A 54040-nucleotide genomic window follows, 5' to 3' on the forward strand; every position below is an offset into this window, starting at 1 on the left:
TCCGGTTGGGTGACAGCCCTTACCGGATGGGTTTTGAACCCATTAGACTCCTTCAGCGAATTTCAAATGTGGCTCTTTCGCCACCTATTCCAACGCTCCAGACTTCGCCTGGCGCTACGATATTCAATATTCAAATAATAATTTGAGTTAATGGCATCTATTCCGCTATAATTATTGGCTCGTATCCATCATCGGTCATGATTTTTTCCTGTGCTCTTGCCTGTTCCAGAGTGGAAAATTTACCGACCCTGACCCTGTAATAAATTTCACTGCCGTTATCAAATTTGGCAATATGGGCATTTTTGTATTTTTGATCCAGTTTTATCTTAAGCTTCTCGGCATTTTGCCGGTCAATAAAGGCACCGAGCTGAAAGGTAAAATTTCCCGAATAATAATCCACCGGTTGGTACGATTTTTCGGTTTTGCTTTCAGTCTCCGGTTTTACTGCAGCTCCCAGGGCAACAATTTCTACTCTGGCTGTCCCCGGCCCGACAATTCCCAGTTCATGCGCAGCTTTATAGGAAAGATCAATGATTCTCCCTCTGACAAAAGGCCCTCTGTCATTTATGCGCACATCGAGTTTTTTGCCATTGGAAAGGTTGTGTACCCTGACATAGGTATCAAAAGGCAGGGTCTTGTGAGCCGCGGATATTTCAAACATATCATAAGTTTCACCATTTGCCGTCTTTCTGCCGTGAAACTTCTTGCCGTACCACGAAGCCAATCCGTGCTGGCGAAAGCCGTGTGAAGATTCAATGGGCTGATACCATTTCCCCAAAGCCTTATACGGTTTAGGCCGTGCCGTATGTCCCGGTGAAGATTTTTCGTATGTCCCTGATGAAGGTTTTAGAACTGTACAGCCGCTTAAAAAAAATGCCAGGAAAATACCCGGCACAACATATCTTGATAAAAAGACTTTTTTCTTTTTTTTCAATTTTATTACCTTTGCCGCTTGATGTACAATACCGGATCTCGATACTCATAGTTCGCTTTTTTGTCCAGTATCTAACTTCAACTATTAGATTTTTTAACTTTTTACGAGGCTTTCTTATTTGTGGTCTTATGCTGATTTTTGTTATCAAAAGCGATCTGCAAAACATCCATCATCTTTTCTACAAAATGGAACTCGATCTCCTTTTGAACCTTTTTCGGAATGTCTTCCAAGTCCTTTTGGTTCCATTGAGGCAGAATAATCGTTTTTATCCCACCGCGATGGGCCGCAAGAACCTTTTCCTTTATACCTCCCACCGGAAGCACCTGACCTCTTAAGGTGATTTCACCGGTCATGGCAAGGTTTTTTCTGATGGCTTTTTTAGTCAGCAGAGAGGCCAAAGCGGTCAGCATGGTCACCCCCGCAGAAGGACCGTCTTTGGGAATCGCCCCTGCAGGCACATGAATATGAATATCCATATTTTCGAAGAAATTATCATCAATGCCTAAAGAAGCCGTATTGGAGCGTATAAAGCTCAAAGCCGCATTGGCGGATTCTTTCATCACATCACCAAGATGACCGGTTAAGGTAAGTCCCTTTTTTCCCTTCATAGACGTGGCTTCAATAAATAAAAGCTCTCCGCCGGCCTGGGTCCAGGCCATTCCCATGGCCACACCGGGAGTTGAAGTCCTGACTTTTGTTTCCGGCATCACTCTCACCGGACCAAGATATTTGTGAACATTGCCAACCTTGATCGACAATGACTTTACCGTGCCTTCAGCGATGCTGCTGGCAACGCCGCGGCAGATAGAAGCAATTTCTCTTTCCAGGTTTCTTAAACCGGCTTCACGCGTATATCCTGTGATGATTCGTTTAACCGCACCATTGGTAAAAGAAATCTGTCCGGATTTCAAGCCATGGGCCCGTCTCTGGCGAGGTATAAGGTAACGGTTTGCAATTTTTAATTTCTCATCTTCAGTGTATCCTACCAACTGAAGTACTTCCATTCTGTCTCTTAAGGCAGGGGGAATGGTATCAAGAATATTTGCAGTGGTGATAAACATCACTTTGGATAAATCAAAGGGAACATCCAGATAGTGATCGGAAAAAGAAAAGTTTTGTTCAGGGTCCAGCACTTCGAGCAGCGCTGATGAAGGGTCCCCGCGAAAATCGCTGCCCACCTTATCTATTTCGTCCAGCATGAATACCGGATTGTTAGATCCAGCCCTTCTGATTCCCTGGATAATGCGACCCGGAAGCGCCCCGACATAGGTACGCCTGTGGCCTCTGATCTCTGCCTCGTCTCTTACACCCCCCAGTGAAATACGAAAAAATTTACGCCCTAAAGCACGGGCAATGGAACGACCCAGGGATGTCTTGCCGGTGCCCGGAGGGCCGGCAAAACATAAAATGGGTCCTTTTGAATCCGGTTTCAGCTTTCTGACAGCCAGATATTCTATGATACGTTTTTTTGGTTTTTCCAGACCGTAATGATCTTCGTCAAGGATTTTTCTTGCTTCTTTTATATTCAAATTGTCCGTTGTACTGTCGTGCCAGGGAAGCGATGTGATCCAATCAAGGTATGTGGAAGCTACCGTATATTCTGCCGAAGACGGATGCATACGGGAAAGGCGGTTCAGTTCACGCTCAGCTTCTTTTTTTGCTTCCTCGGGCAGGTCTTTTTCTTCAATTTTTGCTTTATAATCTTCGGTTTCAACAGTTGCCTCATCCTTTTCGCCGAGTTCTTCTTTAATTGCTTTCAGTTGCTGCCGAAGATAATACTCTCTTTGCGTTTTATCCATATCCCCTTTGACCTGAGATTGGATCTTACTTCCCAGCTCAAGGATGTCTATCTGGTGGTTGGCCAGCCGGGTCACTTGCTTTAACCTTTTTTTCGCATCAATAATTTCCAGTACCTTCTGTTTTTCCTCAGGAGAAGAATTAACGGTGGATGCAACCATATCGGCCAGTATGCCTGGTTCCTGTATTGACCTGGACATCTCTCCAATCTCTTCGGGCAAACCTGGGGAAAGTTTGACGATTTTATTGAACAGGCCGACAAGGTTGGACATCAGGGCTTCAATCTCTTTGTCTTTTTTTACTTTGTCCTCCAGATTTTCGACCCTAGCCATAGAGTAAGGTTTTCCCTTTTCAAAAGACATCACTTTGAATCTGCTTAATCCCTGAACCAGCATGTGGGTCTTGTTCTCTTCGCTTTTCGCCATTTTAAGAATCAATGCGCTTGTACCCACTTCTGCTAAATCTTCTTCAGGTTTCACAGGCTCGTTTGTCTTTTTGTTAGAAAAAAGAAGGCCGATAATTCTATTTTTAGCCATAGCTTCATCGATGAGTTGAATCGATTCGTTTTGCAAAACCACAAGGGGCAAAACCATTTTAGGAAAAAGAACCGTATCAAAAAGAGGGAGTATGGGAATACTTTGGGGAATATCTTCGGTGCGAATATCGATTGATGAATTCTGCTGGGTCATGTTGCCTCCAAAAACAATCTATCCGTCTGATATAGGTATTTTGTGGGTCACATCCACAGGCAGTTTTGACAGTCTGATTTTGAGAAAACCATTGGAGTATGATGAAGTAACAAGTTCCGTATCTATCGGTGTCGGGAGAAACAGGATTCGTTCAAACTTTCCATACTGAATCTCAGCCAGCCGGTAGGTTGCATTTTTTACCAGTGGTACTTCGTGGCGTTCTCCGTAAATTCTAACAGCCTTGCTGCTGATTTCCACTTCCAGATTTTCTTTGTCCACCCCGGCAATTTCTGCTTGAATAATTATTTCTTGCGGAGTTTCATGAATATCCATATGGGGGCTCCAGGACCGTTCGGATGAGGTAAACATCGGACTCACCGGTCGCGGTCTGAACATCTCTTCAAAAGTTTTATCTAATTTTGAGGATAATTGATCAAAATCGTTGCCGAATCGTATTTTAATATAATCCATTTTCAGCTCCTGCAAATTAGGTGCTTTCGTTTTCTTATTTGAGCAATTTTAATAAAAAATAACACCGAAATATGTATTTGTAAAGGGAGTATATTGACAAGCTGTGGGTGGTGATTAAATTTCATTTTAACGAACATAACAGGAGGTACAATCATGACTATCGTAAAATGGGACCCTTTTAGGAATGTAGCGGCGTTGCAGGACCGTATCAACCGGATATTTGATGAATCCTTTTCCCGCACCGCTGATTTAAACGACGATATAAGTATGGGCGTCTGGAAACCTTCGGTGGATATTTACGAAACAGATGAAGCGATCATTTTAGTAGCAGAGCTTCCGGGAATCAAAAAGGAAGACGTTTCCGTTGAAATAAAAGACAATTTACTCACCCTGAAGGGAGAACGAATAGAAGATAAAGAGGTCGATGAAGAATGTTACTTTCGCAAAGAAAGATGTTTCGGAACGTTCAGCAGGACATTTAATCTTCAGCACCGCGTTCAACCTGATAAAATCAAGGCAAAGTTTAAAGACGGCATCCTTAAAGTGGAAGTTCCCAAACCTGAAGAAGAAAAACCCAAACAGATTACGGTAAATATTGAATGATTCATTGAGACCCTTGGGAAACGCCATATTACCAAAGGTCTAAACTCCTCAGAGATTCCTCGGTATTACCCGAAGCTGGACAAAAGGCTATGAACGTCGAACATCGAACGCCCAACGTCGAATTTTAAATAAGGTGTCCTACCAATTTATAAACCGGCGAAGCGACTTCATCCGCGCTAAGGCGTGGTTTAACCTTCGATGTTCGCCGTTCAAAAAAAGCTTTGCTCAGCCCTTCCATATTCTCTTATTAGAAATATTCATTTCCCTATCATCACCCCATTACAGAATAGTAATAAGTAGTGGATTCTTTCCCCAAGAGTTGGTATGGCATCAAGATCCCGACTTTCAAGTGAAATGCTTTACAATGTTTTTCTTTCTCTTATTGATGCTATCGAGTATGTTTGTCTATATCAACCACTAAAGCCTTTTAGCGCCTTTGGGACATAAACAATGAGTGAAAAACACCAGCGTTCATTAAAATACCTGATCGCCTCACAATACTTTTTGTATTTTGGTGTGCTGGGGATTTTTTTGCCCTATTTTAATCTATACTGCTATCACATCGGCTTTACCGGTTTTCAAATAGGAGCCCTTTCTGCCCTGAGATCGGTGACCCTGGTTTTATTTTCCCTGGCCTGGGGAGTTCTGGCAGACCGTTTCCAAATCAGAAGACCCATATACATATTGTGCAATATTGCCAGCGCTCTGATCTGGATTTTTTATCTTTTTAGCGAAAACTTCTGGGTAATGCTTTTCATTACCGCTTTTTATGGCATGTTCTATGCCCCGATCATATCCTTTCTGGAAGCCTTTTCCATGGACGTTCTCGGCAAAGAAAAGAAAAATTATGGAAGTCTGAGAATGTGGGGATCCATCAGTTTTATCATAGTCGTCATTTCACTGGGGAAAATCATCGATTTTTTCTCTGTCCGCTTAATACTTGTATTGATTCTGGCCGGTTCCCTGTTACAGGCATCCATTTCCGTTAAAATACCAAATATCAAAATTGCCAAAAAAGACCTTCTTTCACCGGATACAAAATCGCTGTTAAACACTCGGGTAATTATTTTTTTGTTTTGTGCCTTTTTAATGCTGGTCAGCCATGGGACCTACTACGGTTTCTTTTCCATACATCTGGAAAATCTGGGATACAGCAATACCTTCATAGGAATAACCTGGGCCCTGGCTTCAACAGCCGAAATAGTTGTAATGATTCAATCAGATAGAATATTTAAGGTCTTTTCACCTGAAAAAGTGCTTACTTTTTCATTTATAGTCGCCGCACTGAGATGGTGTATTCTCTTTTTTGCCACCTCCGAAACAATCATCCTTTTGTCACAGGTTTTACATGCGGTCACCTATGGCGCATTTCATATGGCAAGTATCCTTTACATCGATTCGCTGTCACCGGATAAAAACAAGACTTTGGGACAGGCAGTAAATAATGCCGCCACCTATGGACTCGGATTAATGGTTGGATTTTTCCTCAGCGGCTGGCTGTATGAAAATATGGATACGTCTTTTTTGTTCATCATCAGCAGCCTGATTGCCATGGCGGGAGGCATAATATTCCAGGCTTTTCGGGGTGCTGAGTGATCTGATCGGGATAGGGCTCTAATAATATGGCGGGATATGAAGTTACGGGAAAAGGTTGAATTCTGCCAATCTACCTTCCCAAGACTTAATTCGGTCGCAGCTGCCTACCTGACATTTAAACCACAACCTCAATTGAAATCTTCAGTATCAATGTATATAGCGGTAGCAAAGGTTTCGGAAATTGTGTGATAGTTGGAGTAATCGCAAGTTTTAGAATTGCAAAGAAGTCTGTTATATATGGGACTTAGACAGCGCATTATTGTGAAGATGGATGCCCTGAAATTCTTAAACTATGCATATCTTGATGTTCTCGCTCTATAATCTCCGGTTTGTAAAGTGTGTTGTGTCGGTCCAAATCCCAAGTCCAGCCAGTTGCTATTTCTAAGAACTTCGCAAAATCTTCTTGAGCCTCACTCTCTCTGCCGAGTTTGACTTTCGCGCGAGACGATCCCCAGTAGCCCCAACGCTCCATCATTTTAGATCCTGTTTTGTGACTCTGGTCGATTAGTTTCCTTGCTACGGCCAATGACTCCTCATAACGCTCCACCCAATAGTATGCATTCATCAGGGTTCCAAAGTAAAACAGCGGTGTATGCGGTTGAAGCCGAATTGCTTTTTCACACATAGGGACAGCTTCTTCAAAATGTCCTGTCCGATACAGAACCTCGCCAAAAATTATATGTCCTGACGCCCTGTTTGGACCTAATGCTATAGATTTTTCCCCTTCCTCTACTGCTTTGTCGTATTGTTTTTGAAGCAAGTATAAATATGCCAATAAATCATGGATAAGAGGCTGATTTTCATCCATTGTTACAGATTTATTTGCCAGTACAGCAGCTCGCTTGAAAGAATCTCTTCTTGAATTAGTGTAACCAAACCGTGCATCGTTTAAATGGGTCCATGCCAGCGCCGTTACAGCGCCTGCGAACTCAGGGTCTTTTCCTAAAGCTTTCTTGAATAATTCCCGTGCTTTGATCAAACCTTCTTTTGAAAATAATCGAGAATATCCTAATCCTTTGCTCAAATAACGCCATGCATCCAAATTGTCAGTGCTTCGCATCCGAACCTGTTCCCCTAAGGTCAACTCCACCTGGAGCTCAGTGATTATTTCTAAAGTGATTTCATCAAGTAGATTAAATAAGTCATTAAGCTCCCGATCGTAACGCTCTGACCAAATATGTCGACCTGTTAAAGCGTCAATGAGCTGAGCTGTTATTCTGATCCTCTCTTCTGATATCAAAACACTGCCTTCCAATACATATCTAACTCCCAACTCTTCGCTGACCTGTTGAACTTTCACCGGTTTTCCTTTGTAGGTGAATGATGAATTCCGGGCGATAACAAACATATTATCTAAGGAAGAGAGAGCTGTTATGATGTTCTCACTGATGTTATCAGCAATATAATCTTGATCCGAATCTCCGCTCATATTATCAAACGGAAGTACTGCAATGGAAGGTTTATCAGGTAATGGATATGCCATCTTTTCCACTGATGCTGGTTCTACAGAAGGGTGCTTAATATAAAACTGCCAGATTCCCATAGCAACGATAATCACAACTACTACTGCTGCTGAAAGGTTAATTTTACGCCATCTTCGTCCTAAAGCTTCTTTCGCCTGAACGACTCTATGGGCCGCTGCCCCCGGATAGGACAGCACTTTGTATACTCGTATCGGCCTCGTAATATTTTTGACCTGATGCTCTCCAAGATTTTCATATTCTAATCCCAGCTTGTTTTCCACCTGATCATAAGCCCTGCCGGAAATGCATATGCCTCCTGCTTCAGATAAAGACTCTACCCGGGCTGCTATATTGATACCATCTCCGTAAATTCGACCGTCTTCTTCGATCACATCACCGAGGTTGACACCGATGCGAAATTGCATTTTGCGTTCATCAGGCAACTCTGCATTCCATTCTGCAAGGTCTCGCTGGATTTCAACCGCACAGTTTACCGCATCCACCACGCTGGTGAACTCGGTAAGAATATTATCCCCTGGAGTATCTACAACACGGCCGCGGAATTGTTGAACCAGGTCTGCTATTGCGGTGCGGTAAGAGGTAATGGTGCGGACAGTGGCTTCCTCATCATCATCCATGAGGCGGCTGTAACCCTCAACGTCAGCGCTGAGGATGGCTGAGAGTTTACGTTTAAAACCTTCTTGAGCCATAATTCACCCCCTCCTCTTGTTAGGGTTTTAAACAGGGGAACTCAGTTTGTGAATGATTCAAAGGAGCGAAAAATAAGATGAGAAATCGGATTTGATTCTGTAAATGGAAGCCCGCTTCGGGTCAGATAGAATAGGAAAATCAAAACAACCTTAAATAAACTTATATGCATTTCGATGGATTCTGTCAAGTATAATAGACAGATAGGCAGGTGGTGATTTATTGAAAGATCCCCAACTATCATCTAAATAGTGATATCAACTTATCCGAAGATATCATAAAAATTTTTAAGCTTCAAAAAACTGTTATTTGTAGAAAATATTTAAGGTAGACAATCGAGGAAAACGCCTAAATTACTCTATTAAATCTAATTGGGAAGATTTATATATTTTTGGGGAATATTATTATTTATATCTTACGATGATTTTATGTATCTGAAAATCATCATAATTATTTTTTTCCCATCTAAATCCAGCTATTATTTTAATCTCATTGTATCCTTTTTTCACAATATGCTTATCTACCCCTATTGTTATCTTATCAATTTCAGATTTGTATTTCATTCCTGAAATATAGTTATTGAGAATAGCTATTTCATAATCGTTAACAACCAATTTGGTTTTATAATATCCTCTAAAAAATTGTTCATGCTTTTTTGGCACCAAATCCGATACCCAAACCGTAATAAAAACGTCAGATAGATTGGTATCGGTAATATTAAATCTGCCTTCGAATACTGTACCTTGCGGCTTTGGATTTTCAAATCTACTAATTTTGTTGTCGCCCATATGATAGGTATGATTCAACAGATTTATAGTTGTGAAATCCCTTTCTTCTTCTGATCGTTCATTTTGAGCTTGTGGTGTAGCACTTTTTGCGGATTTTGGGATATAAGCTAAAGATCGCTTTTCTTTCTCCAACCGAATCTTTTGTGGTTTCGTTAAAAACAGGTCCTCCACGATCTGTTTAGCAACACTCTTAATACATCGATTAAATTCTTCTCTGAATGGCTTGGCATTGTTGTCTGCCCAGTCAACGAACTCATCATCATCGCCCCTGATTTTCCAAATGTGTTCATAAACTACCTCACCATCTGCTGCTCGAATCAATTCGATTCTACAAGACACAACAAAGCGAAGAGATGGATCTATACCTGAAGTTGTCCGGGTAGCAAGGCCAATCTCTGAAATATCTACCCAAACAACTGTATCAACACCTCTATCTGCAAAAGAACTATAATTGGGTTTGTGTCTAATGTCATCAAATTCAACATTTCCTAAAACGACAAAATTGTATGGAGTTTTTTCTTTAGCGATTCTCAGAAATTGGTACTGTATTGTTTGGTTAATATTAAGTTCACTAAAAGCTTTCCTGATCAATGCCTCCGCTTCTTTCACTTCTGATTCAGATTCTGTTGATAATGTACCTGCGATGCAGCCAATGGGGGTGCTGATAATCGCATAAATAGGGATAAAAACCATAAATGCAAACATACCAAGTCCCAAAGCAAGTGCTTCATCGAAGCTTACCGGTGGTGGCAGCCCACTTCCACTATGTTCCTCCTTCAGGAATTCGCCAAGCCATCCAACCGCGATCTTCGCCCCTCTTTTGCACCCTTCTCACCATCGCGTCACAGGCTTCGAGAAATATAAATGCGCATAGTGGCTTGACGTACACACACCTATGGTCCCAATATTTTCGCTGGCTTCTTTAGATAAAGGCGGCAGATGGTGAGCGCATCCAAGATTGATAATCAGTATACTGATCAGAAAACAGAGGATTCTTTTTTTATGGCATGAATTTTTCATAGGCCTAGCCTCCAATTGGTTTTGGTTGGGGCATGTGTTTGAATACGGATCTAACATTATATCGCGGCAGGTAGTTCTGTTTAACTTAAGGAAAATGAACTTCAGGTGAGAAAAATATATTTAAAATATATGACCAATATTTCCATATATGGTTGCTGTACTCCAGTTATAATTTCCCATATTCCATTTGCATGAAGAAATTGCTTTCTAATCCCGGCCCAATAATGTGCACTTTATCATTTAAAAACTGGCAACAAATTTTAAAAAATAATACCCGTAAAAACAATAACAGCAGGGGCGAAATCTGCAATGTTTGCCGAGTATCTTTAATTTATTGAAAGGAGAATGATATAAAGCGAATTACACGCATTACAGAATACTCCACGGGATTTCGCATACTACAGTGCGGAAGCAGGGCCCCCAAAAAAAACAACCACAAAAAGAATAAGAGCAAGTGCTAGATCGGCAATATTTGCTAATGGAACAAGAGCATAACCAGCTTTTGTGCTTGTATCCTTATAACCGCCTATTATGCCTATAGCGTGAACGCCCGAATCGGGATACTTATCAAGGCAATAAGTAAGGAATATCTTTTCAGACTTTAAACCCTCGTGAACAATATTTATCGTATATAAGGTATCGTTGGATATTATAAATTTATTACATTTCTTTAATATGGCAGAGATATCTTCTTTGTTTTTCGGTAATCCATCATAAAGCCTTTCCCATTCATCAATTTGGACATATAATTTTTCAATGCGGATTTTTGATTCAGAGGGGGTATTCGTCTCTTCAATTTCGACACATTCCTTAGAAGGTTTTTTAACCGGAAACCAATATATTGGAAGATACGGGTCAGTAGAATTTATGTCTTTTTGTAAATCCTTTTTCTCCGGTTTTGTTTTTCCCGACGCAAAAGAATTAAATGGAAGAGAAACCAAATAATGTTGTTCCTTACAATCATCCGACTCGCAGGATAGCTTAACGCATATTTTGATATTGCCATCTTCACGAACAGCAGTAGGATGTACATCTACTATTTTTCTATAAGTTATAGGCACGGATGCTAATTTTAATGCATACTTTTTCGCTATGCCAGTGATACCTTCCTTGTCAATGACAGCTCCGTTGTCAGTAACACATCCGAATAAATTTAAAAGAAAAATGAAAGTAAGGCATATATGCAATAATTTTCTTAAGCCCATACCGCACCTCTTTTTCTCGAAAAGTCAGATGTATTTCCGGTTGCTATTTAGGTTCCAACAGAACAAACACCCGCCGATGATTGCCATACCTCAAAATAGAGTCGGCGGGTTGCCCAGCTTTTTCCTCTTTTTTACTGTTTAATCCTAACGTCTGCAGTCAGCAGGCATGATGGGTAGCCATTAGCATCACGGAGGCAATGTTCTTCTTCCGGGCGATAAATTTTCCATGGCAATGTTCTGTCATCCATGTAAAAAATATGTTTTAAGATTCCCTCTGGACCCGCGTCTATAGTAAAGGTGCTCACCGTCGGCATATCCGGGAGCCCGTCCGGTCCTGGCAAATCTTTCATAATACCATCTGACCAAACAACTTTTTTCTCACCATCCACTGTTATTGTAAAGGGTATTCTTTCGTGGGGTATCTCCACGCCATTACCGCTACAGGAGCCGTCAGTGGAAGCATAACTGAATACTTGCCTTAGACCCGAAGACCCTGTAAATGTCCATACTCCCATTGTATCGGTCGTAGTTGGGCCTCCCCCCGCCCCGGGTCCGTAACAACAACCCCAGGCCCCGTTCATCGGCGCTGTTCCCGTTGCGCTCAGCATCTCAAGTGAAGGCTCTGAGGTTTTAAAGTAACTGCTTGATCTGGACATTCCGCCAGGATTTGTTCCATCTGCATTGCAGGTTTCCGATGGTATCAATATCGGCCAGCCCATACCGTAAAGACGAGTTTCGATACGTGCTATTCTTCCAAGCATATTTTGTTCGGCATAACTATATTCAGCAAAGCCACCAACAATCTGCATGATATCGTTGGTCATTATATTTCCGTCTTCATCAAAAAGTTTAAGGCGATATTGATCACCATTTGTTATCGGAGCAATAATATCAATAATTCCGGTATTAGGATCACCCATATGCCAACTTACTTCAGGTTCAACTGGAATCGGTGGAATCTGGTCAAGCATTTCTTGGGTAATTGTGAAAGTTGCCGTATACCGGTGGAACTTATGCTGAACGATAATGCGCCAGTCACCTAACAAATTATAATGTTGCCCGAGCCACAGGGTAAATTCGCCGGACGGAGTGCCTACAAAAGTATATAAAATGGGTTCGGTTAGTATGTGACTGGAGCCGGTTGTTTTATTACGAAAAATGACCCGCCGGACGTTATTAGCTAATTCATCTCGCTCTGCTTCGGTAGGAAAAAATCCGAGCCATAGCGAAAATGCTATACCACCATTTGGGTAGGATTTGTTATAGTAATCGGAATCATACATTCTTTGATCGAACCTGACCTCAAAATATCCAGAATCACCGAAAGGAAAATCACACAAGGATTTCCCAAAGGAGTGGCCAAATGCTCCAACCATGCTTGGCATTGCCAAAGCAACTGCCAATGCTGTGACTACAAACAATCGCTTAATCATGATATACCTCCTTTTTTAAATCAGATTGAAAAGAGTAGGTAAGAAATGAAATTCTTAGCTCCTAACAGAGCATCAATGCCCTGTTGGAGCAAGGCTGGCACATTTTTAGTGGGTTCTCCATATTAATCTTCACCTATATTGATAGAGCTGAGTCGATTACAATTCTAAACTGGGGAATTAAATCAGCCACAAGTTGGCCGCTATTTAGTCTAATAGATAGCAACTGTCATACCAAATAATGGCTCCATGATTTTTGGTGCAATGTTAACGCTAATCTTACTTCTTTTAAGAAGCCAAAATATTTGAAATAATTTACTGTTTTTTTTAGTAGATATTCTCTAAACTGGGAGAACTTGCATATGAGGATAAATTTCTAAATTTTGAATTTTAGATGCAGTTTGTTTGAAGGGATACCAGTAAAAAGAAGCAACAAAAGTTGACGCAATCAATGTCATTTTAAAGAATAGATAACTATTTCAAATAGTTAGTTAATGGTGAAAAAGGTTGACAAAGCAATAAGGGTTGCACCCTCTAAGTGAGATGAAATCAATGTAGATATCACAGCAATTATAGGAACTTGGTATACACATTTTGTGGAATTTCACCATTTTAATCTTTATCTAAATCGATAGATTAAATTTGAGAAAAACCAATATCTTTCAGATAGAGGAGCTTTTAGAAGTTTAACGTTGGTTCATTGATAGGTAGAAATAACCAAAAATAGTTAAGGAAAAGTAATTGTGAGCTTTTGATTGAGCTTCAGGTGAGAACAATATTAAAGTTTAGATAATATGGAACATCGTGTAATGTCAAGAAAATTTGGGCTGGTGATTGAGAATATCCCATAAAAACCGGGCGTTAAAATTCCTGAGTTATCTTACCAAATTCTTTATATATCACGCGATGTCAATGCCTTAGATTTATTTCTCCTATATATTCGACTTCTTTTTCGGCCATTTTTTAATGATATCTATTATGTTTCGAACAAAAACACACTCACAGCGAACGGTGCATTTATCTAATTGATCTTGATATAGACAATATTCCGGACAATCATTGCTACCTGTGGCGCGTTCTTTGAATATTGGACCTTCATACAACCCATTAAAATATCTTACAGGTAAAGCAAGGGTTGCACCACAAGAGTGGTTGAAAAGGAAAGTTCCAGCCAACAGGTCATCAAAGTTTACTTTGTACCCGACGATTTCTAAGCTCGAATCTTGCAAAAAATCATCACGATCAAACCATTTATGGCCACACGGCAAACATTCTTTGAAAACTTGCATTGATTGCTTTCGTTGCCCCTACAATGTTTTTAAGTAAGTCTTACTTAACAAGCTGCTTAAACTTTGAATTTGTTGCCAATACCACAGTTTTACAAAAAATTGTAATATGAGATTGATAAACTGCTTACTTAAAAAGATCAAAGCGGTATACTTCCTTTCCCACCACCTTGATGCCAATTTTTTTCATTACCAAAGTTAATGGCGAACCCCTGTAAGTATTAATCATATATAGGATATTTGTTACACAAAAGGGAAACCTGCTCGCTTATTGTATCTATTTTTTGTTTCTGCACATCGCCGGGTTTATGCACACAATTAAATAGCTCGGCAATCCATTCTCCAATCATTTGGAAGTGCCTGGTTTCAAATCCTCTGGTCGTTCCAGCACTGCTGCCTAAACGCAGCCCAATCCATTTCGACGGATTGGGCGAGTCAAATGGAATCGGGTTCTTATTTGAGGTGATATTTACTTGCTCCAGGATGTCCTGTGCCTGCTGACCGCTAATTTTTTTGTTCGACAAATCCAATAACACCAGATGGGTGTCGGTCCCATCAGCTATTATTTTAACTCCTTTCTTCTTAAGGGTTTCCGCTAAAATACGAGCATTTTCTCTTACCTTCCTTCCGTATGTCTTGAAATCCGGTTGAAGCGCTTCTCCTAAACAAACCGCTTTTGCGGCAATCACCTGAAGATGGATGCTGCCCTGGACGCCGGGAAAAACCGATGATTGCAGTTTGTTAAACAGCTCCTTTTTATTGGAAAGGATGAGGCCCCCGCGTGCACCACGCATGGTTTTAGTGGTAGTCAGGGTAACCACATCTGCGAAAGGAACCGGTGTTGGATGAACCTTGGCGGCAACCAGACCGGCAAAATGCGCCATATCGACCAGCAAAAAAGCATCGACTCGATCTGCTATATGGCTCATTCGTTCAAAGTCAATTTCTCTTGGATAGGCCGAACCCCCTGAGATGAGAAGCTTAGGTTTTACTTCAAGGGCAGTCTCCTCCACCTTATCATAGTCTATCAGACCGGTTTCTTTACTGACATGGTAATGAAAGGGTTTATAGATACGTCCCGATTGGTTGGCTTTGGCCCCGTGGCTGAGGTGGCCACCTGCAGCTAAGTCTAAACTTAAAATTCGATCGCCCGGCTGCAAAAGTGCATATAGTACGGCCTGATTTGCCTGTGAGCCGGAGTGGGGTTGTGCATTGACGTAGTCGCAACCAAATAGTTCACTGGCCCGTTCAATGGCCGCCTGTTCCACGATATCGGCATATTTCGCTCCGCCGTGAAATCGATTTCCCGGGTATCCCTCAACCGTTTTATTGGTGATCTCTGATCCTAAGGCTTCCAAAACTGCATGGCTCACCGTGTTTTCCGAGGCAATCATTTCGATCTGGTTCTGCTGACGATGTTTTTCGCCTTTCAAAGCTTCATGGATAAATGGATCCATACGTTTGAGGTTCATATTAATGGCATTTGTACCCATTTACACTCTCCTTGACTTAAGCTATTTTACTTAAAGTACAACTTGCCATTGCCGTAACATTAAGTCAATTACAGATATTTAATACTTGGCTTTCAAAGAATAGGTTTTGGATACTATTTCTGATTATCAGGTATTCGGCCATCAATAATTCTCGATAAAATTTTAACAAAACCGGAGTCAAGAAAAGCGAACAGCTCTCAACCGCATCCACCGCAAAGCTTTATACCTTGGATGTTTTCAAATTGGTATTTCGAGCATTTGATTTGTTTTTCCTCATTCGTTTACTATAAAAATGGGAAAATATGGCCCTTTCAGAGCAGTGAATAACGATAATATTGATGATTGAAAGCCGGAAATCATTTTCACAAAATCGGTCAAGTGCGCCGTCTGCAATCAATGAGGGGCCCTCGGCACTGCAAAAAAGCTGACGAGGACCCTCCACCCACTTTTGGCAAAAAGTATAAAAGACTCTGCGTTTTATTTTTTTCAAATAGTCAGCGTAATCCGAGGAGGTTAAGGGTGGAAATTGGATTCTGGAATCCTTTGTAATGTTTCCCCTATTTAAATCATCCCTAGTTCAGCACCGAACCGGAAATTCCGATGTTTATACTTCTGCCAGGGACTTTATCGGCAAAATTAGGTTATAACCTAATTTTGTCTTGACAATATTGGGTTATAACCTAATAAAATGTTCAAAACATGCTCAAAATCCCGGCTGTTCAACTTGTTAACAAAGGTGATACCTGTAAGGTTGTTTCCAACGGTGAGTTGAAAATAATGATAATCAGCGCGGATCACTGGTTGTCATTACTTCCGTGACAATGACTTGACGATTTAGTTCGACTTGTGCAGTTATAACAGTTGTCTTACATGTGTCTCGTTTTAAATGAAGAGACTGTCTGGGTGTATAAGCCCGCCTTCAGAACAAGGATGCGAGCTTTTCATCGCTTAAAACGGAATGAAAAACAATATAAATGGAAAAACGGTGAAATTCCTGGCCGGAAAATAAACTGGTAGAAGCTGCTTGCCTGATATTGAAACCACAACCTCAATTGAGATCTTAATTATCAACATCGGTAGCAAAAAGCGTAATATTGTCGTTATCGTCTATAACACAAGATGTTGAGGATGGAATTTTGAATGGTTTTTTTTAAAACGCGGCCAGTTCCTTTTCATACTTTTCCACCCACCCCTCAGCACCGCACTCTTTGAAAATTTCAATTGCTGTAGAGAGTTGTTTTCTGGCTTTCGAAGTGTCGCCTTTTCGTTTGAAAAATTTGGCATACAGCACCCGGCTCTTTGCTAAATGCCACATCATGTGATTTTGTTCAGCCGTTTGGATGGCTCTTCTAATCCAGTTATCCGTTTCACGAAAATGGTGCTTATCACTATTCAATAGAATTTGTGCAATGAATCTTGTTTTCCATACTTTGGGATATTTATAAGTACCTTCAGCCATATACCTGTTTAGGACTTCCATATCGATATGCTTATCACCTGTCATCAGTGCTGCCTTTTCAACGCCGATTTTGTTTACGGCCATCCAGGAAGGGAAGGCATTGCCTTGTTCCAGCAGTTGCACGGCTACCTGATAATGGTGCCTGGATTGTTGATATTCACCAACTTCAAAATAGACCTCAGCCAAAAACCATCGTGCTACTGCACTCCACATGGATAAGTTGAGCTTTTCACACAAGGCAACTCCCTTTAATAAAGCTTTTATGGCTCCCTTGAGCCAACCCTTTCCATAATATGAAAATCCGAGGCTGGGATATGCAAAGGCTTTGGAATATGAATCACCGCTTTCTTCGGCATTTCGAATGGCGTCCTTTGCAACCAGGTACGCCTTATACATATTTCCAAGGGAGGTAAGCAGAAAGAGGCTTTCGTAACTTCTTACCCTGGCAATGCCCCAAAGATCGTTTGCCGCCTTACAAATATCGAGAGCCTGTTTGAAATTTCGCGAAGCCTTCTCAAATTCACAATTCAAACAACAAACGAAAGCCAGGCGCCAGTTTGCGATCAATAAAGAGTTGGTGTCATTAATTCGACCGGCTATCTTCACGGCATCTTCAAAATGTTTACACCCGTTGAAGTAATCCTCTTGGACCAATATCGCATAATTCCCTTTAATGGTGAGTATTGCGGGCAATTTTTCTTCATAATTCATCTGGTGGGCCAATTCAACGATCGGGTCAATCGCTTCTTTCGATTCCTCATAGTAGAGCATCTGTACAAAGTACAGACCGAGTATGGTTCTGGCATCAATGATCTCTTTTTGCCGTAGATCGGTGATGGGCAATTTCTCAAGATAGGTGACCCTTTTTTTGCAGTACTCGATCGCATCACCAATTGATGCGGTCTTTTCAGCCTTCTGGGCTGCTTGCATCGAATAGTAAGCGGCCTTGTCGTAATTCTCGGCCACCGCATAATGCCCGGCCAAATGTCCATAATGCTGCTCCAGATTCGGTTCATAAAGATCTTCAATAGCAAATGCGGTCTGCTGGTGAAGCTTTTTTTTTCGCTTGTTCAGTATGGATTCGTACACCGCATCGCGGGTCAACGCATGTTTGAAGATGTAGGTGGATTGCGGAAAGATGCCCCTTTCATAAATCAGTTCCAGATCCTTCAAAACCGACATATGGGACAGAAGATCACGTTCAAGCAGACCGGTCACCCGTCTGATCAGCTCATAATTGAACTCCCGCTCGATGACCGCACCGGTTTGAAGCACTTTTCTGGCCTCATTGGGCAAAGAGTCCACCCGGGCCATAATGATATCCTTGATGGTGGGAGGCACGGCCATTTTATCCAGGTCTTTCACCAAATGATAACGGCCGTTTTTGATCTCCATCATCTTTATTTCATAGAGAGCCTTGATAAACTCCTCAATGAAAAGAGGGATCCCTTCGGTCTGCTCGAGGATCAACTGTTCCAGATCCTGAGCAAATTCTTCTGTTTGCAGGATATGGGTGACCATGGCGCGGCTGTCCCGCTGTGAAAAACGATTCAGGTTCAGCTGGGTGTGATACGATTTTCCGCCCCACTTCGGCACGAACTCCAGCCGGTAGGTGAAGATAAGCAAGACTCGTGCCCCGGGTATGCTGTCCAGCAGATGCTTTAAAACCTCCTCGGAACTCTGATCGATCCAATGCAGATCTTCGATAGCCATGACAATATGCCGTTTTTCCGCACCCCTGAGCACGATCGCCTTCAGAACTTCAGTAATCCTCTCCTTCTTTGCCTCAGGGCTTATGGGGAGTTTCTCAATACCGCTGTCTTTGACTGACAAAAGTTCTAAAAAATAGGGGAGGATAGACATTTCATCCATCCCCAACACCTCCAGGCCCTTTTTAACCTTTTCCCTGATCTTTTCATCACTCTCTCCGTCCTGAATATGAAAGTTGCCTTTCAGGATGTCTATGATGGGATGATATGCCATGCCTCTTCCATAGGAAAGACACTTACCCTCAAGGAAGGTGATGTTTTCGTTGGTCACCGCTTTTCTGAACTCATATAAAAGCCTCGATTTGCCCACACCGGCTTCAGCCGCAATGGAGAATGCCCGACCCCTGCCTTTCTTGGACATTTCGAAGCCATCCAGCATGATATCAATTTCGGGCTTTCTGGCCACAAGGGGTGTCAGGCCTCGTTCAGCGGTGACCTCAAACCTTGTTCTTCTGGAGCTGGGGGCGATTACCCGGTAGATTTTGAGAGGCTGTGTTTTGCCTTTAACTTCCTTTTCTCCCAGGCCCTCAAAGCGGAAGAATCCTTCGGTAAGCTTGAATGTCTCATCGGTCACGTAGCTGGTTCCCGGCTCTGCCAATCCTTCCATCCTGGAGGCTAAATTTACCGTATCACCAACTGCCTTAAACTCAACACGGAGGTCATTGCCCAGGGTGCCTACCACCACCGGACCGGTGTGAATACCGATCCGCATCTTGAGTTGTGTGATGCCTGGTTTCTCCTGCTTGAGTTTGTCGCTGAATTTGGACATCTCCCGGTGAATGGCTATGGCGGACCGGATGGCCCGCTGAGGTGCGTCCTCCAAAGCGATGGGGGCGCCAAACAGGGCCATAATGCCGTCACCGGTCATCTCATTGACCGTGCCCTCGTAATTGTGGACCTTATGGATGAGGATCTCATAGACCTGATCCATGATGTCGTAAGCCTCTTCAGAACCGAGGTGCTCCACCAGGCCGGTGAACCCCTCCATATCGGAGAACATCACCGTGACCTGCTTGCGTTCGCCTTCGATTTTATTCCGTTGGGACAGGATTTTCTCTGTAAGGCCCTTGGGAAGATAGCGCTGAATTTTGTCTATCTTTTCGTCAAAGGAGAGATCTTTGGGGGTCGATTCAGAAGGAACAGTTAGGTTAAAGCCGCATCCACCGCAGAATTTGTGTGAAGGGGAATTACTGTAACCGCACTCCGGGCAAATTTTTTCTAATTTGCCTCCACATTCTACACAAAAATTCACACCGGCAGAATTCTCAAACTGGCACTTGGGACATTTCATGTTGGATGTCCTCCATTTTTTTAGGCAATTTGAATGATCTGATCAGAATCTGTTTCAGAAGGAAAAGTTCGTACAAGTGAGAAACAAAATAACCACTGAAGCTTAGATTGATAGGGAGCTGAGAAAGTGTATCGTCAGCAAAGAGAAGCAGCTCTTGCCAGCTGTAAGAGGAGATTTAAATAGAACCGATAAATTTAATAATTGAAAGTGGGATTCAAGTCAAGAAATTATAACCCTAATTGAGCAAAACTCGAGGATACCACAGATTCCCCCGATAACGTGATCTTCGTTTCACTACGAAAGGCGTCGGGGGAGAAGCCCCAGTAAACTTCTGCGAGCCCTTACAAAACATATGCTGTCTTACGGTTTCCCCCAACCATTTATATCTAAATGGTGACATTAAAGATATGAATATTTAAAGGCGGTTGTGATGCCAATGGTAAATAGCTTCAATGATGGGCTTCTTTTTTTTATTTTTGGATATAGATTACCCATTACTCTTGCTCCCCTGGCAGTATAAAAGAAAAGGTCGCCCCTTTACCCAGGCCTTCACTCTCCACCCAGATCCTGCCGCCATGCAGTTCAACCAGCCTTTTGGTCATGGACAATCCCAATCCGGTCCCCTGGAAATGACGGCTGGTAGAGTCCTCAACCTGTTCAAAAGGTTTGAATATGCGCGCCAGATCCTCGCCATCAATACCGATGCCGGTATCCCTGACACTGATTTGAATAGCCTGCTTGCCTCTTTGAATATGATTGTGCCTATCGTCATCACCGGGCAAGCGTTTTCCGGTTATGGTTATGCGCCCGTGATCCGGTGTAAATTTGACCGCGTTGGAAAGAAGGTTGTATATAATCTGTTTGAGTTTACGTTCGTCAGCGATAAAGATTTCAGGAAGTTGATCGATCTTAAGGTCAATCGTGATCCCCCGTTTTACCACCTTATCATGCACCACGGTCAGGCTGTCCTTGAGTAAAGGCTTTATTTCCAATGCAACCGGATTCAATGTTATTTTCCCGGCTTCGACCTTAGACAGATCCAGTATATCATTGATCAGGGCCAGCAAGTGTCGGCTGCTCAACAGAACATCGTTAAGATAGTCCGACTGCAACTCAGTCAACGCGCCACATTTTTCATCCGCAATGAGCTCGCTGAACCCAATGATGTGATTCAACGGTGTCCGTAATTCGTGGCTCATATTGGCCAGGAAAGCGCTTTTGGCTCTGCTGGCTTCCTCAGCGTCTCTTTTGGCCATGCGCAATTCCAATTCAACGCGTTTTTTTTGCGAAATATCCCTGGCAATGATTACCATACCGGAAAGCATCTGCTCCTTTCCCATCAAAACAGAGCTTGAGAGGCTGACCGGAATCTGTTTCCCGCCACTATCCTTGAACTCGAAATCACTGTTTTTCATCACCTTTTGTTGTATCAATCGATTGATTGTAGGCTTTGAAGCGGCGGGCATAATCAATTCAATGGGTTGACCGACAATTGCCTCTTCCTCATAGCCCAGGAGATCGCATGCAGATTGATTAACACCTACAATCTGACCTGTTTCATCCGTTAGGATAAGCGTGTCGGCCATGGTCGAAATGATGTTTCCGGCTGCCGTGGCCGGTGTTATGACTAAAAAATTGTATTTTACAATGACATATACGATGCCGACGGCCCAGATAAGGGCCATATTGTGCGCCAGATCGGGGATTGGAACAGATGCAATTCGCGGGGCAAAAATGTTGGTGGCATAGCCCACTACGAAAGCCAAAAGGGTGCTGACGCCGAGAATTTGAGCTTGTTTTTTCTTTATGGGATGGTCCGTTTTCCGACTGTAAACCAATATCATTGTTACCGCGGCAGCAATGGTTGCAAAAATATAAACCAATAAAACAAGGGTCATCCAGGTTTTATGCCACTGCAGCCCCCATCCATAGGATCGTCTGATATACTGTAAAAGACCACCGTCAACCCATTGCACGCAGATGGCCACGACAGGTACTGCGAACATAACGGGATATATCCACACTTTTCGCAAAACCTCTTTTTTCTCGGACACGATAAAGGCAAACCAAAGCAGAAATGAGCTGAAGGTCCATGCGCCGATGATGGTGACTTTCATGAAACGATAGGCTTCCTCTGCCGTCGCATGGGGGTTGTGTGCAAATGTTTTTCCGATGCACCAGAGAAGAAAACAGATGAACACGACCGCACATATCCGATTGAGGGGATGCCGGTGGTTTTTAACCAGAATGAACGCCGCCAGATATCCATAGGTGATGGCACTGAAAAAATGCAATAATGATAGATAGGACATGCTTGGAAACTCCGGCTTATTATATGAAATGCCAGCGTATTTTTCTCTCCTATGTATATCGGATGATTCCAGTAAAACTTTAGAATAAATTATGGTTTCCCACACCTTTCAATTTTGCCTTGGAGAAGGAATCTCAATCTTATTCCCACTCAATATTCCAGCAAAATTTAATGCGGCCTTAAAAAATTCATAATGCTCTGGCCACTAGTACGCTTGGAAAATGAGGATAATTGCATTCGCGATTTCCCAAGCCCACTTGGATCAGATAGTAAATGATGCAACAGATTATAGACTTGGATTAATGGTTGGGTTTTGCTTAGCGGCTATCTGGATAAAAATAAGGATATGTTTTTTTTATTCATTATAGAACAACTAATGCTTCTCCGCGCGAATATTTGAAAAATAGACCACGCTCTCTTTACCTGTCTCGTCCAATGGATTAAAATGCTTTTTATAAAAATGAAGCTCCCCGCCGCAAGCGGACGGGGTATCAAAATGGATAAAAACAAATTTAGATGATGGTGGGAAACGTAGTTTCCCCCCACACCCCCCTTCCGCATGTTTGCCCCACCGCAAGCGGATGGGGTATTAAAAACCTTAATCAATTGAATGCAGCTGCTGCCTTCAATAAGCGGCCTTCGGCCTTGGGTTTTTTTCTTAAGTGAAGCAACATTAAGCAAAGCGCCTAATCCCCTTTTTGGGGAAAAAACAGATACCTCAGCCAGTTAAAAAATGTATTTTTTTCCAGCATCGCCTTTTCCCATAAATTGGACTCTTTAAAAAGCTTTTCCGGCTCGGAAAACCACCTGGCCCGGGTGGTAAATTTTTCCTCTGAATCGAGATGTTTGACCACTTTGGCGGGATTTCCCGCAGCAATGACATTGGCGGGTATTGGGTTTACTACCACAGCACCGGCACCGATAATGCTGTTTTCCCCAATGGTCACTCCCTTGCAGATGATGGTACTGTCCCCAATCCAGACATTTTTTTCTATGTTCACAGGGTCTGTTTTTCCCGGAGCAATCCGGTTGTAGATATCATGCCAATCCGAGTCGGTAATATAAACATTGCTGGCAATCATGCAGCTGTCATCAATAAATATCCCGGCAGCCGATCCAATGCGCACTCCCGGACAGATCATACAAAAATTGCCGATCTTGATGATGCCTTCACCCTTATGATGGGGCCAGATGGAGAGCCTTATTTTACTGTCGGACGAGGCAATCACCGTGGCATAATCGCCGATTTCAATGGGAGAACCAAAGATCTCCACATTCCAGGGACGCATAAAGGTAAAATATCTGCCCAGGGATTCAAAATGCGGGCGAAGGAATCGATTGGTATAAAATTTTTCAAATTTAAGGTAGGCTTTTTTTACAAAGTAGGGTCGGTGGTCTCTATTCAAGGTATATTCCCCTTATAAAGATAAACCGCAAGACTCCCAAAACCGGTGGGAAAAAAGACGGCCGGCAGGGGTCAGATCGTAAATGGCATCGGCGGCCATCAACACCGCTGCATTGGTCCAGGTGAGCTTATCATCGGGCCATAAGGTAATATCCGGAACGGTGTATCCGCACCAAAATGATCCATCATCAAACTTTTTATCACTTATCCAGGAAAAAACGATTTCAGCCAGGGTAAAATTCCCCATGGCCGATAAGGCCAGGGAAAGTTCAGCAGTTTCCGCCATGGTGATCCAGGGCTCGTCATTAACGCATTTCGCTCCATGGCCTTCTACCACATATTTTTTCCAGTATTGGCCAATTCTCTTTTTGGCCCGCTGGCCGGTAAGCGCACCGGAAAGTATCGGATAGAACCAGTACATGGAAAAACGGGACTTTGTCATATTAAAGTGGTATTGTTTGTGTCTGATTGCGTTCCCCAGCTTCGCCAGTCCTTCTTCCCATTGAGGCTTTGAATATCCAAGCTGCTTTGCGATAGCCAGTGCGCATTTTATACTCATATAGATGGAACTGGATCCGGTGAGCAGTGCCATGGGATCTGTTTTCCCTTCAGGGCTGATGGCCCAGTGGATCTCGCCGCCCGGAGACTGAAGACTCAAAGCAAATGCAATGGCCTGATCGACTGTGTTCCACATTTTTTTAAGGAAACGCTTGTCATTGGTGATTAAAAAATAGTGAAGCACACCTACCGAAATGTATGAAGACATATTCGCATCACGGGTTTTATCTTCGGGGACTCCGTTTCTGTAGGTGGCATACCAGCTACCATCTCGAAGCTGTTCTTTAACCATCCAGTCAAATGCACGCCTCGCTTCATCAACATAACCGCCGATGCTCAGCCCCATGGCAGCTTCGATATGGTCCCATGGATCTGTTTTTTTCCCCTCGCACCAGGGGATCTCTCCGCTCTCTCTCTGAGCATTTATAATCAGTCCTGCAATCGAATTAATGTCAAGGGCAAGATCACTCCTGCTTCTGGATGTAGTCAGTTGCATAGATACCACACCTTTCATTTAAAACCAAAATCAGACTATCTATCACCAAGTCACCAAGAAAAATGGCTCTGCTTAATTTTCGCATTTTGTTTTATCCGGATTAAAAACTGCAGATAGATATAGTGGAATCGAAATTCATGCAAGAAAAATTTACCTAATCGAGCATCAAGCATTACTCATGATCAAATATATATCCGACCGATCTTAAGCTTCTAAAGAAGACGGGTTTTTTGGGATGATCTTCAAAATATTTTCGAAAACGCACCATAAAATTATCCACCGTTCTGGTCGTTGTTTTTCCCGTATATCCCCATCCTATTTCCAAAAGCTTGTCTCGCGAAAGGGGTTTCCCACGGTTGGCAATAAAAAGCTTCAGCAGTTTGGTTTCCTGGTCTGTCAGGATAATCTTTCCACTTTTGCAATCGGCAACTGAGGTAACAAAATCGATGTGGTTTCCACCAAACGAATATGTCTGGGGCATCAAAGAAACGTCCGTCTCCCTGCGGTAAATGTCGACCCGGGTTAACAGACGTTCCACCCGAAGTAAAAACTCCTCCAGGTTAAAAGGTTTTGCGAGGTAATCATCCACGCCATAAGAAAATCCTTTAATCTTATCGTCCGGCGTGCCTTTGGCTGAAAGAATTAAAATTGGGATCCGCTCATCTTTAAGGCGAATATTCCTCAGCACGGAAAGTCCATCAATACCGGGCAGCATAATATCGAGTATAATGAGATCCGGCCGGCTTTCCTTCCATTTCTGCAGACCGGATACCCCATCTTTGGCTATTGAAACATCGTATCCCTGAAGCGAAAGATTTAATTTTAAACCCTCTGCAATATGCTTTTCATCTTCAATAACAAGAATGTGTTTTTTTTGGCTCTTTTCCATAATTTCACATGGTTTTGTATGCCCGGAACATTAACGTTTTGGGCCATAAAGGGTATGATAATCGATGCTGACAACTCACCTTAAGTCAGAACCCGGTATTGAGTAACGAGTGTTCCCCATCAAGCATTACGTATTCGGCATCAACTAACCAGGCAAAATTAAGCTAAAAACCGAACCCTGCCCTTTTCCTTTGCTCTCGGCAACCACTTTTCCCTTATGAATACGGGCTATATTTTGTACCACGTGAAGCCCAAGTCCGCTGCCCCTGGCCGACATCACATCCGTCCTGCCCACCTGGTAAAATTTTTTAAAAATCTTTTTTATTTTGCCTTTTTCAAGTCCGATGCCATTGTCTTTAAAATGAATCAGTAGGCTTTTGTTGTGTTGTTCAAAAGTAATATCAACTCTGGGAACCTTTGATTCGTTGTACTTGATCGCATTGGTAAGCAAATTCATCAAAAGCATTTCAAATAAAGGCGGATTTATGCCGTATAATATCGGACTCGGAGGGTGATGTATCTTTATTTCGCAGTTTTGAAAAAGATGGTCGTTGTTTTTATAAAAGCGCTCAAAGACCTCAGCCAGATCAGACACGATTAACTGCTTTTTATAACTCTTGCTTTCAATCCTGGCAAGGTTTAAAATCCGACTTATATGGTCCGATAGCCTGCTCACGTCCGTAATCATGTACTGTATGTATTTTAGCTGGTCATTTCGAGATAGCTCATGTTTGGAAAAAGTTTGCAGGAAAAGCTTCAATGATGTAACCGGAGTTTTCAACTCGTGAGTAAAACTGTTGATAAAATTATGCTGCAATCGATAAAGCTGCAATGTTTTTTGGTTATACACAAAGATGGTAAATATTCCCAGCAGGATTATTCCCACCAGAATAGAAAGAACCATGATCACAATCCATGTCTGTGGTTCTAATACCTGACTGGAATCCAGGTTGAATTTATAAACAACCGATTTGAGTCCTGCAGAAACCTCAACATACCAGTATATATACAAAAACAGAGAGGTTCCCAGGGCCACGATTGATAACACAAAAATGAAGACTGGATGGAAAAACCATTTGGTTCGATTCATAATCGAACTATAACAAACTGGTCAAATTTAACAACCATTTATGTAATCTTCAGCAGTTGTTCAACAGAACATCTACTGACGGGTGGATAAAGTCTGGGTCTTTATCTTGCCGTTATCGTTCCGGAGCCAAATTTAATTGTAAAACTTTTGTAAAACCAAAGTTCAATCATGTACTTTACATCACTTCTGCATTATGATTTACATTTTAAATAAAGTTGCCCTGCTGATCATACAGCGTAAACAAATATATATTACATTTTACTTAAGTTTGATGTAAAATAGCCGATTGAAGACTTGTGAAGCCAAGTTCGACTTTTTACAAATTTCTTACAGATTAAACATAAGCCCTTTCACTAAAATTTTGGAAACCATTATATGAAACTACCTGTACTAAAAATAGGCGATATAGAAGCTAACGTACCGATTATTCAAGGTGGCATGTCGGTGGGAATTTCTCTTTCCGGCCTTGCCTCGGCAGTGGCCAATGAAGGTGCGATCGGCGTCATCGGGACCGCACTAATAGGCATGCGAGAACCTGATTATAACTCAAATTACCTTGAAGCCAATATCAGAGGGATGAAAAAGGAAATCAGGAAAGCCAGGCAAATGAGTGATGGTATCATCGGGGTGAATATCATGGTGGTGTTGACCAATTATGCGGATACCGTGCGTACTGCCATTGAGGAACGGGTTGATATCATATTCGCAGGCGCCGGACTTCCCCTTGATATGCCGGGGTATCTTAAACAAGATTCTGTCACCAAACTTGTCCCTATTGTATCTTCAGGTAGAGCGGCCCGACTGTTATGTAAAAAGTGGCTGGCAAAATATGACTACCTGCCGGATGCTTTTGTAGTAGAAGGCCCCAAAGCCGGCGGGCATATCGGCTTTAAACCCGAACAGATTGATGATGTGGCGTTTTCCCTTGAGAATATCGTGCCTGAAGTGATTGGTGCGGTTAAACCCTTTGAAGACGAACAGGGTAAAAAGATTCCGGTAATTGCGGCCGGTGGGATTTATACCCCTGATGATATCGAAAAATTTATAAAGATGGGAGCCGCCGGTGTCCAATTGGGAACACGTTTTGTTGCCACCCACGAATGTGATGCAGACGATCGATTCAAGCAGGCATATATTGAGTCCAAAGAAGAAGATATGGCAATTATTCAAAGCCCTGTGGGCCTTCCCGGCAGAGCGGTGAAAAACCAATTTCTCGATGACGTCTCCCAGGGCAAGAAAAAACCGTTTAAATGCACCTATCACTGCATTAAAACATGCGATTATCATAAAAGCCCCTATTGTATCGCATTTGCCTTGCTAAATGCCCAGCGAGGCAATATGAAACACGGCTATGCATTTGCCGGAAAAAATGCCTACCGCATAAACAAAATCGTTTCAGTCAAAGAGTTGATTGCCTCCCTGCTAAAAGGCCATGAACTCTCTGCAATTCACCCACCCCTGTTAAAAAAAGTGGGATAATTTTATTTAAAATTTCTGCCAATCAAATATGTTTATTCCGTCAAAAGGGTGTGCCCCTTTTCACTTATCGGTGAAACTTTTTCTCTGGTTATAATATTTGTTGCATGAAAGTTGCAAAAAAGCTGCAAATTAGATAAAATAACAAAAAACGGTCTGGATGTCCCTTTGCCGGGCAGGGGGACCACAACGCCCGGTGGAAGATTTCATTTAAAAATTTGCCGAACGGAATCTGGATTTGGACTTATGAACCGGGTCGGATTTCAACGTGGCAAAAATCTTCACCATTACAGGTGCAAGCCCGATAACAACCAATAAATCCATACTCATTATCGCCTGTTGGTAATATGAAAAACATACTTTCAAAACTCAGATTTTTTTTATTAAATGGGTTAAGATCCTTTTTCCCGTGGGTCATTATATTCTTCATTACTTTTTCCTTTTTCCCGTGTCATGCAACAACCAACTCAGCCGATTTTCCTTTTAGCCCGGGCGAGAAGCTGACCTTTAATTTAAAATGGTGCTTTATTCCGGCCGGTGAAGCAGTGCTTGAAGTACTGCCCATGGAAAATATTAGCGGTATCTGGGCCTATCATTTTGCTTTAACGGTGAAAACCAATCCTTTTTTCGATGCGATCTATAAAGTTCGGGACAAAATCGATTCCTATGCCGACATTGATATGACCCGCTCAATTTTATATAAAAAAAGCCAGGCCGGTAGGAAGCACCAACGAGATGTCGTGGTCAATTTCAACTGGGATAAAAATGAAGCTCAATATTCAAACTTCGGCAGAAAACGAAATCCTGTTTCACTTTTGCCCGGCTCATTTGACCCCTTATCTATATTTTATTATTCACGCATGTGCGATTTCAATAATCAAATTATCCTTCAACGACCGGTAACCGATGGCAAAAAATGTGTGATCGGAACAGGGGAAGTCATTAAAAGAGAAACCATCAAATTAAAAACAGGAAAATATGATACCTACCTTTTGCAGCCCGAGCTAAAAGATCTGTCCGGTGTATTTAGAAAAAGCGAAAATGCCACCATTAAAATATGGTTAACGGCTGATAAACGAAAAATTCCGGTACGGATAAAAAGTAACATCGTGATTGGAAGCTTTGTCGGTGAACTTGTTCCCCCTGAAGATGTTGCCAAATAAGATAGTCGTCTTTACAGCCTGCTCTTTTTTACCGTTATAACGGTATTTTAATACCCTTCTTTGTATTCAAGACCTGCCGGATCAATTAAAACCTATATAATTGCCGTTATAACGGCAATCAAAATAAAACATAATTTGACTTGACAAAATGCCGCAATAGCGGCAATAATAACCGATAAAATCGATTTCTATAAGAAAATTCGGGAATATTACTAATAATTACCACTATGACGGCAAAAATAGATCATAATAATTTTAAACGTGTGGGCCGAATGATACTTTTTCACCGGAAAAAAGCCGATCTGTCACGAATTGATCTGGCCATGGTTGCTGGAGTCGGAAAAACCGTCATCTACGACATTGAACACGGCAAAGATACAGTTCGTATTAAAACCCTGATAAAAATCCTAAATGCGCTAAATATTACTATGTTTTTTGACAGCCCCATTATGAATCGTTTCATGGAAACCAAAGATGAAAAAAGCTGAAGTATTTGTTAATAACCGACGATCCGGTATCCTGGAAGAAATTACGCCGGGTAAGAAGTATCAATTCATATACAACAAGGGATATTCAGGCCATCCGATTTCTCTGACCATGCCGATAGCAGATACGCCATACATCTATGATCGATTTCCCCCTTTTTTCGAGGGCCTGTTACCGGAAGGATATAATCTTGATGCGCTTTTAAGGGTTTATAAAATTGACCGAAACGATCTTTTCCGCCAGCTTGTAGTTGTGGGAATGGACATGGTCGGTGCTGTGACGGTGAGAGAAATTAAATGAATACATGTCCGATCACCTATCAATCCTGTGAAGGCAAGTATTCCATTCAAGGTCTCAAGCGGTTATCCCCAAGATTGTATGATTTGAAAGATTTTCCCTATACTGCCGGGGAACAAATACATGAAGCCGCTGTCCGATCAACCAAAATATCTATTCAGGGAATCCAGCCGAAACTTAGTGCCATACTCAATGTCAGCCGGCAACGATTTAAAATTGTCGATATAGGTGGCCGCTATATCCTGAAACCGCAGAACCCGCAATTTCCACTGCTTCCTGAAAATGAAGATCTGTCCATGCGTTTAGCCGGTCTTGCCGGTGTTGATGTTCCCCTGCATGGCCTGTTATATTCCAAAGACGGCTCCTTTACTTACTTTATAAAGCGGTTCGACCGAATCGGTCGGAATAAAAAGGTTGCCGTTGAAGATTTTTCACAACTTCTTGGTTTGTCCCGTGATACCAAATATGATGCTTCCATGGAAAAAGTAGCCACCGTTATAGAAAAATACTGCACATTTCCCGCCATAGAAAAAATAAAACTGTTTAGACTTACACTGGTTAATTATCTTATTGGCAACGAAGATATGCACCTGAAAAATTTTTCCTTGATCACGCAAGATGGTAAAATTGAACTTTCTCCGGCATATGATATTATCAATACAACCATTGCCCTATCCAACCCTCAGGAAGAAATTGCTTTACCCGTGATGGGTAAAAAACGAAAACTTGACCGCTCCAACCTAATCGATTATTACGGCAAAGATCGATTGAAATTAACCGATAAGGCCATCAAAACAGTACTCGATAAAATTGAATCGGTTTTTGAGTTATGGACGCATTTGATCGTAAACAGCTTTTTAAACTCTGAACTAAAGGACAACTATTCAAAACTGCTGGAGGATAGAAAATCTTCCGTTTGGCTGCAGACAAATAAGTGAAAAATCCGATTCTCTCTATTTTAAAGAAAGATCATTTGAAAACTAAGGTAACTTCTTTTTTCTAATCCACAAAAAAGACAGGTAATTTATGCAGGATATACTTTTGGGTTTTGATAATATGACCATTGAAGATCTGGTTGCCATCGCCAGAGATGGAGCCGGTGTTCAGTTGACCAAAGGATCGGAACAACGGATTGTCAACACGCGGAAATTAATCGAAAAGCTGGTGGAAGAAGAAAAGCCAATTTATGGCGTCACCACTGGATTTGGCGCTTTAAGTGATGTGACCATACCTAAAAAGGACGCCGGGCAGCTGCAGAATAATATTCTCATGAGCCATGCAGCGGGAGTTGGCCGCCCGCTGGAAGAAGAGATTGTTCGAGCGATCATGGCCCTGAGGATAAAGGACCTGGCAAGGGGCCATTCAGGCATTCGTCTCGAGACCGTACTACAGCTTATCAGGATTTTAAACGCAGGCATTTGCCCCGTCGTACCGGAAAAGGGATCTGTTGGGGCAAGTGGGGACCTGGTGCCCATGGCTCATCTTTCCCTTGTTCTGCTTGGAATGGGAGAAGCTTTCTACCAAGGCAACCGGCTGTCAGGAAAAGAAGCTTTGAAAAAATGCGGTATGGATTTGATCCGTTTGAACGCAGCCGAAGGTCTCGCCCTGGTAAATGGTACCCAGGTGATGACTGCGATTGCCGGACTTGCGGTGTATGACTCCCTGAGACTTTCAAAAATGATCGACATCGCGGCGGCCATGAGTCTGGAAGTTCTCATGGGAAGCAAAACAGAATTTGACCCAAGAATTCATCAACTGCGACCACACCCGGGACAGGCTGTGGCGGCGGACAACATGGACAGGATCACCCTAAACAGCGAGATCATTACTTCTCATAAAGACTGCCGCCGCATTCAGGATGCATATACGCTCAGGTGTTCTCCACAGGTGCATGGGGCGAGTAAGGATGTTATCGCATATGCATTGAATGCGGTAACGGTAGAAATGAATTCTTCCACCGGCAATCCGCTTATTTTCCCGGAGACCCGAGAGTTTCTCCTGGGTGGAAATTTTCACGGGCAGCCGGTTGCTTTGGCCATGGACTTTCTATGCATGGCTGTCTCTGAACTGGCAAATATTTCGGAAAGACGTGTCGAACGCCTGGTTAATCCCAAGCTAAGCGGACTTCCGGCCTTTCTTGTCAGTGATGGGGGGCTGAATTCAGGATTCATGCTTGCACAGTACACGGCGGCGTCCCTCGTTTCGGAAAACAAAGTTCTTAGCCATCCGGCATGTGTGGACTCTATTCCAACTTCAGCCAACAAGGAAGATCATGTATCCATGGGAACCATTTCTGCGCGTAAATGCCGGGAAATTATTAAAAATACGGAAAATGTGATTGCCATTGAGCTTTTATGCGGCGCCCAGGCCATGGACCTTTTCACCAACATGAAACCCGGAGAAGGGACTATGGCGGCATACAACGTTATACGTGGACCTGTTTCCCATCTGGACAGCGATCGCGTACTGTCAAAGGATATCGAAGCTGTAAAAGGCCTGATGCGAAGCGGAAAGATTTTGCAAGCTGTCGAACAAAAAGTCGGAGCACTTAAATAATTCATTAGGTCGCATTCGGATGATCAGATTGAACGGCAGGTCTTTATTTTAAAACACTATTGAGCTGACTTGATACGGTTTTAACTCAAACTATCTCAATGCGATAAAAGAAACCAAATATTTTTATATAAATTTTACTTTTTTTGTTGATGATTTTACCACAAAAATGCGTTCGTTATTCCCCTTAAGGTCGGCAGGGATTATGAAGAAACCATGCCTGTCCGGCGAGTAGGAGAGGGTATATCCGATGACGACTTCGCTATCGGAAAACTCAACTTTAATTTTTCGCCCCCCTCCTGCGATTTCATCATCATATAAATCTTTGCGGGATCCATCTCCCTCACTTTCTTTAACAAAAAATACCGCCTTTAACTGTTCTATATCAATATTTTCCACCTCACCGCTTAACGTTGTTAAATGGAACCTTGTTTTATTGGGAAAAAAGTCGCTGGTATTTCCTTTCATGATGTTGCCGCCCTTAAATTGTATTACAACTTTGTTTTGTGGCATAAAGTCCTCCTCTAAAAAGTCAGGCATTTATTTGAGCGTTATGCGACTATCTTTTTAAAAAGACAGTTGATTTATTCCGTTTATTATAAATCAACCATAAGCGGAATAGCTATAAAATACAAGCAGATTTTAGCCCGTTTGTAAGATGAACCTATTGACAAAAATTTTAGGATTTCACCAGGTAACCTGTTTGTTTTAATTTGGCATCCTTTTCTCAGGTTGACATGAAAACTCTTTTAAAGATAGATAAATATAAAACAGAAACCTTTTTGATAAAAAGGGAAAATTTTGCTAATAAAATTATCTGCCTGTTATGGACCTTTTCTTTAATTTTTTATTGATTGATGCATACTTTCCAGAAACATAAGGAGGTGCAATCATGGAACTAAAAAGCTCAGCATTTAATGACGGCGACATGATACCCGGTAAGTACACCTGTGATAGTGAAGATATCTCGCCGCCTCTGGAATGGAAATCATTGCCTGAAAACACCCAATCCATCGCCCTTATCTCCGATGACCCGGACGCCCCTGTGGGAACGTGGGTTCATTGGGTGTATTATGACATACCGCCGGATACAAAGGGTTTACCGGAAAATATAACCCCGCAGGAAAACCCGGACATCGGCGGTAAACAGGGAATGAATGATTTTCGCCGAATCGGTTATGGAGGCCCATGCCCGCCCGGTGGCACCCACAGGTATTACTTCAAGATTTACGCCCTGGATACTTTGCTAAACCTTCCTGCCGGTGCCGACAAGAGGCAACTTTTGAAGGCAATGGAAGGGCATATCATCGACCAGGCACAGCTTATGGGGAAATACAAAAGATAGAAAGGTGATTATATGCGAACCTACCCTTTAATCATTTCAGCGCTCCTTGTTCTTTTTTTCAGCGGTTGTGCATCCCCCAGGATCACCCTTTTTTCCGACGACACCGTACCACTTCAGGAATTTACCCTTCAGGGTAAGGGGAAGGATAAGATACTTGTTATTCCCATAAAAGGAGAAATATCGGGCAGCACCAGCAAAGGATTTATTTTTACAAAACCGAGCATGATCCAGGAGATCATCGCCCAGCTTAAGCTGGCTGAAAAAGACCGGAAAATCAAAGCAGTTATTTTAAAGATCGACTCTCCGGGTGGGACGGTTACCGCAAGTGACATTCTTTATCATGAAATTGCTGCTTTTAAAAATCGTACCGGCATAAAACTGGTGGTCGCCATGATGGATGTGGCTGCATCAGGCGGATATTACATTGCCCTGCCTGCCGATTTTATTCTGGCACATCCGACCAGCATCACCGGCTCAATCGGCGTTATCTTTATGCAGCCAAAAGTAAACCGCCTTATGGAAAAAATCGGTGTCGGCCTGGACATAAATAAATCCGGTAAAAACAAGGATATGGGTTCACCCTTTCGCCATACCACTCATGAGGAACGACAAATTTTTCAGGACCTGACGGATGAACTGGGAAAACGTTTTTTAAATCTTGTCTCCACACACCGAAAACTGGATAAAAATCAACTGGCAAAAATCTCAACCGCCCGAATATATCTTGCCCCCAAAGCACTTGAACTCGGTTTGATTGACCAGATCGGGTACCTTGAGGATGCGATAAAAAAGACCTGTAAACTGGCGAAACTCCCTCAAGATGCCAGGGTTGTTATATATCGCCGCACACAATACCCCAATGACAACCTGTATAATACCGCAGTTGACCGGCAGGGCGGACAGGGTTTGTCCCTCATTGATTTAAACCTTCCCCAATCAACCCGTCCCTTGAATACAGGGTTTTACTATCTGTGGATGCCATAATTAAGATGGTTTTGTAAAAAGAAAAAATCGCTTTTACAAAACCATTTAAATTGTAGTTTTTAAGAGCCTGATATGACCTATGCCTTTTCAGCCTAATATTTAAAACTTAAAATCTTAAACCTGATAAATCCGACGTTAATAAAACTGTTTGAAAAGTTTATAATGCTGTTGCAGAAAATACATTATGTCTATTCTTTATATAAATGTTTCCAATTGCTTTTCATATTTTTCCACCCAACCATCGGCTCCGCACGCCGTAAAGGTTTCAACTGCCATTTCCAGGTATTGTCGTTCTTTTTGATGCTCTCCACATTTATTCAGAAAATTCGAATACAGGATATAATCTTTTGCCAGATGCCATCGCATGCCATTTCGTTCATCGGCGATAATAGCCCTCTTTATCCATTTGCGGGCTTCAGGACGATGTTCAGCATTCCCATATAACAAAATTTCCCCGATGGTGTTTGCCATCCAACCTTCAAAAATCTTTATGCGACTATTCTCATATTTATGCGTTAACTCATCGATTGTACTGTCATACTGCCCCATATAAACCTCGGTCCGTGTCAACAATAACAATCCCATATGTATCCATGATGGAATTTTTATGCTAGCTCTAACCATGGAAATCATTTCTAAAAAATATTTGCGTGAGTTTTCGAACTCCCTCGTTTCAAAAAAGATTAAACCCAGATAAAGAGACGCGTATGCCGCCCAAGCGTAGTTCGATCTCTTTCGACAGATCTCGACACCTTCTAAAAGACGGGGTATTGCCTCATCCAACAAGCCTTGATAAAAACAGACGACACCAAAGCCGGAATCAGCCATTCCGATCGTAACCAGTTCATTGCTTTGTTGGGCTGCTTCAACTGCCTCTAAAATAGATTCTCTGGCTTTCTGTAATTTGCCCTCGAAACAGTACGTGTGTGCACCGATCCAACTTTTAGTGGTTGCAATCAGACCTGGTCTCTTGACGGATTCCATGAGTGCAATACATCTGTTGTGAGAAAAAAGCGATTCATCGAACTGACACTGCCAGGCTGAAGTCAAGCCGATAAAGTAACCGGCTATCCAAAAGAATACATGATTGGATAGTCTCTCGGACAACGCCATCGCTTTCTTCATGGTCGCCAGTCCCTTTAGATAATCTTCCTCCACCCATAAGACATATGCACCTACTGCAGTATAAATGGCCGGTAGCATTTTTTCATAATTCATTGTTTCAGCCAGTTCAACGATGGGGCTCACGGCTTCCATCGCTTGTGATGGTTGTCCTAAATACAAATGGTAGCCTGCCAGTGCCGCACGGACATCAATGATCTTCTTCGATACAGCGTCGGTTTTTGGCATCCGCTCAAGGCAAAAGATAACGCTTTTCGAATGGTCGATGGCTTCTTTGTATGAAATCGATCGGACGGCTCTTTTTGCCGCCAGCTTAGCGTATTCTGCACCCTTTTCGTAAAGACCGCCGGCGATAAAGTGATCCACCAGCAAACCGTAATGTTCCTCTATGTTCTTCTCGTATATCTGTTCGATGGCTAGGCCGATTTTGGCATGTAAAGTTCTTTGTTTCTCCGGCAAGATGGCGTTGTACAATACTTCGCGGGTTAGAGCATGCTTAAACACATAAGTGGTATCCGGAAAGATGCCACGTTCATAGACAAGTTCCACATCTTTTAACAGGGACAAATTAACCAGCAGCTCACGTTCAGGCAAACCGGTGACCTGTTTAATCAATCCGTAGCTGAACTCTCTTTCAATTACAGCGCCGTTTCGAAGCACCCCCCGGGCTTCTTCAGGTAATGCATCCACCCGTGCCATAATCACATCCTGAATCGTAGAAGGGACCGCGACCGCATCCAACTCTTTTACCAAACGGTAGCGCCCTCTGTCTCTGGTGATAATTTTAAGTTCTTTAAGAGACTGCAAATATTCTTCAATAAAAAACGGAACCCCTTCGGCCCGTTGTAGCAGAAGATCGACCAGCGAGGGATCAATGGCATCTGTGGCCAGGATGCTTTTTATCATGTTCAGGATTTGTCGGTTGGTGAGCCGCAGCAGGTTGATCTGGTTGACGTAGGATTTTCCAGACAAATTGGCAACACCTTCTGGTCGATAGGTCAATATGAGAAGTACACGATGACCGGAAATGCTGCTGATCAGATCCTTGATCATCTCTTCCGAGCTTTTATCCATCCAGTGCAAATCCTCGATCGCCAGCACCAGCGGCCTTATGGCGGATCCTTTTAAAACGAGAAGCTTGACAGCTTCAAAAATACGATCTTTCTTTGTTTCAGGGCTCAGGGGGATATCATCAATGCCGCTATCCTTTACAGACAAGACCTCAAGAAGATATGGCAGCGTCAGGTTCTCATCAGCCTCATAGGCTTTCAGACCTGCTTTCACCTTTTTCCTGGCCGCTTCACTTGACTCATCATCTGTAATGGCAAATTCGGATTTGAGAATATCAGCCACCGGGTGATAGGGAAGCGTTCTGCTGTATGAAAAGCAGCGTCCCTCGAAAAAGGTGGCATCTTCATTGAGAATAAGCTTTCTAAACTCATAAAGCAGCCGGGATTTACCCATGCCTGCCTCAGCAACCATCAGTACAGTTTGGCCGCTTCCCTCCCTGGCACGATCAAAGCTGTCCATCAAAAGCTCTAACTCACGCCCTCTGCCGATAAAGGGCGTCAAACCGCTCTCGGCGTTGACATCGAATCGTGTTCTTCTCATGCTGGGCGATACCACACGGTACACGGCCACCGGCTGATTCTTGCCTTTGACTGTTCTCTGCCCCTGGGATTCAAAGCGGAACAAGCCTTCGGTTAATTTAAAGGTATTCTCAGAGGTATAGGTTGTACCAGGTGCTGCCAGACTTTCTATTCTGGAAGCCAGATTAACCGTATCGCCGACCGCTTTAAACTCCATGTGAAGATCATTTCCCAAGGTTCCTACGACCACAGAACCTGTATGAATTCCAATTCGCATTCTCAATGGACTGATCGTTTTTTTCTCGTTTTTCAAAGTTTCATCGAATTTCGCCATTTCTCGATGAATAGCCAGGGAAGAACGAATCGCTCGTTGAGGCGCATCCTCCAATGCAATGGGGGCACCAAAAAAGGCTAATATTCCATCACCCGTCATTTCATTTACAGTTCCCCCATAGTCATGAACCTTATGAATAAGTATTTCATAGACCTTGTCCATGATAACATAGGCATCTTCCGGGCCGAGTTTTTCAGAAAGCCTAGTAAAACCTTCCATATCACAGAACATCACGGTGACCTGCTTGCGCTCACCTTCAATTCTGTCTCTTTGAGCCAAAATCTTTTCGGTTAAACCTTTGGGAAGATATTTTTGGATTTTGTCTAATTTCTCATCAAAGGAAAGATCTTTAGGAAGAGGTTCTGAAGATATGGTGAGATTGTGGCCGCACTCACCACAGAATTTAAAACCTGGTGAATTGCTGAACCCGCATTTAGAGCAAATTGTTTCTAACTTATTGCCACATTCAACACAGAATTTCATACCTTCCGGGTTATCAAACTGACACTTTGGGCATTGCATTTTTTGCCCTCCACCAATGGTTAAGCAGTTTGAATGATTTTGAAGAAATATAAGCCGGTAAAAATTAAAATATCCTAATTATGGCTTTATGTCAAATCTGGCAGTTACCCGATATACTCTGTCTGGAAAGAAAAATGGATTTTGTAGTTATGCTATATCAAAACCAATCATCATTTTGTTGCGTTTTAATTGAAATTTCCCATAAGAATTGGGTTTTAAAAAAACGGTGCAAAAATGTTACATCTCAAGAAATTGCCAGGCTTACCCTGGGAATATCGGTGGGATTATTGGTTTATAGTTGATTATAGGTGATACAAAAAAATCGTATGTCACGCAAAGTCCGCCCAGCCATTCATATAGTGCGGCATCATATTAAGCCAGGCGGCACCTGCACATTGCCGGGCAGTTAAAGATAAAATCTTCAACTGCCCGGCAAGCAATCATTTTATTTGCAACTCATTTTTTTTATGCTGCTTTTTCTCACACCAAGCTTGCCTTGTCAAGTTGGCTGTATCGCCTTCTTGACACCTTGACTTCATTTTACTATACAGTTTTAACCGATTGCCGTAAAATGAAATCATTATAGCTGTGAAACCCATTGCCCCAAGGAAAAAGCGATGAAAAACCTTATATATACTGTTTTGTTTATTTTGATTTTCAGCCAGGTGGCTGTTGCCGACGATAAAAAGGAGGCTGAGAAAGCATTAAAAGACAAGCTGGAATCAGTCATTGTTGTGCTGGAAAAAAAGGATATGGATCAGCAGGTGAAAAAAAAGGAAATTGTTGAAATTGTAACCCCCATTTTCAACTTTTCATTAATGTCCAAGCTGACTCTGGGTAAAAAACACTGGCCGAGCCTGACCAAAGATCAGCAAGGAAAATTTACCGAACTTTTTACCCAACGCCTGAAAGATTCATACCTTGACAAAATGCTGCTGTATACCGACGAAAAGATCGAGTATGAGGCACCTGTTCAAGCCGGAAAAAAAGTACAAATTCCAACCATACTGACATCAAAAGACAATAAAATATCAATGCGTTACAAACTTTATAAATCAAAGCAAAGCTGGAAGATTTACGATATTGAAATCCAGGGTGTCAGCCTCATATCCACCTACCGGTCTCAGTTTGACGAAATCCTGAGAAAAAAAACGGTGGATGACCTTCTTGTAAAACTGGAAAAGCCCGAAAAGAAATAAAGAGAAATACATAGCTCATAGTAAAAAGCTGCTATATACCACTTTGCGGCACCGTAACCGAAAATAACTTGTCTGTCGTATCAAGGGGTTATGATTTAGTTGTTTGAATGTAAAATATCGAACAAGAAATTTCGAATGATGAAGGGTGGAATCGCTACGCTCTACCTGGCAAATATTAAAAATGATAGAATACCTTACTTCGACATTCAATATTCCTTGTTCGATATTCTGCAGTTCAAAACAAACTTGGAAGCTTGTTTTTTATCGATAATAACTTATCAATCATATCTATGGGTTATGATTTAGTTGTTTGAAAGATATGCCCTACGGAACCGCAGGCCAAACAGGATTTAAACATTTAACTATGAGTTGTCAGTTAATAAATTACAGTGTCATTTATTCAAATGATTAAATTTCATTCCATACCCACATGGTTTTTCGATAAACTCATTCTTGAATATCCCAAACTGGTCATTATCTGTTTTCTTGTTATGACCTCTTTCCTCGGCTACAAAACAAAGGATTTCAAGCTCGATGCTTCAGCGGAAACCCTGATGTTGGAAGACGATGAAGACCTTCGTTATTCGCGCCTGATCAATTCACGCTATGGTGAAAACGACTTTTTATTTGTGACCTATACGCCTGAAGATGACCTGTTCTCGGAAAAATCCCTGGCAAAGCTTAAACAGCTTAGAAACGAATTACGGAAGCTAAAATCGGTATCCTCTGTGGTGTCCATACTCGATGTCCCCCTGCTGGAAAGCCCGCCGGTGCCGATCAAGGAGCTGGCCACCAGTGTCCAGACATTGGAATCACCCACGGTTGATAAAAAACTGGCCAAAATCGAGCTCAGCCAAAGTCCCATTTACCAAAATTCGCTTATCAGCCCGGATCTTAAAACAGCCAACCTCCAGGTTAACTTTCCCATTGATGAAACCTGGCGCGATTTGTTGACTCGCCGCAATCGGCTTCGGGGAAAACAGGCCAACGGTCCACTGTCAGATACCGAGAAGGCTGAATTGGAAAAAGCCTCCCGGCAGTTTCAAGCCCACCGGGACCTGATGAGAGAAAGCCGGCATAAGGATATTGCCGAAATCCGCGCAATCATGGTTAAATACCGTCAGGACGCCAGGCTTTTCCTGGGGGGCGTGAGCATGATTGCAGATGATATGGTTAGTTTTATCAAAAATGATCTTAAGATATTCGGTATCGGGGTGTTCTTTTTTTTGATTGTCACTCTAAGTATTATTTTCCGAAAATTGCGCTGGGTCATGTTGCCCATGCTCTGCTGTGGTTTTTCCGCCATTTCGATGATCGGACTCCTGGGCCTGTTCGACTGGGAAGTGACGGTAATATCCTCTAATTTTATATCGCTGCAGCTCATTATTACCATGGCGGTAACAATTCATCTCATCGTGCGTTACCGGGAACTTTCACAAAAGAACCCTGATGCCGACCAGCGAAAGCTTGTGCTGGATACTGTCCGTTTGAAGCTAAAGCCCTGCCTTTATGCCGGGCTGACCACCATTGCCGGCTTTGGTTCACTTTTGCTGTGCAATATCCTGCCGGTCATCACTTTTGGCTGGATGATGATTGCCGGTATTACCGTCTCTTTATTTGTCACCTTTATGCTTTTTCCTGCCTCGGTCATGCTGCTGGACAAAGAAAAAGTCAAACCCAAATCGGATGTAAAATTCTCGCTCACTTCGATTCTGGCAAAATTTACCGAAGGGCACGGCTCTCTGATTATGGTAATCAGCGTGATTGCCTTTGTGATCAGCGCCATGGGAATTGCAAAACTGGTGGTGGAAAACAGCTTTATCGATTATTTTAAGCATACCACCGAAATCTACCAGGGCATGAAGGTCATTGATCAAAAACTCGGCGGCACCACCCCACTGGATGTGATTGTGGAAATTGAAAAGCCTAAAACCGATTTGACGCCGGATGCTTCCCCAGCCCCATCAAAAAAAGAGACGGCAAATACCGATGAATTTGCCGAATTCGACGAATTCGATAAAGCCGTAGACGATGATAAGTACTGGTTTACTTCTGAAAAGATGGACCAGGTGAAGAAAATTCATGATTATCTTGACGATCTTCCGGAAACCGGTAAGGTCATGTCCCTGGGAACGATGATGCAGATTGCCGAAAAGCTGAACAACGGTAAGCCTCTGGACAATTTTACACTGGCATTGCTGTATAGTGAGCTGCCTGAGGAATTTAAAAATATCGTGCTTAAGCCTTATGTGTCGGTGGAGAATGACCAGGTTCGTTTCTCAATCCGCATCATTGACTCAGAAAAATCTTTAAAACGAAACGAGCTGTTAAAGCGGATATATCATGATCTGACCGGCAAACTTGAATTAAAAAAAGAAAATGTTCATTTAACCGGAATGATGGTGCTGTATAACAACATGCTGCAAAGCCTGTTTGATTCTCAGATCCTGACCCTGGGAATAACCGTGCTGGCGCTGATGGGTATGTTTTTGATCCTGTTCAGATCAATCAAAATAGCGTTGATCGCCATTTTCCCCAACCTGCTTTCCATTGGCGTGGTGCTGGGGTTTATGGGCTGGCTGAAGATTCCCCTTGACATGATGACCATTACCATTGCGGCGATAAGTGTCGGCATTGCGGTGGATGATACCATTCACTATATCCACCGGTTCAAACAGGAGTTTAAGCTCGATCAAAATTACCTGAAAGCGGTTCACCGCTCTCACGGAAGCATCGGCTACGCCATGTACTACACGTCACTGACGATCATTATCGGATTTTCCATTCTGGTTCTGTCTAATTTTATCCCCAGTATTTATTTCGGTCTGCTTACAGGGCTTGCCATGCTCATTGCCCTGATTGCCGCCCTGACCCTGCTTCCACAACTGATCGTCCTTATAAAACCCTTTGGCCCGGAACCGATAGAAGAATAGGGTCTCTTTAATACAGGCAACAAAATCTGATGGCGCCGTAAGACGTCTTATATCCAAGGCGTAGCGGTTTTTCAGGGACGAGACTATACATATCGTATGTCGAGTTCCTGAAAAATCGCTACAACGCAGTAGATGAGATGTTTTACGGCGCCATCAGTGTTTGAAACTTCTCTGCCCGGTATACACCATGGTAACGCCGGCTTCGTTACATGCTTCGATGGACTGGTAGTCGTTTCCTGAACCTCCCGGCTGGATGACTGAGGTAACGCCCTCTTTTATTCCCACATCCACGCCGTCCCGGAAAGGAAAGAATGCATCGCTGACCATGGCCGCCCCGATCAAGCCGCCCTTTTCTTGGGCCACCTTTGAATCGATGTCTTCCTTTTTTTCTTTATCTGTCAATTCGTTATAGGGAATGGCATGCATTTCAAAGCAGTAACGATCCGCAAGCTTTCGGTATGCTTTGTCCCGGGCAATCTCGGCGACCCCTACCCTGTCCTGCTCTCCTGTTCCTATTCCAACAGTTACCTGGTCTTTGACATAAATAACGGAGTTTGACGTAATTCCCGACTCAACCAGCCAGCCGAAAATTAAATCATCATATTCCTGCTGGGTGGGCTCCCTTTCAATTGTATATGTTTTGCCCTTATATTCACACTCGGCAAGGCTCAAGTCGCCTTTATCCCTGGCCTTGGGAACAAATGACCACTGGGCAATCACCCCACCGTCTATTAGGCTTTTAAATTCCACGCACCTTTGGCCCACAAAGTTTTGCAGCCTGTTTATATTGTCAATCCGAACAATTCTTAAGTTTTTCTTCCTGGCAAAAATATCCATCACGCCTTCTTCAAAATCAGGCGCTACCACCACTTCAGCATACTGCTTGGAAATTTCTTCCGCCGTTTCCCGGTCAACCGGCCTGTTAAGGGCGATACATCCGCCGAATGCGGCTATTCTGTCCGCCATATTGGCCTTGGCATAGGCCTCAGCCAAAGAATCCGACCTGGCTACCCCGCAGGGGTTGTTGTGCTTAACAATAACCACTGTGGGTCGGTCCACAAAATACCTGAGGATGTTCAGGGCATTATCGGCATCGGTTAAATTGGTTTTGCCGGGATGTTTGCCGGATTGCAGCAACTCAATATCTGAAGCCAGAAACCGGCCCGGTTGAATGGTTTCAGTCTGGCCCAAAACCAGGTTGCCGTTTACCAGCCTGAAAAGGGCCGCTTCCTGGCCCGGATTTTCGCCGTATCTCAGTCCCTTGTTTATGTTATCTACGGTCCAGACCACTTTTTCGTAAAAAAGTGTCTGCCGGTGATCGCCGTCAATAAAGCTTACTTCCATATTTGGTGGAAAGTGGTCATCCATAATGGTTTTGTACATTTTTTTCAGATCTTCAGCCATTTTTTTCTCCTTGTTTTTTATTCATTGGGATAACATTCCGCTACGATGTGCCGGACATACGGAGCCGGCAATAACATCAACGGCTTGATCAGATAATATCTTCCCCGGGAATGAATTTCAGGCCAGTAACCGGCAAAACAAGTTGTCCAACACCCATTTCTCCAAGCGCTGCTAACGCCCGTGTTCGGATTCTTTTATTTCATCTTCCGCTTCGTCTTCTGCTTTTTCCAGTGCAACAATTTGCCTGGCACGCCTCTTCCTGGCGATCACATATGAAATGCTGATTGCCAGCAATACCATCATAGGCAGAAACAGTTCCACCATAGCCAGGCGCCCTTCGGCTTTGGCAGGTGCAACAGATTCAAGTTTCTGCTGCACCTCTTCTTTTCCACCCGATCGACTATGGAGTGTCAAAGCTGCCGCACCCAGGTATATCACTACAAAAACAACTGCCAGGACACAAAGTCGTTTTTCCATCTTACTCAACATCTTTGACTCCCATCAGAGGATAATCAGATTATTTGGCGCCTCTGGATCTTAACAACTTAATGACGGCCTGGCGCTCCTTTTTCTGGGCCGGTTTTTCGGGCCGGCGGGGTTTGGTTAGGGCTGAGCTTAAGGCTGTTTGACCATCCGTACTCCTTGCGTTCACATTTGCCCCCTGGTCCAGGAAGAACCGGAGCGGTTCAAGCCAGCCTTTTTTAGCGTAATACATGATCACGGTGGTTTTTTTCTTGCTGGAATAAGAATCAGGGCTGGCCCCTTTTGCAAACAGAAGCTTCAGCAACTTTTTGGCTTCGGGTTTCAGTTTGCGCTTTTTGGTCTTGAAAGCAAGCTTCCAGATGGGTGTTTTATCATCAATGGAAATACCCGCATTCACCAGGACAGGAACCATCTTTGTCCAGTGCTTACTGTTGCTCATGCCAACAGATAGGGCGTTATCTCCCCGTTGGGTCCGGTAATTTAGATTTGCACCCCGGGAGATAAGCATTTTTACCATGTCGGGAGTGCCTATATTGGAGGCCTGCATAAGGATCGTCTTGCCGTAGAGTATGGAGTCTATATTCATGCCCCTGTCAAGTTCAACCTCCACTGCGGCAATGTCATTGGCATTAATGGCCTTATTGATTATTCTGGCCTCTTCCCGGGAAAGTTTCAGGCCGGAAGGTTTGCCACGTGAGGTTTTAGAAACAGATTTACCGGCCGGCCTCGAGGATTTTGTACGAACAATTTTACGGGCTTTTTTGGTTACGGCCGCTTTTTTCGGGGCCGGTTGTTCGATCCTGACTTTAACCCCGCCCTTTTTGGCAACTTTGAAATCAACAGTCTTAATACCTTTATCCATGGGGTATTCCCAGGTCTTGGTCTGCCCGTTTTTCAGCACCACCACAGCCTGGTCTATCTTGTCCTTGTAGTTGTTGTCTTTGTAAAAGCTAACCTTCACTTTGGACTCAGAGGCGTCCTGGCTGTCACCGGCAATCTTAAGGCGCAATGGCCGCCCGGATTTCAAAAAAACTCCCTTTACTGAATCTCTGATACCGGTTAGGATAAAAAAAGATTGTATTTTATCTTTGGCAAAGGAAGATTCTTCAACCATGATTTCAGCAATGATTTTGCCTTTATTGACTTTTACCGAAACCTCATCGGCCCTGTTTTGCATCCCCAAAAGGGGTTTAATTCTACGTCCTTTTCCCTTCAGGGAATAGGTTTTTTTGATGTCCATTTTTACCGGCCGGTTCTTTCTAAAGGCGGAGATAGTAAAAACAGACTCTTCTTTAGTCAGGTTGTATATTTTGAACCGAACCGATCTTTTAGAATCGACCTTGACCCTGATTTCGCCACCCGGACCGATACGCCTGGCCCAGGGAGCACTGCCCTTGACCGAACCGGTAGTTACATTCAGAGCTGCTTCCTCGCGTTCCCGCTTCTTTCTGGGGTCTTCCTTTTTGGCGTATCCGGCCGGAACCCTTAGCAGGGCATTGTCCACCGCACCTTCTTTGATGTTTTTCAACTGGAGAAAAGACTTCTTTTTATCGGGTAGGGTTATTTTAAGCACAAAGCCAAGCTTGATGGACTTCCACACGGTCATCAATTCCTTGCCCTGGGACTCATATTTCATCTTTTTACATTTAAAACCGCTGACTATCTCGTCACCGAGAAGTACTTTTTTATGCTTCTGCTCCATGTATCTGGCACTTTGCAAAGGATCGTTCATCAAACTCACCATGCCCTGGCTGGGGGTTTCCATATAGTTCTTTTCAGCAGGATCGACAACGATTGTCAGGTTGGCCTTCTGGTCAACAATAATAAACATCCGCCGTTTTTTATTATCCTGTTGTTCCAGACGATACTTTTCACCCTTAACAAATATCTTGCCGGTCAAATCCGTGCCGTGAAGTCTCTGGTTGACGTCTGCGCTAAACTCAACAGCCGAGGCCGAAGCGAACCAAAAGAAAATAGCGATAAATACAACCAATCCTGCAAACCGTTTGGGAAAACTTTTCCTGAGCATGTCTACCTCCTTTGAGCACTTTGAAAGTGATTTCGATAACAACTTGTTTTTAAACAGAAAATTTAAATGTGTTTGAACTTCAATTTCACTGTGACATGCAAATGATGCCGATAACGGTTAAAATTTATATCGGATGGCAGGGCAATTTGTCAACTCATACGACAGATAAATGCGGCACCTGAAATCTGTATGAAAATTGATGGAAAACTGTTTTTTATAATATTTCCCATAAATTTTCATGCCCAACCGGGCATAACGCTTCATGAAACCTAAGGTTCGACCGGGGAATCGCCTATTGGCCCGTTACCAGACTTAACATATGAGATCGGTAACTTACACGCCCCCTATCTTCTCAGCTAAACCCATACAGACAGAGACGATCAACGCCGCCGTGGGATTCTGGCCCCTGGGGCTGGCTCAAATCTAATCTCAGTCCGCCTCAGGCGGACCGTACCTTCATTTCTACATAAGATTGTTATGTCTGGTAACGGGCCAATAGGCGATTCCCCGGCCGAACCGAACTAAGACTGATAAAAAAATGTTTGTTTCTAATGAATATGTTCCCTCAACTTCTTTCCCTGGGAAACTTCAAAGTAAACCGATCAGCACAACTTTTGACATTGTAAATACTTCTTCCCATTCAAGCTAAAGTTTTTCCCTCCAAGCTTTTTTACTTCGAACGATCTTTTTTTGAACCGTGGCCCATGTTTTGGTGGTTAGAAAAGACTCTCCAAAGCGTTTAACCATCTGTTGGAACATAGTGTAGGGAACCGTGAACGAAAGCTCATCGGTTTTGAAATACTTCCTGGCGGACGGATCCCAGCCGCCAACCACCGCTTTGTTTTCGCCGCGGGCCAGATAATGCAATGGCCAGACAGCGAGGCTGCCGCATCCGGCGCTCCACGGAGAAGCCACCACTTCAGGATCATTGGTGACAAAGGTAGCAAGCTGGTGAAGACCGCAAAGGGATTCCGGTCTGGAGAAAAACATGACCAGTTCGGGTTCCTGGTAGTCTGCAAAAAGACTTAACGGTTTTATCACACAATATTTTCCGGGCGCAGATCTTGGATCTACATATTCAAACATGCGTCTCAGTTCATCCGGTGAATCACAGTAAAGTTCACCTTCCATCCGGCCGGGTATCCCGGTGGAAACATAATGGATGATGGTTTCGTTTTGAGGCTTCATGAATCCGAGCCAAAACGCACAACCCGGACAACCAAATTGCCGGGAGCTGAAATAAGCCGACGTTTTCTTCTTTCGGGCCCGCCAGATATGTCCAATGGCGCAGGAAAAGTTACTGAACATGGCCTGCCAATCAATTTCGTTTTTTTGTTCTTTTTCACGGGTGGGGAGGTCCATTGGCTTCGGGGAAAAACCTTTGACCGGCTTTTCATCCGTATAAAAAAGCCCCATCGGTTCTTCATCAAGGCCCAGGATTTCAAGAAAATCGGGTAGCGATTTTAGTATATGGGTGTCCATTTTACCCTCCTGAATATCTATTAAAACTTGATAGTTAAATTGAGGCCTTTGCAAAACGGCACTTTTTGTCCGATTTCTGTGTCAGACTCAAATTTCAATCCTAAAAATATTCAATATATTCCTGTGGTTGAAATTTTCGCCTTTCTTGAACTCGAATAAAAATTACAATTTTTCAAAGGTCTCAAATTTTTTGATATAGGCAATTTTTACTGCTAAGAGCGAACTGTTGAACTCTGCCAGCACCGAAGGGGAGCCAGCGATGTAGGCCGTCGGGAGGACCTGTTCTGTAAAACTATTCATAATGGGTCCACATACGAATAATTTTTACAATTTTTTCTTCGTTGATGATCTGATAGACTATCCGATGCTGAATATTTATTCGACGCGAATATGCACCTGCTAAATCACCTAATAATTTTTCAAAAGGAGGTGGAGCTTGATATGGGTTTTCACGAAGAATATTTATTAATGTTTCAGCTTTTTGCTTTAGACCGGAAGCGGATATTTTTTTTGCATCTTTTTGAGCTTGTTTTGTAAAAACAACTCGCCAGTTCACCACTCAATTTCCTCTTTGCAATCCTCAATTGGAGTTAACAAACCATCCTGAATAGATTCTCGCATTCCTGGTAAATTTAGTAAATACATAGTTTCTTGAATGGCACGCCAGTCATTTTCCGAAATAAGAACTGCGTTTCCTCGTTTACCGGTGATTACGATTGGCTCGTGTGTCATTGACGTCTCATCTATAAGTCTGTATAATTTTGTCCTTGCTTCAGTTGCAGATAATGTTGGCATGATACACCTCTATGGTTTTTCTGATAATGTACGTCATTACGTACGTATTGTCAAGCTTTTATTTCATCCAAAATGAGATATTGATTCGCTGAAAAAGAATTTCAGCTTTAAGAAAAGAGGAATCCATATAATATCTGTAAGTTACAATTTTGGATCACGCATCTATTTTCTTGACTTGGATGAGTTTTTTTGTCTATAAAAAACCAGTCTCATTGATCAGGCGCCACACCTTGACCACGAACATACTATTCTCTTACCCAATTCTAAACTTGCTCTGATACTCCATTTAGCAGATCCTTGACTTTATAAAATAAAAAAAGGTCACCGGCTTTCAAACCATAAACCTCATTAGTTGGCAAAGAGAAGAAGCCAATAGGCTCGGCATTGATTTTGAAAAAAGAGCAGATGCTGCGAATGCGTTTACAAAATAGTTATAATACTGTTTAACCTGGCAGGCAATTTTACTTCCCGGATATAAGGCAAAAAATGCCGGGTTTTTACTCACTGTTAATTTTAACCGATCCATCACCTATTATGGATAAAACTGTATTGGACAGAAGATCTTTCCTGAAGGCGTCCGCTCTGTTTGGATCTAAGTTCCTGCTAGGAGCAACAGGTCTTGCTTCACTGACCAACTGTGGTTCACGCTCCGATTGGAGAAGTATTCAGTATCCCAAAATCCTCTTAGATAATTTTCGCCTCTTTAACGGATTGAATTACAGTCTTCAAAATGGTCAAATTGTTTTGATAGAAGGCGACAAAATTATTGGAATTGAAAGAAAAGGAGATCTGAATCAGTACAAAGGTTTCCGGCATTTTGATCTGAACGGTTGGACTTTGCTACCAGGCCTTATCGACAACCATGTTCATATAACCTCCCCATTCACCACCACGGGCAACCTAAACGTTTTATTGCAAAAAGATGAACAATTTGAACTCAATTTCAAAAATTGTGTGATGAGCGGGGTCACCACCGTTCGTGACGTTGGTGGTTTTCCCGGAATGATTAGAAAATTCACCGAAAGAGCTGATAAAAATCAAATTCCCGGACCCAGGGTAATCAGTTCCCTGTCGATGATTGCAGCAAGAGAGGGAACGCAACTGGGATGGCCTATGTATGCCCCTTATATTGAAGATCCGACATTGAAACGAATCATGGGCGGTAATTTTGCTGAACGGCCGACAACAGTGGAACAAATCAATGAGGTATGTGAAGAAATGGTGAGGCTGGGCGCCGTATGGTTGAAAACGCTTCACCAGGATCAAAGCTTTCATCACCAGGCGTGTAGACTGCCCAATCATACCGATGACGGGTATAAGGCCATACTAGAGAAAGGTAGAAAACACGGCATCAGATGTGCCATGCATGCGATGTTTGTCAGCGGATTTAACAAAGGTGTGGACCTTGGGTATCATACCCTTGAACATACACCCATGGATGCAATCATCACTGACGGGTATGCCGACAGGTTCGCCAAAAATGATGCGGCCATTATACCCACCATCAGGATATTCGAAGATTTTCTTATAGCCAGAAAGCTGATGAAATTGATAGAGGCACGGGGCCAGGAATACCTTTCACCTGAAGCTCTTAAGCAAGTCACCGCGTCGCTTAAGAAAATTCTTGCCGTCGACCAAGGCGATTTGAGTGATGAGGACCGGCGCAGCCTGCGGGTGGACCCTTTGTATTTCAAAGACATGTTTCCCAATGTGATTAAGAATATCGCAAAACTCAAGAGCGCAGGGGCGAAGATAGGTATAGGAACGGATAGCGGTTCTACCATCAGCTTGTTCGGTTTATTTAGCGACGAATTGAAATACATGGCCTCAGCCGGAATCTCCAATTTTGAAACCCTTCGAATGGCCACCGTTGAAAATGCCGACATTCTCAATATGCAGGATAGAATTGGAACCATTGAAAAAGGAAAATGGGCCGACCTCATCGCCATCGAAGGCGATCCGCTGGCAGACCTTGACTCGATGAATAATGTCCGCATGGTTATGAAAGGAGGGGCATTCATCAAAAGTGAGGGTATTGCCGGTTTAGGTGTTTGAGAAAGGCCATAATTGTCCCCTCACAATCGTTGCCGAACCCCTCGATTGCAATTGACAATACGTAAGAATTAATATAAATATATTAAAATTATTCCTGATTTTGCTGTTCAAGCTGACCTGAACCGGTCCTCCAATTACAGAATCGAACCTGGCTTCTCGTCTGGTTTTTGTGCTCCTTCAGATATTACTGTTACTGAATTCCTTTCTTTAACATCTTTGAAAAATGGAGATGTCGTTGTGTTAGAGGAATGCTTTAAGGGTAAAATGGTTGCTATCCGCAAGGATATCTTTCACCCGGCACCCTGTATTCTGGTAACCAGGTAGTCAACAACAGCAAGGTGGCTCAAATGGAAACCTTTTCTAAAAATGAACGCCGAAGCGGTAAAGATAGGCGTTCAGGCAAAGATCGTAGACAGTACAGTAACCCCTATAATCACCAAGAAAGACGAATAGAGCAAGAACGAAGATTAATGCATTGCAGAAGATCTCAAATAATGTGTGACGGACATTTTCATTAATAGGCTCAGGTTAAATACGACCCTCCGTTACCCCATCTCCTTTAACGATACCATGTAGTGTATTTCAATTCGGTTTTTGAAACATAAATTCAAAACCGAAGCGAACTATCCCAACTACTATAAAAGTATAGGTAATCAGATTATAGCTGTAAACAGGCGACCTTGGGAAATCCTAAAACAGCTTGCTGCCTATTTTTGCATTTACCGCCGGCGATACAAAGGTGGCTTCACCACTCTCCGCCTTGGGGTATTGAACTCCTAAAATAAGAACCTCGGATTTGATAGGGCCCATTTGTCTGGGCTCAAAATTCAATACACCCAGCACAAGCCTGTCTTTCACTTCCTCAGGGGAGTGCATGGTAAAACGACCGTAGCTTATCCGGTTTCCAAATTTCCCGAAGTCTATGGTCATCTTATAGGTTGGCTTATGTGTTCTTGTTTCAAAACTAACGTCTATGACCCTACCCACCCGAATATCGAGTTTGTCGAATGTTTTTTCGAAAGATACAATTGGTTTTGTATGTTTTGCCATTTATAGCTCCTTTCTACAATCCGTCCAGCTATCTCCCAACGTATGTCAACAGTTCTGAAATCTCAACTGCTGTGGAAATTAACCGCTTGGATAATGACACGTTGAGTATTTTTACAGATAAAATGTCTTTCATTTCTTTACAGCCACACCAAACAATACCCAAGTCGATGTAGCAATAAAGGCGGCGATTGCTAAAGCGACTGCTGAATTGACAGCGCTGGGCAGACAGGCTGCTTGTCAGAGCAAAAGTTGGCAAATACCGACTTCCTGTACGTAAAATCCTGTCTTGACAGCAAAGAAGCCATACGGTATCTTGATTTCATTCATTTGTATTATAATGAAATCTTCCGTTTAGTTTTAACCCTCGCTACTTATTGATATTCAACCGATTGTAGTGCACAACCTTAACTTTTCCCTTACTTTTGATCCAAAAAGGGATGCTTTATCATTTATCATATTTTTTTTAACCCTTGGAATGGCTAACACTTATTTCATAAGGAGGAAATCATGAAAAAGCAAATTCTTATTTTATTGTGTGTATTTGTGCTCTCGGCCGCCTTATGTCCAGGCATCAGTTCTGCCAAAGGTCAAAAAAATGCTGTTAATGCAGGAGGATGGGGCATTTTAGGACTTGATCTGGATGCCTTTGTTCGAGCCGCTGAATTTGAAACACTATTGACCAATAACCTATCGATTCTCGGTCGTGTTTCTGCCCTTGATTATGAGTATGATGAAACTGGTTATGAAGAAGACGGTGAGGGAATCGGCCTGGGAGCAGGCGTTCGTTATTACTTTTCCGGTTCGGGCTTGGATGGATTCTATCTGGGCGGCTCTTTAGAATTCTGGGACGTTGAATATGACTTCGAAGAATACAATTCTATTTTTGGCGAAGGTGACCTCAAGGCCGTAAATGTCAGCGCTGAAGCCGGTTACCGGTTTATGTTCAATAAAAATATGGGTATTGTCCCCAATGCCAGACTGGGAAATTTTTTCACTTTTGACGAAGACTGCACCCTCAATTCTGGTGTGCCTTGTAGTAATGATAGTGAGCTCGGAATTTACCTGGTTCTTGGCGTTCTTTTCACCTTTTCGTTCTAGCGATTATGGGGCATGAGAAAAAAGGGATAATGATATGTACACCTAACTGAAAAGGGGTTGGTATTTATCTCCCAACCCCAAAATATTTTCATATGGTGTTATATGGTTATCACAAGAAGATAAGGGCTTCAAAATTTTGTGATTACCCCAATCTGTACGTGACAAATTGATAGTTGCTATCTAACTGTTAATAAATAGGCATTTATCAATCAATAAAAAAAGAGTTCTCCTGTGGGTGGTATATAAAAAATCAAATTCTTATTGTGGATCTTTTTCCATTGCGCTTTTTTCAATCTGCAATCGAGTTTAGCCTGTTCGCATTCAACCGGATCACCTTCCCAGGTAAGCAGTCAAGCCACAAACCGGTCACTATTTTAGTCGATCATCTTTACCCGATCTTGGCAGTTGAAAAGGACGCTTATCACATGTTTTAAATATGCCTGTTTTTATGGGATATCCTCAATCATCAGTCTGGTTTTTCTTGACACTAAATGCTGACCTATAATATCTAAATTTTAATATTGTGCTCATATAAAGCCCAATCTCGCTCCAATAATTGCTTTTGCTTAACCATTTTTGGCTCTTGCTACCTATCATTGAATTGATGCTCAACTTCTAAATACTCTACCCTATATAACATACTGGCTTTTCTCAAATTTAATCTATCAATTTAGGTAAAGATTAATATGGAGAATCCCCTCAAAATCTGCATGCCTTGCTCCTGGTAGGCTATAGATGCTCTATCAGGAACTAAAAAATTCATCTCTTACCTAGTGTCCATCCACGGATATAACTATCCGTAATACATAAAAAAAGCGCATTTTGTAGTGGACTTTTTATTCTTTTTGCAGTATATGAAAAAGCGACAACAATTTGATATAACTACAAAAC

At 42.7% G+C, this 54040-nt stretch carries 38 protein-coding genes; 14 read left to right on the forward strand and 24 right to left on the reverse strand.

Annotated features, from left to right (window positions below; genetic code table 11):
* Nucleotides 1-157 precede the first annotated feature (157 nt).
* From SWH54_00890 to SWH54_00900, 3 genes are all read right to left on the reverse strand, one after another.
* Nucleotides 158-934: a septal ring lytic transglycosylase RlpA family protein gene (locus SWH54_00890; protein ID MDY6789797.1), complete on the reverse strand. Its 777-nt coding sequence runs from the start codon at nt 932-934 to the stop codon at nt 158-160.
* Between the two features lie 101 nt (nt 935-1035).
* Nucleotides 1036-3420 carry an endopeptidase La gene (gene lon / locus SWH54_00895; GenBank protein MDY6789798.1) on the reverse strand — a complete coding sequence of 795 codons (2385 nt, stop codon included), beginning with the start codon at nt 3418-3420 and terminating at the stop codon, nt 1036-1038.
* A gap of 18 nt (nt 3421-3438) precedes the next feature.
* On the reverse strand, nt 3439-3891 hold the full coding sequence (locus tag SWH54_00900; protein MDY6789799.1) for an Hsp20/alpha crystallin family protein: 453 nt from the start codon (nt 3889-3891) through the stop codon (nt 3439-3441).
* A gap of 153 nt (nt 3892-4044) precedes the next feature.
* Between SWH54_00900 and SWH54_00905 the strand changes: the two genes are divergently transcribed.
* Both SWH54_00905 and SWH54_00910 read left to right on the forward strand, forming a co-directional pair.
* The gene (locus SWH54_00905; protein ID MDY6789800.1) at nt 4045-4494 is read left to right on the forward strand and encodes an Hsp20/alpha crystallin family protein; all 450 of its coding nucleotides are present in this window, start codon (nt 4045-4047) and stop codon (nt 4492-4494) included.
* 450 nt (nt 4495-4944) lie between these two features.
* Nucleotides 4945-6090, forward strand: a complete 1146-nt coding sequence (locus SWH54_00910; protein ID MDY6789801.1) for an MFS transporter — start codon at nt 4945-4947, stop codon at nt 6088-6090.
* Nucleotides 6091-6346: 256 nt separating this feature from the next.
* On the opposite strand, the gene SWH54_00915 is transcribed toward SWH54_00910, so the two are convergent.
* The 12 genes from SWH54_00915 to SWH54_00970 all read right to left on the reverse strand — a co-directional run bounded on the left by SWH54_00915 (nt 6347) and on the right by SWH54_00970 (nt 26750).
* Nucleotides 6347-8263 carry an adenylate/guanylate cyclase domain-containing protein gene (locus SWH54_00915; protein MDY6789802.1) on the reverse strand — a complete coding sequence of 639 codons (1917 nt, stop codon included), beginning with the start codon at nt 8261-8263 and terminating at the stop codon, nt 6347-6349.
* Between the two features lie 402 nt (nt 8264-8665).
* A complete protein-coding gene (locus SWH54_00920; protein MDY6789803.1) occupies nt 8666-9754 on the reverse strand; it encodes a hypothetical protein in 1089 nt (362 codons plus the stop codon).
* 713 nt (nt 9755-10467) lie between these two features.
* Nucleotides 10468-11274, reverse strand: coding sequence for a hypothetical protein (locus SWH54_00925; protein ID MDY6789804.1), 807 nt, complete (start codon nt 11272-11274; stop codon nt 10468-10470).
* A 131-nt stretch (nt 11275-11405) separates the two neighbouring features.
* On the reverse strand, nt 11406-12707 hold the full coding sequence (locus SWH54_00930) for a hypothetical protein (GenBank protein MDY6789805.1): 1302 nt from the start codon (nt 12705-12707) through the stop codon (nt 11406-11408).
* 929 nt (nt 12708-13636) lie between these two features.
* A complete protein-coding gene (locus SWH54_00935; protein ID MDY6789806.1) occupies nt 13637-13993 on the reverse strand; it encodes a hypothetical protein in 357 nt (118 codons plus the stop codon).
* Between the two features lie 218 nt (nt 13994-14211).
* Nucleotides 14212-15483 (reverse strand): serine hydroxymethyltransferase, encoded by a 1272-nt coding sequence (glyA, locus tag SWH54_00940; protein ID MDY6789807.1) that lies wholly within the window; start codon nt 15481-15483, stop codon nt 14212-14214.
* Nucleotides 15484-16633: 1150 nt separating this feature from the next.
* A complete protein-coding gene (locus SWH54_00945; protein MDY6789808.1) occupies nt 16634-20002 on the reverse strand; it encodes an adenylate/guanylate cyclase domain-containing protein in 3369 nt (1122 codons plus the stop codon).
* 494 nt (nt 20003-20496) lie between these two features.
* A complete protein-coding gene (locus SWH54_00950; protein MDY6789809.1) occupies nt 20497-22314 on the reverse strand; it encodes an ATP-binding protein in 1818 nt (605 codons plus the stop codon).
* A gap of 685 nt (nt 22315-22999) precedes the next feature.
* On the reverse strand, nt 23000-23719 hold the full coding sequence (locus SWH54_00955; GenBank protein MDY6789810.1) for an acyltransferase: 720 nt from the start codon (nt 23717-23719) through the stop codon (nt 23000-23002).
* Between the two features lie 12 nt (nt 23720-23731).
* Nucleotides 23732-24772 (reverse strand): phenyltransferase domain-containing protein, encoded by a 1041-nt coding sequence (locus SWH54_00960; GenBank protein ID MDY6789811.1) that lies wholly within the window; start codon nt 24770-24772, stop codon nt 23732-23734.
* 172 nt (nt 24773-24944) lie between these two features.
* On the reverse strand, nt 24945-25661 hold the full coding sequence (locus SWH54_00965) for a response regulator transcription factor (GenBank protein MDY6789812.1): 717 nt from the start codon (nt 25659-25661) through the stop codon (nt 24945-24947).
* 144 nt (nt 25662-25805) lie between these two features.
* A complete protein-coding gene (locus tag SWH54_00970) occupies nt 25806-26750 on the reverse strand; it encodes a HAMP domain-containing sensor histidine kinase (GenBank protein ID MDY6789813.1) in 945 nt (314 codons plus the stop codon).
* Nucleotides 26751-27125: 375 nt separating this feature from the next.
* Here SWH54_00970 and SWH54_00975 point away from each other — a divergent pair, with 375 nt between their 5' ends.
* From SWH54_00975 to hutH, 6 genes are all read left to right on the forward strand, one after another.
* Nucleotides 27126-28229 carry a nitronate monooxygenase family protein gene (locus SWH54_00975; GenBank protein ID MDY6789814.1) on the forward strand — a complete coding sequence of 368 codons (1104 nt, stop codon included), beginning with the start codon at nt 27126-27128 and terminating at the stop codon, nt 28227-28229.
* A 344-nt stretch (nt 28230-28573) separates the two neighbouring features.
* Nucleotides 28574-29389: a DUF3108 domain-containing protein gene (locus tag SWH54_00980; protein MDY6789815.1), complete on the forward strand. Its 816-nt coding sequence runs from the start codon at nt 28574-28576 to the stop codon at nt 29387-29389.
* Between the two features lie 227 nt (nt 29390-29616).
* Nucleotides 29617-29877 (forward strand): helix-turn-helix domain-containing protein, encoded by a 261-nt coding sequence (locus SWH54_00985; protein MDY6789816.1) that lies wholly within the window; start codon nt 29617-29619, stop codon nt 29875-29877.
* Nucleotides 29864-30175 (forward strand): HipA N-terminal domain-containing protein, encoded by a 312-nt coding sequence (locus SWH54_00990; protein MDY6789817.1) that lies wholly within the window; start codon nt 29864-29866, stop codon nt 30173-30175. The genes SWH54_00985 and SWH54_00990 overlap by 14 nt, the downstream gene beginning before the upstream one ends.
* Complete coding sequence (locus SWH54_00995; protein MDY6789818.1) at nt 30172-31110, forward strand: HipA domain-containing protein; 939 nt, start codon at nt 30172-30174, stop codon at nt 31108-31110. Before SWH54_00990 ends, SWH54_00995 begins: the two co-directional genes overlap by 4 nt.
* 88 nt (nt 31111-31198) lie before the next feature.
* Nucleotides 31199-32728 carry a histidine ammonia-lyase gene (gene hutH, locus SWH54_01000; GenBank protein MDY6789819.1) on the forward strand — a complete coding sequence of 510 codons (1530 nt, stop codon included), beginning with the start codon at nt 31199-31201 and terminating at the stop codon, nt 32726-32728.
* Nucleotides 32729-32851: 123 nt separating this feature from the next.
* Here the strand turns inward: hutH and SWH54_01005 are convergent, their stop codons facing one another.
* The gene (locus tag SWH54_01005) at nt 32852-33238 is read right to left on the reverse strand and encodes a hypothetical protein (GenBank protein MDY6789820.1); all 387 of its coding nucleotides are present in this window, start codon (nt 33236-33238) and stop codon (nt 32852-32854) included.
* Nucleotides 33239-33617: 379 nt separating this feature from the next.
* Between SWH54_01005 and SWH54_01010 the strand changes: the two genes are divergently transcribed.
* Nucleotides 33618-34070, forward strand: a complete 453-nt coding sequence (locus tag SWH54_01010) for a YbhB/YbcL family Raf kinase inhibitor-like protein (protein ID MDY6789821.1) — start codon at nt 33618-33620, stop codon at nt 34068-34070.
* 12 nt (nt 34071-34082) lie between these two features.
* Nucleotides 34083-35054, forward strand: a complete 972-nt coding sequence (gene sppA, locus SWH54_01015; GenBank protein ID MDY6789822.1) for a signal peptide peptidase SppA — start codon at nt 34083-34085, stop codon at nt 35052-35054.
* Between the two features lie 195 nt (nt 35055-35249).
* Here sppA and SWH54_01020 read toward each other — a convergent pair whose 3' ends face one another.
* A complete protein-coding gene (locus tag SWH54_01020) occupies nt 35250-38621 on the reverse strand; it encodes an adenylate/guanylate cyclase domain-containing protein (GenBank protein ID MDY6789823.1) in 3372 nt (1123 codons plus the stop codon).
* A gap of 617 nt (nt 38622-39238) precedes the next feature.
* On the opposite strand from SWH54_01020, the gene SWH54_01025 reads away from it, so the two are divergent.
* Both SWH54_01025 and SWH54_01030 read left to right on the forward strand, forming a co-directional pair.
* Nucleotides 39239-39820, forward strand: a complete 582-nt coding sequence (locus tag SWH54_01025) for an ABC transporter substrate-binding protein (GenBank protein MDY6789824.1) — start codon at nt 39239-39241, stop codon at nt 39818-39820.
* Between the two features lie 404 nt (nt 39821-40224).
* Entirely contained in the window at nt 40225-42753 is a 2529-nt protein-coding gene (locus SWH54_01030) for an MMPL family transporter (GenBank protein MDY6789825.1), read from the forward strand.
* Between the two features lie 153 nt (nt 42754-42906).
* Here the strand turns inward: SWH54_01030 and SWH54_01035 are convergent, their stop codons facing one another.
* The 6 genes from SWH54_01035 to SWH54_01060 all read right to left on the reverse strand — a co-directional run bounded on the left by SWH54_01035 (nt 42907) and on the right by SWH54_01060 (nt 48946).
* Nucleotides 42907-44157 carry an IMP cyclohydrolase gene (locus SWH54_01035; protein MDY6789826.1) on the reverse strand — a complete coding sequence of 417 codons (1251 nt, stop codon included), beginning with the start codon at nt 44155-44157 and terminating at the stop codon, nt 42907-42909.
* 171 nt (nt 44158-44328) lie between these two features.
* A complete protein-coding gene (locus tag SWH54_01040) occupies nt 44329-44646 on the reverse strand; it encodes a hypothetical protein (GenBank protein MDY6789827.1) in 318 nt (105 codons plus the stop codon).
* Nucleotides 44647-44674: 28 nt separating this feature from the next.
* Nucleotides 44675-46669: a DUF4412 domain-containing protein gene (locus SWH54_01045; protein ID MDY6789828.1), complete on the reverse strand. Its 1995-nt coding sequence runs from the start codon at nt 46667-46669 to the stop codon at nt 44675-44677.
* 645 nt (nt 46670-47314) lie between these two features.
* Nucleotides 47315-48151 carry a DUF169 domain-containing protein gene (locus SWH54_01050; GenBank protein ID MDY6789829.1) on the reverse strand — a complete coding sequence of 279 codons (837 nt, stop codon included), beginning with the start codon at nt 48149-48151 and terminating at the stop codon, nt 47315-47317.
* Between the two features lie 292 nt (nt 48152-48443).
* Entirely contained in the window at nt 48444-48707 is a 264-nt protein-coding gene (locus SWH54_01055) for a Txe/YoeB family addiction module toxin (protein MDY6789830.1), read from the reverse strand.
* A complete protein-coding gene (locus SWH54_01060; protein MDY6789831.1) occupies nt 48704-48946 on the reverse strand; it encodes a type II toxin-antitoxin system Phd/YefM family antitoxin in 243 nt (80 codons plus the stop codon). The genes SWH54_01055 and SWH54_01060 overlap by 4 nt, the downstream gene beginning before the upstream one ends.
* Nucleotides 48947-49495: 549 nt before the next feature.
* Here SWH54_01060 and SWH54_01065 point away from each other — a divergent pair.
* Entirely contained in the window at nt 49496-51001 is a 1506-nt protein-coding gene (locus SWH54_01065; protein MDY6789832.1) for an amidohydrolase family protein, read from the forward strand.
* Nucleotides 51002-51691: 690 nt separating this feature from the next.
* Here the strand turns inward: SWH54_01065 and SWH54_01070 are convergent.
* The gene (locus SWH54_01070; protein MDY6789833.1) at nt 51692-52051 is read right to left on the reverse strand and encodes a tRNA-binding protein; all 360 of its coding nucleotides are present in this window, start codon (nt 52049-52051) and stop codon (nt 51692-51694) included.
* Between the two features lie 507 nt (nt 52052-52558).
* Between SWH54_01070 and SWH54_01075 the strand changes: the two genes are divergently transcribed.
* The gene (locus SWH54_01075) at nt 52559-53149 is read left to right on the forward strand and encodes an autotransporter domain-containing protein (GenBank protein MDY6789834.1); all 591 of its coding nucleotides are present in this window, start codon (nt 52559-52561) and stop codon (nt 53147-53149) included.
* The last annotated feature ends 891 nt before the right edge of the window (nt 53150-54040 follow it).

This window comes from Thermodesulfobacteriota bacterium, assembly GCA_034189135.1.
GTDB lineage: Bacteria > Desulfobacterota > Desulfobacteria > Desulfobacterales > JAUWMJ01 > JAUWMJ01.

What these genes read in the sequence shown, in the direction of transcription:
- SWH54_00970 (MDY6789813.1), bottom strand. Translation starts at nt 26,750, where the DNA reads ATGAATCGAACCAAATGGTTTTTCCATCCAGTCTTCATTTTTGTGTTA.
- SWH54_00990 (MDY6789817.1), top strand. Translation starts at nt 29,864, where the DNA reads ATGAAAAAAGCTGAAGTATTTGTTAATAACCGACGATCCGGTATCCTG.
- SWH54_00995 (MDY6789818.1), top strand. Translation starts at nt 30,172, where the DNA reads ATGAATACATGTCCGATCACCTATCAATCCTGTGAAGGCAAGTATTCC.
- SWH54_00965 (MDY6789812.1), bottom strand. Translation starts at nt 25,661, where the DNA reads ATGGAAAAGAGCCAAAAAAAACACATTCTTGTTATTGAAGATGAAAAG.
- SWH54_00910 (MDY6789801.1), top strand. Translation starts at nt 4,945, where the DNA reads ATGAGTGAAAAACACCAGCGTTCATTAAAATACCTGATCGCCTCACAA.
- SWH54_00920 (MDY6789803.1), bottom strand. Translation starts at nt 9,754, where the DNA reads ATGTTTGCATTTATGGTTTTTATCCCTATTTATGCGATTATCAGCACC.
- SWH54_01050 (MDY6789829.1), bottom strand. Translation starts at nt 48,151, where the DNA reads ATGGACACCCATATACTAAAATCGCTACCCGATTTTCTTGAAATCCTG.
- SWH54_01045 (MDY6789828.1), bottom strand. Translation starts at nt 46,669, where the DNA reads ATGCTCAGGAAAAGTTTTCCCAAACGGTTTGCAGGATTGGTTGTATTT.
- SWH54_01020 (MDY6789823.1), bottom strand. Translation starts at nt 38,621, where the DNA reads ATGCAATGCCCAAAGTGTCAGTTTGATAACCCGGAAGGTATGAAATTC.
- SWH54_01035 (MDY6789826.1), bottom strand. Translation starts at nt 44,157, where the DNA reads ATGGCTGAAGATCTGAAAAAAATGTACAAAACCATTATGGATGACCAC.
- SWH54_00930 (MDY6789805.1), bottom strand. Translation starts at nt 12,707, where the DNA reads ATGATTAAGCGATTGTTTGTAGTCACAGCATTGGCAGTTGCTTTGGCA.
- SWH54_00905 (MDY6789800.1), top strand. Translation starts at nt 4,045, where the DNA reads ATGACTATCGTAAAATGGGACCCTTTTAGGAATGTAGCGGCGTTGCAG.
- SWH54_00915 (MDY6789802.1), bottom strand. Translation starts at nt 8,263, where the DNA reads ATGGCTCAAGAAGGTTTTAAACGTAAACTCTCAGCCATCCTCAGCGCT.
- SWH54_01040 (MDY6789827.1), bottom strand. Translation starts at nt 44,646, where the DNA reads ATGTTGAGTAAGATGGAAAAACGACTTTGTGTCCTGGCAGTTGTTTTT.
- lon (MDY6789798.1), bottom strand. Translation starts at nt 3,420, where the DNA reads ATGACCCAGCAGAATTCATCAATCGATATTCGCACCGAAGATATTCCC.
- SWH54_01010 (MDY6789821.1), top strand. Translation starts at nt 33,618, where the DNA reads ATGGAACTAAAAAGCTCAGCATTTAATGACGGCGACATGATACCCGGT.
- SWH54_00975 (MDY6789814.1), top strand. Translation starts at nt 27,126, where the DNA reads ATGAAACTACCTGTACTAAAAATAGGCGATATAGAAGCTAACGTACCG.
- SWH54_01075 (MDY6789834.1), top strand. Translation starts at nt 52,559, where the DNA reads ATGAAAAAGCAAATTCTTATTTTATTGTGTGTATTTGTGCTCTCGGCC.
- SWH54_01030 (MDY6789825.1), top strand. Translation starts at nt 40,225, where the DNA reads ATGATTAAATTTCATTCCATACCCACATGGTTTTTCGATAAACTCATT.
- SWH54_01060 (MDY6789831.1), bottom strand. Translation starts at nt 48,946, where the DNA reads ATGCCAACATTATCTGCAACTGAAGCAAGGACAAAATTATACAGACTT.
- SWH54_00980 (MDY6789815.1), top strand. Translation starts at nt 28,574, where the DNA reads ATGAAAAACATACTTTCAAAACTCAGATTTTTTTTATTAAATGGGTTA.
- SWH54_01005 (MDY6789820.1), bottom strand. Translation starts at nt 33,238, where the DNA reads ATGCCACAAAACAAAGTTGTAATACAATTTAAGGGCGGCAACATCATG.
- SWH54_00900 (MDY6789799.1), bottom strand. Translation starts at nt 3,891, where the DNA reads ATGGATTATATTAAAATACGATTCGGCAACGATTTTGATCAATTATCC.
- SWH54_00985 (MDY6789816.1), top strand. Translation starts at nt 29,617, where the DNA reads ATGACGGCAAAAATAGATCATAATAATTTTAAACGTGTGGGCCGAATG.
- SWH54_00945 (MDY6789808.1), bottom strand. Translation starts at nt 20,002, where the DNA reads ATGAAATGTCCCAAGTGCCAGTTTGAGAATTCTGCCGGTGTGAATTTT.
- SWH54_00960 (MDY6789811.1), bottom strand. Translation starts at nt 24,772, where the DNA reads ATGCAACTGACTACATCCAGAAGCAGGAGTGATCTTGCCCTTGACATT.
- glyA (MDY6789807.1), bottom strand. Translation starts at nt 15,483, where the DNA reads ATGGGTACAAATGCCATTAATATGAACCTCAAACGTATGGATCCATTT.
- sppA (MDY6789822.1), top strand. Translation starts at nt 34,083, where the DNA reads ATGCGAACCTACCCTTTAATCATTTCAGCGCTCCTTGTTCTTTTTTTC.
- SWH54_00925 (MDY6789804.1), bottom strand. Translation starts at nt 11,274, where the DNA reads ATGGGCTTAAGAAAATTATTGCATATATGCCTTACTTTCATTTTTCTT.
- SWH54_01070 (MDY6789833.1), bottom strand. Translation starts at nt 52,051, where the DNA reads ATGGCAAAACATACAAAACCAATTGTATCTTTCGAAAAAACATTCGAC.
- SWH54_01025 (MDY6789824.1), top strand. Translation starts at nt 39,239, where the DNA reads ATGAAAAACCTTATATATACTGTTTTGTTTATTTTGATTTTCAGCCAG.
- SWH54_00935 (MDY6789806.1), bottom strand. Translation starts at nt 13,993, where the DNA reads ATGCAAGTTTTCAAAGAATGTTTGCCGTGTGGCCATAAATGGTTTGAT.
- hutH (MDY6789819.1), top strand. Translation starts at nt 31,199, where the DNA reads ATGCAGGATATACTTTTGGGTTTTGATAATATGACCATTGAAGATCTG.
- SWH54_00950 (MDY6789809.1), bottom strand. Translation starts at nt 22,314, where the DNA reads ATGTCCTATCTATCATTATTGCATTTTTTCAGTGCCATCACCTATGGA.